This is a genomic window from Streptomyces sp. Act143 (genome assembly GCF_003143935.1).
Taxonomy (GTDB): Bacteria; Actinomycetota; Actinomycetes; order Streptomycetales; family Streptomycetaceae; genus Streptomyces.
Genome location: NZ_QFRX01000001.1, coordinates 5,702,643 through 5,760,313 on the forward strand (window position 1 = coordinate 5,702,643; position 57,671 = coordinate 5,760,313).

The 57,671-nt window shown below is 69.9% G+C and carries 46 protein-coding genes and 1 riboswitch (1 of these 47 only partly in view); of the genes, 30 read left to right on the plus strand and 16 right to left on the minus strand.

Annotated elements, in window-relative coordinates:
- The coding region (locus tag DI272_RS25925; RefSeq protein ID WP_109497668.1) for a DUF6531 domain-containing protein at nt 1–4,423 on the plus strand (4,423 nt) is incomplete at its 5' end.
- 58 nt (nt 4,424–4,481) lie between these two features.
- Nucleotides 4,482–5,045 carry a hypothetical protein gene (locus DI272_RS25930; RefSeq protein WP_109497669.1) on the plus strand — a complete coding sequence of 188 codons (564 nt, stop codon included), beginning with the start codon at nt 4,482–4,484 and terminating at the stop codon, nt 5,043–5,045.
- 131 nt (nt 5,046–5,176) lie between these two features.
- Here the strand turns inward: DI272_RS25930 and DI272_RS25935 are convergent, their stop codons facing one another.
- The 3 genes from DI272_RS25935 to DI272_RS25945 all read right to left on the minus strand — a co-directional run bounded on the left by DI272_RS25935 (nt 5,177) and on the right by DI272_RS25945 (nt 7,955).
- Complete coding sequence (locus tag DI272_RS25935) at nt 5,177–6,193, minus strand: hypothetical protein (protein WP_109497670.1); 1,017 nt, start codon at nt 6,191–6,193, stop codon at nt 5,177–5,179.
- 65 nt (nt 6,194–6,258) lie between these two features.
- Nucleotides 6,259–7,314: a hypothetical protein gene (locus DI272_RS25940; protein WP_258314679.1), complete on the minus strand. Its 1,056-nt coding sequence runs from the start codon at nt 7,312–7,314 to the stop codon at nt 6,259–6,261.
- A complete protein-coding gene (locus DI272_RS25945) occupies nt 7,311–7,955 on the minus strand; it encodes a hypothetical protein (RefSeq protein WP_109497671.1) in 645 nt (214 codons plus the stop codon). The genes DI272_RS25940 and DI272_RS25945 overlap by 4 nt, the downstream gene beginning before the upstream one ends.
- 338 nt (nt 7,956–8,293) lie before the next feature.
- Between DI272_RS25945 and DI272_RS25950 the strand changes: the two genes are divergently transcribed.
- From DI272_RS25950 to DI272_RS25965, 4 genes are all read left to right on the plus strand, one after another.
- Nucleotides 8,294–11,284, plus strand: a complete 2,991-nt coding sequence (locus tag DI272_RS25950; RefSeq protein WP_109497672.1) for a BTAD domain-containing putative transcriptional regulator — start codon at nt 8,294–8,296, stop codon at nt 11,282–11,284.
- Nucleotides 11,281–12,006, plus strand: a complete 726-nt coding sequence (locus DI272_RS25955; protein WP_109501040.1) for an A24 family peptidase — start codon at nt 11,281–11,283, stop codon at nt 12,004–12,006. The genes DI272_RS25950 and DI272_RS25955 overlap by 4 nt, the downstream gene beginning before the upstream one ends.
- Before the next feature lie 90 nt (nt 12,007–12,096).
- Complete coding sequence (mqnC, locus tag DI272_RS25960) at nt 12,097–13,296, plus strand: cyclic dehypoxanthinyl futalosine synthase (RefSeq protein ID WP_109497673.1); 1,200 nt, start codon at nt 12,097–12,099, stop codon at nt 13,294–13,296.
- A gap of 7 nt (nt 13,297–13,303) precedes the next feature.
- Nucleotides 13,304–13,750, plus strand: a complete 447-nt coding sequence (locus DI272_RS25965) for a hypothetical protein (protein WP_109497674.1) — start codon at nt 13,304–13,306, stop codon at nt 13,748–13,750.
- Here DI272_RS25965 and DI272_RS25970 read toward each other — a convergent pair.
- Nucleotides 13,747–14,715, minus strand: coding sequence for a chitinase (locus DI272_RS25970; protein WP_109497675.1), 969 nt, complete (start codon nt 14,713–14,715; stop codon nt 13,747–13,749). The two genes, DI272_RS25965 and DI272_RS25970, sit on opposite strands and share 4 nt — an antisense overlap.
- Nucleotides 14,716–14,944: 229 nt before the next feature.
- On the opposite strand from DI272_RS25970, the gene DI272_RS25975 reads away from it, so the two are divergent.
- The 4 genes from DI272_RS25975 to DI272_RS25990 are packed head-to-tail and all read left to right on the plus strand — an operon-like array spanning nt 14,945 to nt 19,420.
- Entirely contained in the window at nt 14,945–15,328 is a 384-nt protein-coding gene (locus DI272_RS25975; RefSeq protein ID WP_109497676.1) for a hypothetical protein, read from the plus strand.
- Nucleotides 15,318–17,588, plus strand: coding sequence for a bifunctional polysaccharide deacetylase/glycosyltransferase family 2 protein (locus tag DI272_RS25980; RefSeq protein WP_109497677.1), 2,271 nt, complete (start codon nt 15,318–15,320; stop codon nt 17,586–17,588). The genes DI272_RS25975 and DI272_RS25980 overlap by 11 nt, the downstream gene beginning before the upstream one ends.
- 1 nt (nt 17,589) lies before the next feature.
- Nucleotides 17,590–18,702 (plus strand): acyltransferase, encoded by a 1,113-nt coding sequence (locus DI272_RS25985; RefSeq protein ID WP_109497678.1) that lies wholly within the window; start codon nt 17,590–17,592, stop codon nt 18,700–18,702.
- A 22-nt stretch (nt 18,703–18,724) separates the two neighbouring features.
- Nucleotides 18,725–19,420: a demethylmenaquinone methyltransferase gene (locus DI272_RS25990; protein ID WP_109497679.1), complete on the plus strand. Its 696-nt coding sequence runs from the start codon at nt 18,725–18,727 to the stop codon at nt 19,418–19,420.
- Nucleotides 19,421–19,544: 124 nt separating this feature from the next.
- Here the strand turns inward: DI272_RS25990 and DI272_RS25995 are convergent, their stop codons facing one another.
- Nucleotides 19,545–19,829, minus strand: a complete 285-nt coding sequence (locus tag DI272_RS25995) for a PASTA domain-containing protein (protein ID WP_258314907.1) — start codon at nt 19,827–19,829, stop codon at nt 19,545–19,547.
- A gap of 135 nt (nt 19,830–19,964) precedes the next feature.
- A complete protein-coding gene (locus tag DI272_RS26000; RefSeq protein WP_109501041.1) occupies nt 19,965–20,489 on the minus strand; it encodes a GNAT family N-acetyltransferase in 525 nt (174 codons plus the stop codon).
- A 106-nt stretch (nt 20,490–20,595) separates the two neighbouring features.
- On the opposite strand from DI272_RS26000, the gene DI272_RS26005 reads away from it, so the two are divergent.
- A complete protein-coding gene (locus tag DI272_RS26005; RefSeq protein ID WP_109501042.1) occupies nt 20,596–21,900 on the plus strand; it encodes a geranylgeranyl reductase family protein in 1,305 nt (434 codons plus the stop codon).
- Between the two features lie 73 nt (nt 21,901–21,973).
- On the opposite strand, the gene def is transcribed toward DI272_RS26005, so the two are convergent.
- Together def and DI272_RS26015 are read right to left on the minus strand one after the other, a co-directional pair.
- Nucleotides 21,974–22,600 (minus strand): peptide deformylase, encoded by a 627-nt coding sequence (def, locus tag DI272_RS26010; RefSeq protein ID WP_109497681.1) that lies wholly within the window; start codon nt 22,598–22,600, stop codon nt 21,974–21,976.
- 491 nt (nt 22,601–23,091) lie between these two features.
- Entirely contained in the window at nt 23,092–23,910 is an 819-nt protein-coding gene (locus tag DI272_RS26015; RefSeq protein ID WP_109497682.1) for a C40 family peptidase, read from the minus strand.
- 724 nt (nt 23,911–24,634) lie between these two features.
- Here DI272_RS26015 and DI272_RS26020 point away from each other — a divergent pair.
- From DI272_RS26020 to nuoN, 14 genes are read left to right on the plus strand one after another with little or no spacing between them, the layout of a single operon-like run.
- Nucleotides 24,635–24,994 carry an NADH-quinone oxidoreductase subunit A gene (locus tag DI272_RS26020; RefSeq protein WP_007383963.1) on the plus strand — a complete coding sequence of 120 codons (360 nt, stop codon included), beginning with the start codon at nt 24,635–24,637 and terminating at the stop codon, nt 24,992–24,994.
- 14 nt (nt 24,995–25,008) lie between these two features.
- Nucleotides 25,009–25,563: an NADH-quinone oxidoreductase subunit B family protein gene (locus DI272_RS26025; RefSeq protein ID WP_030494814.1), complete on the plus strand. Its 555-nt coding sequence runs from the start codon at nt 25,009–25,011 to the stop codon at nt 25,561–25,563.
- Nucleotides 25,560–26,315, plus strand: coding sequence for an NADH-quinone oxidoreductase subunit C (locus DI272_RS26030; protein WP_109497683.1), 756 nt, complete (start codon nt 25,560–25,562; stop codon nt 26,313–26,315). Before DI272_RS26025 ends, DI272_RS26030 begins: the two co-directional genes overlap by 4 nt.
- Nucleotides 26,316–26,370: 55 nt before the next feature.
- Nucleotides 26,371–27,687 carry an NADH-quinone oxidoreductase subunit D gene (locus tag DI272_RS26035; protein ID WP_109497684.1) on the plus strand — a complete coding sequence of 439 codons (1,317 nt, stop codon included), beginning with the start codon at nt 26,371–26,373 and terminating at the stop codon, nt 27,685–27,687.
- Nucleotides 27,684–28,556 carry an NADH-quinone oxidoreductase subunit NuoE gene (gene nuoE / locus DI272_RS26040; protein WP_109497685.1) on the plus strand — a complete coding sequence of 291 codons (873 nt, stop codon included), beginning with the start codon at nt 27,684–27,686 and terminating at the stop codon, nt 28,554–28,556. Before DI272_RS26035 ends, nuoE begins: the two co-directional genes overlap by 4 nt.
- Nucleotides 28,556–29,905: an NADH-quinone oxidoreductase subunit NuoF gene (nuoF, locus tag DI272_RS26045; RefSeq protein ID WP_109497686.1), complete on the plus strand. Its 1,350-nt coding sequence runs from the start codon at nt 28,556–28,558 to the stop codon at nt 29,903–29,905. Before nuoE ends, nuoF begins: the two co-directional genes overlap by 1 nt.
- Nucleotides 29,902–32,406, plus strand: a complete 2,505-nt coding sequence (locus tag DI272_RS26050; RefSeq protein ID WP_109497687.1) for an NADH-quinone oxidoreductase subunit G — start codon at nt 29,902–29,904, stop codon at nt 32,404–32,406. The genes nuoF and DI272_RS26050 overlap by 4 nt, the downstream gene beginning before the upstream one ends.
- On the plus strand, nt 32,403–33,770 hold the full coding sequence (nuoH, locus tag DI272_RS26055; protein ID WP_109497688.1) for an NADH-quinone oxidoreductase subunit NuoH: 1,368 nt from the start codon (nt 32,403–32,405) through the stop codon (nt 33,768–33,770). The genes DI272_RS26050 and nuoH overlap by 4 nt, the downstream gene beginning before the upstream one ends.
- On the plus strand, nt 33,763–34,404 hold the full coding sequence (gene nuoI, locus DI272_RS26060) for an NADH-quinone oxidoreductase subunit NuoI (RefSeq protein WP_109497689.1): 642 nt from the start codon (nt 33,763–33,765) through the stop codon (nt 34,402–34,404). The genes nuoH and nuoI overlap by 8 nt, the downstream gene beginning before the upstream one ends.
- Nucleotides 34,401–35,249 (plus strand): NADH-quinone oxidoreductase subunit J, encoded by an 849-nt coding sequence (locus DI272_RS26065; RefSeq protein ID WP_109497690.1) that lies wholly within the window; start codon nt 34,401–34,403, stop codon nt 35,247–35,249. The genes nuoI and DI272_RS26065 overlap by 4 nt, the downstream gene beginning before the upstream one ends.
- Nucleotides 35,246–35,545, plus strand: a complete 300-nt coding sequence (gene nuoK / locus DI272_RS26070; protein ID WP_003974374.1) for an NADH-quinone oxidoreductase subunit NuoK — start codon at nt 35,246–35,248, stop codon at nt 35,543–35,545. The genes DI272_RS26065 and nuoK overlap by 4 nt, the downstream gene beginning before the upstream one ends.
- 15 nt (nt 35,546–35,560) lie before the next feature.
- Nucleotides 35,561–37,525 carry an NADH-quinone oxidoreductase subunit L gene (gene nuoL, locus DI272_RS26075; RefSeq protein ID WP_109497691.1) on the plus strand — a complete coding sequence of 655 codons (1,965 nt, stop codon included), beginning with the start codon at nt 35,561–35,563 and terminating at the stop codon, nt 37,523–37,525.
- A gap of 5 nt (nt 37,526–37,530) precedes the next feature.
- Complete coding sequence (locus tag DI272_RS26080) at nt 37,531–39,102, plus strand: NADH-quinone oxidoreductase subunit M (RefSeq protein ID WP_109497692.1); 1,572 nt, start codon at nt 37,531–37,533, stop codon at nt 39,100–39,102.
- Complete coding sequence (nuoN, locus tag DI272_RS26085) at nt 39,099–40,748, plus strand: NADH-quinone oxidoreductase subunit NuoN (RefSeq protein WP_109497693.1); 1,650 nt, start codon at nt 39,099–39,101, stop codon at nt 40,746–40,748. The genes DI272_RS26080 and nuoN overlap by 4 nt, the downstream gene beginning before the upstream one ends.
- Before the next feature lie 89 nt (nt 40,749–40,837).
- Here nuoN and DI272_RS26090 read toward each other — a convergent pair whose 3' ends face one another.
- Nucleotides 40,838–41,440, minus strand: a complete 603-nt coding sequence (locus DI272_RS26090) for a hypothetical protein (RefSeq protein WP_109497694.1) — start codon at nt 41,438–41,440, stop codon at nt 40,838–40,840.
- 239 nt (nt 41,441–41,679) lie between these two features.
- Between DI272_RS26090 and recQ the strand changes: the two genes are divergently transcribed.
- On the plus strand, nt 41,680–43,692 hold the full coding sequence (gene recQ, locus DI272_RS26095) for a DNA helicase RecQ (protein ID WP_375138068.1): 2,013 nt from the start codon (nt 41,680–41,682) through the stop codon (nt 43,690–43,692).
- 73 nt (nt 43,693–43,765) lie between these two features.
- Here the strand turns inward: recQ and DI272_RS26100 are convergent, their stop codons facing one another.
- Both DI272_RS26100 and fahA read right to left on the minus strand, forming a co-directional pair.
- Nucleotides 43,766–44,710 (minus strand): M56 family metallopeptidase, encoded by a 945-nt coding sequence (locus DI272_RS26100; protein WP_109497695.1) that lies wholly within the window; start codon nt 44,708–44,710, stop codon nt 43,766–43,768.
- Nucleotides 44,711–45,165: 455 nt separating this feature from the next.
- Nucleotides 45,166–46,392, minus strand: a complete 1,227-nt coding sequence (fahA, locus tag DI272_RS26105) for a fumarylacetoacetase (protein WP_109497696.1) — start codon at nt 46,390–46,392, stop codon at nt 45,166–45,168.
- Nucleotides 46,393–46,634: 242 nt separating this feature from the next.
- Here fahA and DI272_RS26110 point away from each other — a divergent pair, with 242 nt between their 5' ends.
- Nucleotides 46,635–47,873: an ATP-grasp domain-containing protein gene (locus DI272_RS26110; protein WP_109497697.1), complete on the plus strand. Its 1,239-nt coding sequence runs from the start codon at nt 46,635–46,637 to the stop codon at nt 47,871–47,873.
- 74 nt (nt 47,874–47,947) lie between these two features.
- Nucleotides 47,948–49,144: an FAD-dependent oxidoreductase gene (locus tag DI272_RS26115; protein WP_109497698.1), complete on the plus strand. Its 1,197-nt coding sequence runs from the start codon at nt 47,948–47,950 to the stop codon at nt 49,142–49,144.
- Nucleotides 49,145–49,146: 2 nt separating this feature from the next.
- Here DI272_RS26115 and DI272_RS26120 read toward each other — a convergent pair whose 3' ends face one another.
- Both DI272_RS26120 and DI272_RS26130 read right to left on the minus strand, forming a co-directional pair.
- A complete protein-coding gene (locus DI272_RS26120; protein WP_181387315.1) occupies nt 49,147–49,752 on the minus strand; it encodes a hypothetical protein in 606 nt (201 codons plus the stop codon).
- A gap of 205 nt (nt 49,753–49,957) precedes the next feature.
- Nucleotides 49,958–51,103, minus strand: a complete 1,146-nt coding sequence (locus tag DI272_RS26130; RefSeq protein WP_109497699.1) for a glycosyl hydrolase 53 family protein — start codon at nt 51,101–51,103, stop codon at nt 49,958–49,960.
- Between the two features lie 277 nt (nt 51,104–51,380).
- Between DI272_RS26130 and DI272_RS26135 the strand changes: the two genes are divergently transcribed.
- A complete protein-coding gene (locus DI272_RS26135; protein ID WP_109497700.1) occupies nt 51,381–52,193 on the plus strand; it encodes an HAD family hydrolase in 813 nt (270 codons plus the stop codon).
- Between the two features lie 7 nt (nt 52,194–52,200).
- Here DI272_RS26135 and DI272_RS26140 read toward each other — a convergent pair whose 3' ends face one another.
- From DI272_RS26140 to DI272_RS26150, 3 genes are all read right to left on the minus strand, one after another.
- Nucleotides 52,201–52,647, minus strand: a complete 447-nt coding sequence (locus DI272_RS26140; RefSeq protein WP_109497701.1) for a transglycosylase SLT domain-containing protein — start codon at nt 52,645–52,647, stop codon at nt 52,201–52,203.
- A gap of 5 nt (nt 52,648–52,652) precedes the next feature.
- Nucleotides 52,653–52,822: riboswitch (cyclic di-AMP (ydaO/yuaA leader) on the minus strand.
- A 222-nt stretch (nt 52,823–53,044) separates the two neighbouring features.
- Nucleotides 53,045–55,048, minus strand: coding sequence for a CocE/NonD family hydrolase (locus DI272_RS26145; protein WP_109497702.1), 2,004 nt, complete (start codon nt 55,046–55,048; stop codon nt 53,045–53,047).
- A gap of 28 nt (nt 55,049–55,076) precedes the next feature.
- The gene (locus DI272_RS26150) at nt 55,077–56,579 is read right to left on the minus strand and encodes a peptide MFS transporter (RefSeq protein ID WP_109497703.1); all 1,503 of its coding nucleotides are present in this window, start codon (nt 56,577–56,579) and stop codon (nt 55,077–55,079) included.
- A gap of 254 nt (nt 56,580–56,833) precedes the next feature.
- Here DI272_RS26150 and DI272_RS26155 point away from each other — a divergent pair, with 254 nt between their 5' ends.
- A protein-coding gene (locus tag DI272_RS26155) for a polyprenyl synthetase family protein (RefSeq protein WP_109497704.1) crosses the window boundary here: on the plus strand, nt 56,834–57,671 show its 5' portion. The gene runs 173 nt beyond the window's last position; 838 of the gene's 1,011 nt are visible here — the first part of the coding sequence; the start codon lies at nt 56,834–56,836; the stop codon falls past the right edge of the window.

Sequence of the window (57,671 nt, forward strand, 5' to 3'; positions counted from 1 at the left end):
GCTGGAGTGGGCGGGCAAGTCGGCGGAGGTCTTCAAGGACGAGTTCGGGGATGTCCCGAAGAACCTCAAGAAGCTGAAGAAGTCCTACGACTTGTGCGGCGACGCCCTTGCCGACTTCTGGCCGAAGCTGGAGCGCGCCCAGGCCCTGGCCGACCGGGCGCTGGCCAAGGGCCGGGAGGCGCAGAGCGATCTGTCCTCGGCCAACTCCCGTCTTGCCTCCGCTGATTCGTGGGTGACGCGGGCGAACAAGGAAGCCGACAAGTACAAGGACGACCCCACCGGCAGCAAGTCCGGCGGAGACAAGCCCGACGAGGGCAAGGTCCGGGCCGCCACGCGGGACGCCCAGCATGCCAAGTCCGCGCAGACCAGCGCCCAGACGGACGTCAACAACGCCGAGGGTGCGCTGGCCGCGGCGAAGAAGATGGCCGAGGACGCGCGCAAGATGCGTGAGGAGGCCGCGCACACCGCGAAGACGAAGATCGACGAGGCGTCCGATGCCGGTATTCAGAACCGGTCGTGGTGGGAGGAGGTCGGCGACTGGTTCACGGACAACTGGGACAACATCGTCGCCGTCTGCAAGATCGTCGTGGCGGTGGTCGGTGTCATCGCGATGATCATCGGTGGGCCGATCCTCGGTGCGATCGTCCTGATCGCGGCCCTCGTCGTGCTCGCCGACACCCTCTACAAATATTCCAAGGGCCAAGCCTCCCTGTGGGACGTGGGCTTGGCCGCCCTCGACTGCATACCCGGTATGAAGGGCCTGACCACCCTCGGCGGGCTCGCCAAGGGCCTGAAGGCCTTCAGCAAGGTGGGGCTCAAGGGCATGGCCATGGGCGTCAAAGGCTTGGGCAAGGGCGCCCGCCGTATGCTCGGCGGCAGCAAGGGCGGATACAACCGTCTCAAGAACGTCGTCTGTTCCAACGGCAGTGACCCGGTCGACATGGCCACCGGCTCGATGTATCTGCCGCAGTCGGACGTGGAGTTGCCGGGTCTCCTGCCTCTGGAGTTCACCCGGCGCGTGGCGTCCGACTACCGGTGCGGCTGGTGGTTCGGCCCGACGTGGGCCTCTACTGTCGACCAGCGTCTGGAGGTCGACCCCGACGGCGTCGTCTTCGTCACCGAGGACGGTCTGCTCCTGAGCTACCCCCACCCGGCCGGCCCTGAGTCACCGGTCCTGCCGGACGCGGGTCCGCGGTGGCCGCTGATCCGCTTGGACGACGGCGGTTACCGGGTCCAGGACCCGGTAACCGGTCATGCCCGGCACTTCTCCCGCCCCACTGCCGACGGCATCGCGCTGCTGGAACGGATCATCGATCGCAACCAGCACACGATCACCTTCGACTACGACGAGTACGGCACGCCGCTCGCTCTGCGCCATTCCGGCGGCTACCACCTGAAACTCACCACCGACGAAGGCCGTGTCACGGCGCTGAGCCTGGCCGGTGCTGCCGAGGACGGCGCGGATGTCGTCATCAAGCGCTATGGCTACACCGACGGGAATCTCACCGAAACCGTCAACTCCTCTGGTCTGCCGCTCAAGTTCACCTATGACGAGCGCCTGCGGATCACGTCCTGGACCGACACCAACCACCGCAGCTACGCCTACAGCTATGACGACCGGGACCGCTGTGTGGCGGAGGGCGGCGAGGCCGGCCACATCGCCATCACCCTCGACTACGACGGCGCCGACCCGGCCTGGCCCGACTGCCGGATCACCACCCTCACCACCGCCGAAGGCGCCGTCACCCGATTCGTCGTCAACGACAACAACCAGGTCATCGCGGAGATCGACCCGCTCGGTGGGGTAACCCGCACCACCTATGACGAACACCACCACGTCCTGTCCCGGACGGACGCCCTCGGCCACACGACGCACTACCGACGCAACGACCTCGGTCAGACTCTGGTCATCACGTATCCGGACGAGGCGACTGCGTACTTCGACTACGGCGACCACGGCAACCCGGTCCGGACCGTCCAGGCCGACGGCAGCACCTGGCGACGGGAGTACGACGCCCGGGGCAACTGCACAGCGGTTGTCGGCCCCGAGGGCACCGTCGTGCGGTACACACATGACGACGCCGGGCGCCTGACCTCGGTCACGGACCCGCTGGGGAACACGACCCGTATCGAGACCAACCGGGCGGGCCTCACCACCGGACTCGTGGACGCGCGAGGTATGGCCGAGTGGCGTCGGTACGACGCCTTCGGCCGGGTGGTCGCGGTCGGGGACTCCACGGGAAGCGAGGCTCGCCTGCGGTGGACCGTCGAGGGCAGGATCGGGCGGTGGCAGGGCCCTGGTGGAGCCCAGCAGGTGTGGGAGTACGACGGCGAGGGCAACTGCGTCCGCCACACGGACGCGAACGCCGGTGTCACGACGTACGAGTACACGCATTTCGACCTGCTCGCGGCCGCGACCGGACCGGACGGCGCGCGCTACACCTACGAGCACGACGCCTCACTCCGGCTGACCAAGGTCACGAACCCCGTGGGGCTCACGTGGACGTACACCTACGACCCGGCCGGGCGCATCGTTTCCGAATGCGACTTCGACGGACGCACGGTGCGCTACGAGTACGACCCAGCCGGCCGGATCGCTGCCCGGGTGAACGCGCTGGGACAGCGGATCGCGTACCACCGCGATGTCCTCGGCCAGGTGACCGCCAAGGACGCGGACGGCGTCGTCACCCGCTACCGGCACGACGGAATGGGCCGCCTGCTGAGCGCTGTCGGCCCGGACTCCGACGTCCGGTTCGACCGGGACGAGTGGGGCAGGATCGTCGCGGAGTCCGTCGACGGCAGGGCGCTGGCCTTTGCGTATGACGACTTCGGGCGACGCACTCGGCGGGTGACACCCGCCGGAGCGGTGTCGACGTACACCTATGACGCGCAGGGTCGCCGCAGTTCACTGAACACGTCCGGGCATTCGCTGCGGTTCGACTACGACATCGCCGGGCGCGAGGTCACCCGTGAGATCGACACGGTCCTGACGCTGCACAGCCGTTGGGACGCCTCGGGCTCCCTGGTGGAACAGAGCGCCGAGACGCCCCGGGGAACGGTGCAGAGCCGCCGCTACACGCACCGGGCGGACGGCCATGTCACCGGGGTGGACGATCTGCGCAACGGGCCGCGACAGATCGAGCTGGACGTCGTGGGGCGCGTCACGGCCGTCAGCGCACGCAACTGGCGCGAGACGTATGCCTACGATGCCGCGGGTCAGCGGACCGAAGCCTTCTGGCCCGACACCCACCCTGGCGCGGAGGCCCGTGGCCACTGTGTCCGTGAGGGCACTCGGGTCACCACCGCCGGCCGCATGAGCCACGTCTATGACGCGGCCGGCCGCATGGTGCTGCGTCGCAGGACCCGCCTGTCCCGTCCGCCCGAGACGTGGCGCTACACCTGGGACGCGGAAGACCGGCTGACATCCGTGGTCACCCCTGACGGCACGGTGTGGCGTTATCGGTACGACGTCTTCGGCCGCCGGACCGCAAAGCAGCGCATGGCGGCAGACGGCACGTCCGTAGCGGAGGAGACCCGCTTCACCTGGGACGGCGACACTCTCGTCGAACAGACGACCGCAGGTCTTGGACTGCCGCACCCGGTCACCCTCACCTGGGACTACGACGGTCTCCACCCCGTCGCTCAGACAGAGCGGCTGTCGGACTCCGCGACCCAAGAGGAGATCGACTCCAGGTTCTTCGCCATCGTCACCGATCTCGTGGGCACCCCCACGGAACTCGTGGACGACGAAGGAAATCTCGCTTGGCGGGCCCGCTCGACCCTGGGGGGCACGACGGCGTGGCCGTCGAACAGCAGGACATACACCCCGCTGCGCTTTCCCGGTCAGTACCACGATCCCGAAACCGGGCTGCACTACAACCGCCACCGCTATTACGACCCCGAGAGCGGCCACTACGTCACCCCGGACCCGCTCGGCCTGAGCATGGCCCCGCACCCCACGGCCTATGTGCCCAATCCCTGGGCGGGCACGGACCCCCTGGGGCTTGGTCCCTATGAGGTCTTCTACCGGGTCATGTCGGAGAAGGAGTTCGCACGCCTGGGGCCCAAGGGAGAGATCAACGTCCGAGGCGAGAATTTCGTGACGCAGGAGTCCGACTACGTCACCGGGATCGCGGAGCGATTCGCCCGCCGGGGCGGGCGGAACGCCCAGAAGTACACCCACCTCGTGCGCTATGAGATGCATCCCGGCACCAGAGACGCGCTCATCGCGGCCGGTCGAGGGTCCGGTGACAACATCGCCGCGATCCGTGAGGCCTACGGCCTGCATCTGGACGAGATCGGGGAGAGCGTCAACTTCGTGCACGTGAAGATGGAGCGAGGGGGGCTGAACTTCGGACTTCGCTCGGGGTCCGTTGATGTGTTCAACTCGAACATCCTGAGATCGACCCACGAACTGCTCTAGCCGTACGCGAGGGGGGCCGTGGTGTCAGCAGCAAGCAGCGCGAGGAGAGCAAGAACGAATGCCGGACGACAGCGCAGCCGAGAGCGCACGGGTGGAGCGCGTCGAAGCGATCCTCACCGGGGGCTACATCGGACGGGACAAGGCCGCGGAGGTGGCGGCGAAGGTCCCTGAGGCTCGGGACAGGATCCTTGGCTGGCTCGGTGCCGCGGCCGACGCCGAGGACTGGCGCAGGTTCGAGAGGCTCGCGGCTGCCGCCGTCCACCTGCACCCGGACGGCCTCGCCCCGATCCTCGTCCGGGCGCTCGCTGCCGACGCGACCGGCGTGAACAGCGAAGACCTGGTCGACATGCTCGGAGAACTGCGGGCTCCCGAGGCTGTGGAGGCGATCGGTCGCCTCGTGCACCGGCGGCGGGATGTCGACGGCCCGTTCTTCCCTCTGTGCATCAAGGGAATTCAGGCCCTCGGGGAAATCGGCACACCCGACGCGGAACAGTTCCTGACGACCGTCGCCACGAGCGCGCCGGGCGAGTGGCCCGACCCGCTCCGTTGGCACGCGGCGGAGCAGCTCGGGATCGAGGACGAGTTGGGGTTCGACGAGGACGAGATGCTCGGTGGAGTGTGACGCGTGAAGGTGTGATCCGGGCGCAGAAATGATGGCCTGCCGGGTGGAGCAGCGGGATCTGACGGCGACCGAGGGGTCCCGGGCCGTCGGCCGACGCGGGCGTCCGTACCGCCGTCAGACGCACGGCCCGTTCACCGGGAATCGACGTGCTGCCAGTCGAGAGCCGTGATCCGGGCGGTCTTCGGGGTCAGTTCCGCCATCCCCTTCCCCTCGAACCTGTCGGTGATCAGGTCGCCCCTGACGGCGCCGAGCGCGGACTGCTCATCGCTGGGCACGAGTGACCGGCTGGAGCGGTAGGCCTCCTTCACCAGGATTTCCTGGGTGTGCGCGAGCGGGAAGAGGGCGAGGACGCCACCGTCCGCGGTCCGGAGCGCGAACACGCTCGGGTCGGCCGGGGTCTTGGCGAAGAACTTCTTCGTGGCGATGCCGTCGGCCGTGCCGTTGGTGCTGCTGTCCTTGTACGTCTTCTCGGCCTCCTTCACCGGTGCCGTGGAGGCCAGGTTGCTGCCCGCCTTCGCACCCCCGGTCTGGAGCAGGTCCTCGTAGGCGGCGCCGACGTCGGACGGGGCGAGCTTGCCGACCTTCGCGTCGGGGTCCACGGCCTCGGCGAGGCCGTTCTCGTCGACCGCGAGCTTCGGGAGCGCTTCCCCGTCCTCGGCCCACACGGTCAGCACCACCTTGTAGGCGCCGTCCACCTTGTCGAAGACCACGAACGTCGAGGCGTGCCCGGCGTCACTGGACTTGGCCTGGACGACGAACCAGTCACCCATGCCCTTCGCCGGGATCACGTACTGGCGGTCCTGGTAGGAGAAGGGGGAGCGGTATGCCTTCTGGTCCTTCTTCGAGAAGGTCGGCACGAGGGTGTAGTTCGCCTTGTCCATGGCGTAGAGCTGCCCGGCCTCGACCGTGCCGAGGAGTTCCTTGTCCAGCGTCGCGTTCGCCTTGTTGTTGACCTTCTCGTAGTTGTCCACCACCGCGGCGGCGGCCTTCGCGGTCAGTACGCCCTGAGGCGCGGCGGCGCTCGCGGACGCGTCACCGTTCGCGCCGTCGGCATCCGAACCACCGCCGCACGCGGTGAGCGTGACCGCGGTGGCGATGCCGAGCGCGGTCGTGGTCAGGCGGCGGCGTGAGCTGGACGGGAACGTCATCGGGGTCTCTTCTCCTGGGGGGAAGGTCGGAGCGGCGGAGCGAGGAACGGTCGGTCTCTCCCGCGTCAGCGGTTGATCGCCTGGATCTCCTGGACGTTCATGTCCTGCGTCGTCTCGAACGTGCCGTCGGGCAGGTCGCCGCCGGTGCCGTCCGAGCCCTCCCAGGTGATCTGCCAGGTCACGGAGGCGGACAGGTGGTACGGCGTGCCGTTCGTGGCCTTGAGGTAGCGGATGCCGCAGGGCGGGGTCTTGTCGGCGTCGCCCTTCGCGTACGGCGTGCCGATGCTGCCGTCGTCGTTGATCGCGCAGTCGCCGGAGGCGGGGTAGGTCTCCGCGTCCTCCGTGCCCGGATCGAGGTGCAGGGCGACCGGCTTGGCCGCCGTCTCCGCCCACAGGCCCGTGTCGGGGAGCTCGGCGCGGACCTTGACCTCCTGGAACGTGCCCTTGTCCAGCCAGACCCAGGTAGGCAGGTTCACCGTGGACTTGGTGGCCGGCTTCAGCTCGATCTCGGTGTCGGGGACCTTCACCTTGTTGTAGGCGTAGTCGGCGAGGGTCTCCGGCGTGGGCGCGTTCGGATCGTCGGGGATTTCGCCGGCGTTCTGCCAGAACATGAGGCGGTTGCAGAGAGATGTGTCGTCGATGTCGGCGACGTCCGGGGCGACACCGTGCCAGAAGTGGCCCTTCTTGCCGATGTTGTAGTTCTTGTAGCCCGTCACGGTCGCCGGAGTGCCGAAGTAGTTGACGGCGTCCTTCTCGTCCTTGAAGTGGTCGGTCCACAGGCTCGATCCGATCCATCCCTGCCGGATGCTGACCTGGCCACTGCCGTCGGTCTCCGCGAAGGACTTCAACTGTTCCGGCGTGAAGAGGGGTTCGTACCAGCAGGGTGGAGGCTCCCAGTTCACGTCCGTGGACGAGAGGGTGCCCTGCCTTCCCCCGGTCGGACCGCTCTTCTGGGTGACCCTGATCCTGGAGTACGAGGCGGAGGCGGCCAGTTCGGTGCCGTCGGCCTGGCCTCGCGTGTCAGTGCCTGCTTCTCCGATCGCTTCTGCGGGCGTCGAGCCCAGAAGGGCCACGGCGAGCGATCCGGCGATCAGGGGTGTCAGCCGGTGTCGCAGGCTCACTTGGAGCACCCGCCTCGCTCGGAGTGCACGGACGCGTTCTGCCAGACACCCTGGGCGTTCTTCGCGAGGGAGACCGTGTAGGAGACGTAGGGGTTCGTGCCCGCCGGATTCCCCTCGACCTTGCCGGTCTTGAGGTTCCTGGTCTGTGCGGCGCTCTCGTCGGTGCAGTAACTGAGTGACGCTCCTCTGCCGGTCTTGGCCACGCTGACCTCGGGCGCGAAGGCGGGCAGCTTGCCGATGACGGTGAGGTGCTTGTCCGTGTAGGACTTGATCCACTGCCTGGTCTGCCCGACGACGCCCTCTGTGTCGTAGAAGGCGACGGCCTCGCTGTCAGGGTCGCTCGCGATGATCGCCGCGTATCCGGCCCGGACCTCTTCCTTGGCGTCGTCGAGCACCGCCTGCTCGACGGGGTCGCCGCTCGACCAGTTTTCGAAGGTGAGCTGGAAGCTGCTGGGGATGGTGATCTTCGGGCGCTCGACGCCAGGCGACGCCGACGCGGAAGCCGACGGGCTGCTGGACCCGGTGTCCGCCCCCTTGATGTCATCCGGCGACTTGTCGTCGCCCCCACCGCACGCGGAGAGCAGAAGCGCCGCCGTCGTGGCGAACGCGGCGGCGGTGATGGGCAGGGTGCGGCGGGCCACGATGGATCTCCCCCGAGGATTGGCGATTGCAACGGGGAACGAAGCTATCAGGGGCAGGTGATGTGGCCTTGAGAGGCCGTGGGGGATTGTGTGGGGAACGTGAGGGTGTCGCGTGGCGATTGCGAACGATGCGCATGACCCTCGGTCGAAAACGGGGCAACTCCGGCCTGTCCGGCAGGTCGTGAGGAAGTGAGTGGCAGGGGGGACGGTGAGTTGTCCACAGGGCCTGCCCGCTCTTCGACGCCGTACATAAGATCTCTGTACGCTCAGTGGACTTCCGTACTCCCTCGTAACTCCCTCGTATCCACCTCCTCCTCACACGACCCAGGACACCCGCCATGGCACGACGCCGCAGCTCAAGCTCGTCAAGCTCGACGGGAAACCCGACGCCTACGACCACGCCCTCCGCGACGCCCCGCAACCGCACCCCGCAGCCCGTGCGGATCCGGCGACGCACCTTCGGTGACTTCGTCAAGGCGTTCTTCGCGTTCGTCGCGCTCGCCGTCCTGGTCGTCGGAGTTCCGGGTGCGCTCGCCATGACGGTCGGGTGGCCGTTGCCGAGCGGGATGCCGAAGCTGGAGTGGCTGCAGCACGAGATCACCGTCGGCACCTTCCTCCACATCCTCACGGTCATCGTGTGGCTCGCCTGGGCGCAGTTCACCGCCTGCGTGCTCGTGGAGATAAAGGCCGCCGTGTCGGGGGTCGGGGTGCCCGGGCGCGTTCCCGGCGCCGGACCCAGTCAGCTGCTCGCCCGGCAGCTCGTCGCCGCGCTCCTCCTCGTCGGCGCGACCGCCGCCAGCCTCACGCCGGGGCTGTCGCAGATCGGGCAGCACAGTCTCGACGGGAACCAGCGCGGTACCGTCGCCGCCGCCCAGCAGACCCCCGGTCTCTTCGCCCAGCAGCAGGAGCAGGCGGCCAGCACCGCCGCCGCCCTCGCCGAGCAGGCCTCCAGCGCCGCCGCCCACGCGGACGCACAGGGCGGCACCGCCAAGTCCGACGACACGAAGTACTACCGGATCCAACCGCCCGAGGGCCGGCACCACGACTCCCTCTGGGAGATCGCCGAGCGCCACCTCGGCGACGGCCGCCGGTACAAGGAGATCTTCGAGCTCAACAAGGACCGCGTGCAGCCCGACGGCTCCAAGCTGTCCGAGGCCAGCCTCATCCGGCCCGGCTGGATCATGGAGATGCCGGGTGACGCGCGCGGGGGCGACCTCGTCGAGATGCCCGAGGCCGCCGGTGGCTCCGCCGCCCAGCAGCAGATCCACGACTACGGCAAGACCGGCGACCACGCCCAAGGCGGCGACCACGCGCAGGGCGGCGGCCACCAGCAGGGCAGCGGCGGCGCCTCCCAGGTCTCCCTCCCCGAACAGCGTCCCGCCCCCGACCAGCAGCCCAGCGGACAGCAGCAGGCCACCTCAGCCACCGAGGAGTCGTCGGCCTTCGGCCTGCCCCAAGCCCTCATCGGCGCCCCCCTCCTCGCCGCCGGCCTCCTCGGCGCCCTCGGCCGGCGGCGCCGTCAGGCCCTGTGGCAGTCGGCGTTCGGTGCCGTCGGCGGGCGGCGCGGCATGGAGCCGCCCACGCCGACCGGGGACGCCGCCGACGCGCAGGACGCCCTGCTCGTGGGCGCCGACCCCGAAGGCGTACGCCTGCTCGACCGCTCCCTGCGCGGACTCGCCGCGTCCCTCGGCGCCGAGTCGCGTCCGCTGCCCACCGCGTACGCCGCCTGGCTCGGCGGCAATGGCGACCTTCATCTGCAGCTCGCCCAGCCCTCCGGCAACCCGCCCGCCCCCTGGCAGCTCGGGCAGGACCAGACGTTCTGGATGCTCGCCCGCGCGGACGCCGAGCGGTACGAGGACGTCGACGCCGCCGCCCCGTACCCGGGCCTGGTCAGCCTCGGCACCATGGACGACTCGCGCCTCCTGCTCAACCTGGAGTCGGTGCCCGGCATCGTGTCCCTCGCCGGCCGCGAGGCCGACCGTGCCGCCGTCTTCGCCTCCGTCGCCGCCGAACTCGCCACCAACGGCTGGTCGGACCGGATGACCATCACCCTCGTCGGCTTCGGCGAGGACCTCACCCCGCTCGCCCCCAACCGGCTCCGGCACCTCGACACCATCGACGACCTCATCGAGACGATGGACGCCGAGACGCGGCAGCGGCGGGGGGCCCTGGGGGCCGCCGGTCACGACTCCGTGCTCACCGGGCGCACCGGGCCCGCCCAGCACACCCGCTGGGCCCCGCACCTCGTCCTCCTCGCCGCCGAGCCCGCCGCCGACGACGCGATGAAGCTCGCCGAACTCGCCGCAGACGCCAGCCGCCTCGGCATCGGCTACCTCGTCGGCACCGAGAGCGGTGACCTGCCCGGCGCCGCCTGGGAGATGGAGGTCACCGGCGAGGGCAAGCTGCTCGCCCCGCTGCTCGGGCTCGAACTCGACGCCCAGCTGCTGCCCGTGCCGTTGCAGCGCGCGGTCGTCGAGCTGTTCGTCGAGGCCGACCCCGAACGCGAACCGCAGGGTCCGGCCACCGCGCCGCCGTTCCTCGTCGACATCAGCGAGCAGGGGCGGCCCGCCGTCTACGCGCGGCTCGTCGGGCCGTACGAGATCATCGGCCTCGACACCCCCGACGGCGACCGCAGCGCCCTCCTCCACGAGGCGCTCGCCCTGCTGCTCCTGCACCGCGAGGGCGTCCACCCGCGCGTGCTGTCCTCCGCGCTGTGGCCGCGCGGCGTCACCGACGACGTACGCGAGGCCCTGCTCGACCGGCTGCGCGCCTGGCTCGGCACCGACCCCGACGGCACCCCGCGCCTCAAGGCCGACAGCACCGGACGGCTCACGCTCGCCAAGTCCGTCGTCTCCGACCTCGACGTGCTGCGCTCCCTCTACCACGAGGCCACGCAGGGCCGCGGCGTCGACAGCCGTGCCGTGCGCGGGCGGCTGCTCACCGACGCGCTGGTGCTGGTGCGCGGCCCGCTGCTCGCCGACCGGCCCGAGGGACGCTACCGCTGGCTCACCCACGAGATCATCGACGCCCAGCTCCCGCTGCTGGTCGCGGACATCGGCCTCGCGCTCTCCGAGTTCCACCTGGTCAAGGACCGTGCGGAGAAGGCCATCGAGGCGCTGAACGCGGCCCTCAACTCCGCCCCCGGCGACGAGCGCCTGTGGCACGAGCTGCTGCGCGCGACCCACTCCACCGGCGACACCGCCCGCCTCCAGGCCCTCGCCGCCGACCTCATCTCCCGCAGCGGCGCCCGCGGGCTGCCGCCGCGCACCGAAGCGCTGCTCGACGAGCTGCTGCCGGCGTGGCGCGACGGCGTCGCGGCCGTGGGATGAGCACGCTCCTCGTTCTCGCCGCCGCGCTGTGGGGCGCGGCGGCGGGCGCGGTGATGCCGAGAGCCGCCTACCGGTTCTCGGCCCCGGCCGGCGAGCCGTGGCGGGAGTCCTGCCCCGACGGCGGGCATCCGGTCCGGGGCTGGGTCGGCCGCGGCCGGTGCGCGCACTGCGCGCGGTCGTACGGTCCCTCCGCCGTCCTGCTCACCCTCGTCACCGCCCTCGTCTGCGCCGCCCTCGCCGCCGCCACCGGCACCCGGCCCGAGATCGGGGTGTGGCTGCTGCTCGCGCCGGTCGGCGTGCTGCTCGCGGTCGTGGACCTGAAGGTCCAGCGGCTGCCCGACCCGCTCACCCTGCCCTTCGCCGGGGCCGCCCTCGCCCTGCTCGGCGTGCTGTCCTTCGTCCCCGAGCACACCGGCGACTGGCTCCACGCCCTCTTCGGCTCCCTCGCCCTCGGCGGCGGCTACTTCGTGCTCTTCCTCATCAACCCGGCCGGCATGGGCTTCGGCGACGTGAAGCTGGCGCTCGGCACGGGGGCGGTGCTCGGCTGGTACGGGTGGCCGACGGTCATGCTCGGCACCTTCGCCGGGTTCCTGCTGGGGGCGCTGTACGGCGGCGCGCTGATCGTCGTCCGCAAGGCGGGCCGGAAGACGGCGATCCCGTTCGGGCCGTTCCTGATCGCGGGGGCCTGGACCGGCGTGCTGATCGGGGCGTACGCGGCCTGACGTCGGCCGTGTCGGTGGGCTGGCGTAGGCTGGCCGAGTCCGCGCACATGGATGCTTCCGTCCACAACCCTTGACGAAAGGGACGCCCCGGTGACCGAGAAGGCCGACCTTCAGTCCGTCCTCGACCGCGCCGCCGCCGGTGGGCGGATCACCCCTGAAGAGGCGCTCGACCTCTACCGCGACGCCCCGCTGCACGCGCTGGGCTCCGCCGCCGACGCGGTGCGACGCCGTCGGTACGCGGGTACGGAGCACATCGCGACGTACATCATCGAGCGGAACATCAACTACACCAACGTCTGTGTCACGGCGTGCAAGTTCTGCGCCTTCTACGCGCCGCCGAAGGACACGAAGAACGGCTGGACGCGGGACCTGGACGACATCCTGCGGCGCTGCGCCGAGACCGTCGAGCTCGGTGGCACGCAGATCATGTTCCAGGGCGGGCACCACCCGGACTACGGCGTGGAGTACTACGAGAAGCACTTCGCCGCCATCAAGGAGGCGTTCCCGCAGCTCGTCATCCACAGCCTGGGGGCGAGCGAGGTCGAGCACATGGCCCGGATCTCCAAGGTCAGCGTCGAGGAGGCCATCCAGCGCATCCACGCCGCCGGGCTCGACTCCTTCGCCGGTGCCGGGGCCGAGCTGCTGCCCGAGCGGCCGCGCAAGGCCATCGCGCCGCTGAAGGAGAGCGGTGAGCGCTGGCTGGAGATCATGGAGACCGCGCACCGGCTGGGCGTCGAATCGACCTCCACCATGCTCATGGGCACCGGCGAGACCAACGCCGAGCGCATCGAGCACCTGCGGATGATCCGTGACGTGCAGGACCGGACCGGGGGCTTCCGGGCCTTCATCCCGTACCTCTACCAGCCGATGAACAACCACCTGAAGGGCCGCACCCAGGCCACGATCTTCGAATACCTGCGGATGATCGCGATCGCCCGGCTCTTCATGGACAACATCGCCCACATCCAGGGCTCCTGGCTGACCACCGGCCAGGACGCGGGCCAGCTGACGCTGCACTACGGCGCGGACGACCTCGGCTCGGTCATGCTGGAGGAGAACGTCGTCTCGGCGGCCGGTGCCAAGCACCGCTCCAACCTCCAGGAGATGATCGACATGATCCGCACGGCGGGCCGCACCCCCGCCCAGCGCTCCACGACGTACGAGCACCTCGTCGTCCACGACGACCCGGCCAACGACCCGGTCGACGCACGGGTCATGTCCCACATCTCGTCGACGGCGATCGAGGGCGGCACGGCGCATCCCGAGCTGAAGATCCTCGCGTCCAACTGACCTGCGCATGGAGACGATTCACGCCGCCGACGAGGTCCGGTACACCTGGAAGGCGGAGCCGATCGAGGGCGGCGCCGTGCTGGTGGGGCGGGACCGGGTCGGCGCCGTGGGCACGCTGGAGGAGCTGCGCGAGCGGTTCCCGGACGCTCGCGTGCGCGTGTGGCCCGGGGTTCTGGGGCCCGCTCGCATCCATGAGGGCCCGCTGCCCGACGCCCCGAGCCCGCGCGAACGCATCCACGCCGTGCTGAAGTCGGGCGCGGTGGCGGTCCTGGAGGAGTACGCCGACACCGCCGAACTCCGTGCCGCCGCCGAGCGGAACGACGTGGTCGTGCTGCCGCGGGTGCAGCCGACGGCGATCCGGGAGGTCGGCCGAGCCGACCTCGCCGTGTTCGCCGAGGACGGCGAGTGCATCGCCACGGTGTGTGCCGGCCGGCTCGTCCACAGACGCCGCTAACCGGCCAGCGCCTCCCCGAACGCCCCTGAACTCTGCTGCACTCCACTGCAGTTCGTCAGAGCATCCTCGTCACCCGTGCATTCCTGATCCCGGAACGTCGCCCACATCGACACCCACCCGATCCCCTTCTCCTCCGCGAACTTCCGCACCTGAGCGGCATCGGACAGCGTGAACGTCTCCCCGGCCACGTCGTTCGTGCCGATCATCGAGGTGAGTGCCATCCCGCCCCAGGCGGTCGCGTCGGACGTCCCGAAGACGTCCTTCAGCTGTGTGTGCGCCGCCTTCGCCGCCGTCAGGGCGTAGTCGCCCATGTCGCCGTCGTACTTCTCCGCGTAGTTCATGGTCATGAGATTGACCGTCGAGACCTGTACCGCACTGTTGTTGGCCGACTCCAGCAGCGCGAGGGCGTCGTCGTCGAGCCCCGACGGCATCACCGGGAGCGTGAAGGACACGGCGACGTCCTCGCGCTCCTCCTGGAGCAGCGCTATCGCCTCCGAGCGCAGGTCCACCGAGTCGGTGTCGGCCAGCGCGTCGCCCTCGACGTCGAAGTCGGCCTGCGTGGAGCCTGCCGCGTCGAGGGCCGCGCCGTACGCCTCGGCCAGCTCCTCCGCGCTGTCGCACACCTCCGCCAGCTCCTCACCGGACGCGCCGCCGAAGGAGACCCGGACACTCGCCCCGTCCTTCTTCAGCGCCGAGATCCGGGACGCCACCTCCGAGTCCCCGATCGCCGTCGTGCCGTTCCACTTCGGGGTGCAGCCGCTGCCGTCCGAGATCGCGAAGGCCAGGTTGTACGTCGTCGGCGACCCGGCGGAGTCGAGGTCGGAGGCGTCCGTGACGCTGACGTAGGGGGCGTAGGCGGTGCTGGGCGACGATTCCGGCGCTGTGTCGGTGTCGGCCGAGCAACCCGACGTAGCCAGGGCAAACAGGCAACCGGTGCCCGCCGCCGACCTCAGGAAACGCCGCATCGCACGTGCACCCGCTTTCGTGATTTCTGTCTCAGGACGGAAAAATGCGTTCCTGAAGTGACACCTTCAACCCACACCCTCAACCACATCTTCAACCCTATTCGCCCTGGACAGGGTCACGCAGGCGTTCCAGCGAACTCTCAGTGAAAAGACAGGTTAAGGCGTTTCTCATACGCGCCTCACATCAGAGCCCGAGTTCGACATATAAAGCATCCCTAATATCCGGGGAATGCATTCCGAGCCTGCCATCGAAAACCGCGCCCCGCGTGGTCGCCGCCGCAAACGCGGCAACGGGTCCGACACCGAGGGGCCCGTGTTCGTTGACAACTCCGGACGCCGCTCGAAGCTGCTGCGCCGGATCGGTCTTCTCGTCGGCGTCCTGTGTCTCGGGTACGCCGTCGTGCTGGGCCTGGCGTTCATGGGGATCGGCACGTCCAGCCCGTCCTCGCTGCTGCCCTTCGGCGGTGGCCAGGGCGGCCCGGCCGGACAGGGCGGCACCGGCCCTGGCCTACGCCAACAGGGCGGCGTCGGCACCGTCGTACAGCCCAGCGGCACCCCGCCCGCGCTGCCCTCGGGCGTCCCCACGCCGTCCGCGTCCGCGAATGCCGACTGAGCGGAGCGCAGGCACCGTGACGACGACCACGACATCCCACCGGGGCCGGCGCCGCGCCCCCTCCCGCATCGAGCGCGCGGCGGGCAAGGCGGCGGCGCTGCAGAAGCCGCGCGTGCTGCTCGCCCTGCTGCTCCTGCTCGCGCTGACCAGCGTGATGCTGCTGGACGGCTATCTGCGTGCCGAGGTGGGCGGCGACCAGCGGGTCCGTGACGGGGCCGCCTCCGGCAAGGTCCCCGACAAGATCCTCACCGGCGGGCCGATCCTCAGCTTCCGCGGCGGACAGGCCACGACCGTCTCCGTCCCGGACAAGACCATCGCCCTGACCTTCGACGACGGCCCCAACCCCACCTACACCCCGCAGGTGCTGGAGATCCTGGAGAAGTACGACGTCCCCGCCACGTTCTTCGTGGTCGGCTCGATGGTGTCGCGCTACCCGGGGATCGTGAAGGACATGGTCGAGCAGGGCAACGAGGTGGGCATCCACACCTTCACCCACGTCGACCTCTCCTACCAGAGCGACGCCCGCGTCGACCGGGAGATGCAGCAGACGCAGCTCGCGCTGGCGGGCGCGGCCGGCATCACCACCACGCTGTTCCGGGCCCCGTACTCCTCGGAGACGGACGCCATCGACAACTACAGCTGGCCCGTCTACCAGAAGCTCGGCGAGGACGGCTACACCAGCGTCTTCGTCGACACCGACAGCGACGACTGGAAGAAGCCGGGCGTCGCGAAGATCGTGAAGTGGGCGACGCCGTCCCGGAACAACGGCGCGTCCGTGCTGTTCCACGACGCGGGCGGCGAGCGCTCGCAGACCATCAAGGCGCTGCCGAAGTACATCGAGAAGATGCGGGCGAAGGGGTACACCTTCACCACCATCAGCGGGGTGCTGGAGAAGGAGCAGTCGGCCGGCGCCCCCGGGACTCCCCGGGCCGACGGCACCGGTGTGAACACCCTCCAGGCCGCCCACCGCGAGGCCACCGGCGCCACCCTCTACGAGGGCAGGGCCCTCATCGCCGCCGTCGCCGTGGCGGAGTGGGCGGTGCCCGCGCTGTCGGTCGGTCTGCTGGTCGTGGGGGTGGCCGTCATGGGCCGGTTCGGGATGATGCTGATCCTCGCCCGCAGGCATTACAGACAGCGCAACAAACGCCGCTTCAGCTGGGGTCCGACCGTCACCCGTCCGGTGAGCGTGATCGTCCCGGCGTACAACGAGAAGGAGTGCATCGCCAACACGCTGGAGTCGCTGGCGCAGAGCACCCACCCGATCGAGATCATCGTCGTCGACGACGGGTCCACGGACGGCACCTCCGAGATCGCCCGCGCCGCGGCCGACCGGCTCGGCATGGTCAACGTCCGGGTGATCCGCCAGGAGAACGCGGGCAAGCCGGCCGCTCTCAACAACGGTGTCCGCAACGCCGGTCACGACATCGTCATCATGATGGACGGCGACACCGTCTTCGAGCCGGACGCCGTGCACCAGCTGGTGCAGCCCTTCGCCGACCCCGCGGTGGGCGCGGTCGCGGGCAACGCCAAGGTCGGCAACCGCGACACGGTCATCGGCGCCTGGCAGCACATCGAGTACGTGATGGGCTTCAACCTCGACCGCCGCATGTACGACCTGCTGCGCTGCATGCCGACCATCCCGGGCGCGATCGGCGCGTTCCGCCGCGACGCCGTGCTCCAGGTCGGCGGCATGAGCGAGGACACCCTCGCCGAGGACACCGACATCACCATCGCCATGCACCGCGCGGGCTGGCGGGTCGTCTACCAGGAGCACGCCAAGGCGTGGACCGAGGCGCCGGGTTCGCTGAAACAGCTGTGGTCGCAGCGCTACCGCTGGTCGTACGGCACCATGCAGGCGCTGTGGAAGCACCGCAAGTCGCTGACGGACAAGGGTCCTTCGGGGCGCTTCGGCCGGGTGGGGATGCCGCTGGTGGTGGTCTTCCAGATCGTCACGCCGGTCTTCGCCCCGCTCATCGACGTCTTCACCGCGTACTCGATGATCTTCATCGATTTCCGGGCGGCCCTGCTGGCGTGGCTCGCGGTGCTGGGCGTCCAACTGGTCTGCGCCGCCTACGCCTTCCGTCTCGACAAGGAGAGGTACCGCTATCTGCTGATGATGCCGCTCCAGCAGCTGGCCTACCGGCAGATGATGTACCTCGTCCTCATCCACTCCTGCATCACCGCCCTCACCGGCGGCCGCCTGAGGTGGCAGAAGCTGAAGCGGACCGGCGAGGTCGGGACGCCGGCGGGGGTGGGCTGAGATGGGTTCGCACCGCAGAGGCGGGCCGGTGGCTGCGCTGCCCACCGAACGGCCGATGCCCGAGACGCAGTCCCAACGCCCCGTGCGAGACCGCTACTTCGACACGCTCCGGGCCGTCGCCCTCATCCGCGTCGTCACCTATCACACCTTCGGGTGGGCCTGGTGCGGCATGGTGTTCCCGTCCATGGGGATCATGTTCGGCCTGGCCGGCACGCTGATGGCGAAGTCCCTGGAGCGGCCCGCGCTCAAGGTGGTGAAGAGCCGGCTGCGGAGGCTGCTGCCCCCGTTCTGGTTCTGGGGCTTCTTCGTCGTCCTGGCCATGCTGATCCACGGCTGGATGCCGAGGCACTACAACATCGTCTTCTGGATCGTGCCGTTCGGTGACCCGCCGGGCAACAAATGGGGCGTCCAGGCCTGGGAGATCCTCTGGTACCTGCGCACATACCTGTGGTTCGTGCTGCTGTCCCCGTTGCTGCTGAAGGTGTTCCGGTGGGCGCGCGTCACGGTGCTGCTGCTGTCCCTCGTGCCGATCCTGGTCCTCACCTTCGTGTGGGCAGGACCCGAGGGGCGGCTCGGCAGCGAACTGTGGGACTTCTCGACGTACCTCTTCTGCTGGGTCCTCGGCTTCGCGCACCGCGACGGGGTGCTGGAGCGGCTGCGGCCCGCGGTCGTCGTCGTGCTCTCGCTCGCGGCCGTCGGCTACGGCGGCTGGTACGCCGTCACCCACCAGGGCGAGGCCGGCACCTACGACCTCGACGAGATCCCGCTCGCGCAGGCCTTCTGGTCGGCCGGGTTCGTGATGCTGCTGTTCTGGGCCAAGTCGTACTTCGGGATCGACTTCGCCTGGCTGACCCGCTTCAGGCGGCTGGACCGGATCGTCACGATCTTCAACGCGCGAGCCGTGACGATCTACCTCTGGCACGAGATCGCCTTGATCCTCGCCGTCCCGCTGATCGACCGGTTCTGGAACGTGCCCGCGTTCGAGGAATACCTGCCGCTGGAGAGCCAGTGGTTCATGTTCGGCGTCGGCTGGGTGCTGATCGCGGGGTTCGTGCTGGCCTGCGGATGGGTGGAGGACGTGGCGGCGAGGAAGAGGCCGCGGCTCGTGCCATGAGGGCGGCTGCAACAATGGGCGCGTGACCCGCGCTTCCCTGAACAAGCAGCCGCACGAAGTCGCCTCGATGTTCGACGACGTGGCGGAACGGTACGACCTGACGAACGACGTGCTGTCGCTCGGGCAGGACCGGGTGTGGCGCAAGGAGGTCGCGAAGGCGGTCGACGCCCGGCCCGCACAGAAGATCCTGGACCTGGCGGCCGGTACGGCCACCTCGTCCCTGCCCTTCGCGCAGACGGGCGCGTACGTCGTCCCCTGCGACTTCTCGCTCGGCATGCTCCAGGTCGGCAAGAAGAAGCACCCCTGGCTCCCGCTCACGGCCGGCGACGCGACGAAGCTGCCGTTCAAGGACGGCACCTTCGACGCCGTCACCATCTCCTTCGGGCTGCGCAACGTGCAGGACTTCGACGCCGGGCTGCGGGAGATGTACCGGGTGACCAAGCCCGGCGGCCGGGTGGTGATCTGCGAGTTCTCGCATCCGACCTGGGCGCCGTTCCGCACGGTCTACACCGAGTACCTGATGCGCGCCCTGCCGCCGGTCGCCCGCGCGGTCTCCTCGAACCCCGAGGCGTACGTCTACCTCGCCGAGTCGATCCGCGCCTGGCCCGACCAGGCCGCCCTCGCCGGGCATCTGCAGAAGGCCGGCTGGTCGAAGGTGGCGTGGCGGAATCTGACGGGCGGGGTCGTGGCCCTGCACCGGGGTTTCAAGCAGGTCTGACGGCCGGTTTCGAGCAGGTCAGACGGTCGGCCTCAAGCACGTCTGACGGTCGGCTTCGAGCAGAGCTGACGTTCGGCCTCAAGCAGGTCTGACGGCCGGTTTCCTGCAGGTCTGACGGTCGGCTTCAAGCAGAGCTGACGGTCACATACGGGTCGCCCGGCTCGTCCAGCTCGCGCTGGAGGCCGCCGGTGGGAGGCCGGGGGATGCGTGGCTCGCGCACCCCTCCGCCGCCTTCCCCTTCGCCGAAGTCGAACCACACGTAGATCACGGAGTCCCGGGGCACCTCGGCGTTGGGCTGCGGGTACTGCCGTACGACGTACTCGACCACCGTCCGGTGGAAGTCGGGCCGGTCCGGAGCGTTGAGGAAGAGGCCGGTCGCCTCGGCCGTCCTGCGCGCGTCCGTGGCCATCAGTCCGACGAGCCGCGGCACGCGCACTTCGGGTGTTTTGGGTGGTATGCGCAAGATGTCACCCCCAGCGGTATTAGCAGGGTAACCGCCGGGGGTGCCGTCCGGAAGCGGCAAGTGGCGTTCTGTAGCAGTTGGTTACTCTGCGTGAGAATTCTTGAGGCTGAGCCGGAAACAGAGCGCGTCCTCCGGAAGCCGCGGGTGCGGGAACGTCTCCGCGAGCTCCATGCCGAGGCGCCGGGTCACCGCGACCGAGCGCTCGTTGCCGGGTCTCACCATCGCCACCACGCCCGGCACGCCCGCCGTCCGGAGCCGGTCCAGCGTCTCCCGCGCGGCGGCGGTGGCGTACCCCTTGCCCCAGTACGCCCGCCCGAGCCGCCAGCCGATCTCGATCTCGCCCTTCGGCCCCCACTCCTGCGGCCACGGCTGGGCGCCGGTGAAGCCGATGACCCGGCCGTCCTCGTCGAGCATGGTCCACAGGCAGAAACCCAGCTCGGCGTCGTGCCGCCGCTGGCGGGCGGTGAGTTCCTCGTAGACGTACAGCTCCGCCGACCGGCCGCCGTGGAACGCCATGACGTCCGGGTCGTCGAAGAGCCGGTGCCAGGCGACGGCGTCCTCGTCGGTGGGGACACGCAGGTGTACTACGGGGAGAGCTCGGTTCACGGGGCAGCCCTTCAGCCAGGTGATCAATCGTGCTGAATAGACTGCCCATGTCCAGTGCCGGTCGGCACGCAGATTTCGAACTTGGGGAGATCCCGCCGTGACCGCCGTGACCGAGCCCCACTCCGAGCCCTTGTCCGAAAACACCGCTGACGTCATCGTCGTCGGCGCGGGGCCGGCCGGCTCCACGACCGCGTACTACCTCGCCAAGGCCGGTCTCGACGTCCTCCTGCTGGAGAAGACGGCGTTCCCGCGCGAGAAGGTCTGCGGCGACGGCCTCACGCCGCGCGCCACCAAGCAGCTCGTCGCCATGGGCATCGACATCTCTGAGGAAGCCGGCTGGCTGCGCAACAAGGGCCTGCGCATCATCGGCGGCGGCGTCCGGCTCCAGCTGGACTGGCCGGATCTCGCCTCCTTCCCGGACTACGGCCTCGTCCGCAAGCGCGACGACTTCGACGAGCAACTCGCCCGGCAGGCCCAGAAGGCGGGCGCCCGGCTGTACGAGCGCTGCAACGCCGGCGCCCCGATCATCGACGACCGCACCGGCCGCATCACCGGCGTGCACGCCAAGCTCGGCGAGTCCGGCGAGAAGCGGGAGGTCACCTTCCACGCGCCGATCGTGGTCGCCGCCGACGGCAACTCCACCCGCCTCTCCCTGGCGATGGGCCTGCACCGCCGCGAGGACCGCCCGATGGGTGTCGCCGTGCGGACGTACTTCGAGTCGCCCCGCCACGAGGACGACTACCTGGAGTCCTGGCTGGAACTGTGGGACCGCCGCGGCCCCGGCCCGGACCGCCTCCTCCCCGGCTACGGCTGGATCTTCGGCATGGGCGACGGCACGTCCAACGTCGGCCTCGGTGTCCTCAACACCTCCGACTCCTTCAAGGAGCTGGACTGGCGCGAGGTGCTGAAAGCCTGGTGCGCCTCGATGCCGGAGGAGTGGGGCTACACGCCGGAGAACATGACCGGCCCGATCCGCGGCGCCGCCCTCCCCATGGCCTTCAACCGCCAGCCGCACTACACGCGCGGGCTGCTGCTGGTCGGCGACGCCGGCGGCCTGGTGAACCCGTTCAACGGCGAAGGCATCGCCTACGCCATGGAGTCCGGCCAGATCGCCGCCGACGTCATCGTCCAGGCCCACGCCCGTCCGACGCCGGCGAGCCGTGAAATGGCGCTGCAGCGTTACCCGCAGGTCCTCAAGGACACCTACGGCGGCTACTACACGCTGGGCCGCGCCTTCGTGAAGCTCATCGGCAACCCGAAGGTCATGAAGATCGCGACCCAGCGCGGCCTCACCCACCCCTTGCTGATGAAGTTCACCCTGAAGATGCTCGCGAACCTCACCGACCCGACGGGCGGCGACGCGATGGACCGGATCATCAACGGGCTGAGCAAGGTGGCGCCGAAGGCGTAACCAGCAGCTCAGAGCCTGGCCGGCTGCTCAGGGCCTTACCGGCTGCTCAGGCCCTCGCCGGCTGCTCAGGGCCTCACTGGCCGCTCAGGGCCTCGATGTTGGCGGTCCGGCGGGCGAAGACCTCGTCCCGCCGGTCCGCCACCTGCCGCAGCGCGTCCTTGCGATCCCGCTTGGAGAGCCGGTCCAGGTAGACATGCCCGTTGCAGTGGTCCGTCTCGTGCTCCAGACACCGGGCGAAGTACCCCGTCCCCTCGATGACGAGCGGCGCCCCGTCCTTGTCGTACCCGCGCACCACGGCCCGGTCCGGCCGCGGTACGTCCATCACGGCGCCTGGGACGGAGAGGCAGCCCTCGTGGTCGTCGAGGAGCCTGCGCCCGGCCCGGGAGGCGTCGAGCACCGGGTTGACGATGTGCCCGACGTGCCGGTTGCCGTCGTCGTCCGGGCAGTCGTACACGAACAGCCGCAGATCGACGCCGACCTGGTTCGCCGCGAGCCCGGCCCCGTCCGCGATGTACATCGTCAGGAACATGTCGTCGATCAGTGCGGCGAGATCCGGCCCGAACTCCGTCACGTCCCGGCACGGCTTGTGCAGGACTTCCTCGCCGACCTCCGTGATGCGCCGCACCTCTCCGCGCCGGGCGTCGGGCGCGAGGGGCGGATACGAGTCAACCGGCCTGCCTTGTACGAACACGCTGGGCATGAGTGCGTTTCTCCTCGGTGTGTGGCTGCTGCGGGCGGTGGGTCATCGGGGTTCCGGCCTCCGGAGCCGGCCCCTCCCCTTCGTCGCCCCTGACAACAGAACACACACAGCGGCCCAGGGCCACACCCGCAGACGCTTCCTGGCCGGAACCGGGGGAGTGGCACCGGCCGGAATCGAGGCAGTGACACGGGCCGGCACCGGATGCGCGGCGGGCGCCCTCGGGTCCCGCACGATGGAGGGTGCCCACGAGTCGGCCCGGTCGGCGGTCAACGCGCTGCCATACACGGATAATTCGGGCGCCAGGTGGCGTGAGACGCGGAGTTCTTACGGCCGCCCGGAGACAGAGTCCCTGAAGCGGATCGACGAGGCCCGCCACCGGGTGCGCCTGCCCCACACCTTCGGCCTGGGAAAGTCGTGCGGACGGGCGGAAGGGCCGCTGCCCCCGAGCGGCTGCGGCCCTTCCGACGTTCCGTATGTCCGTACGCCTTTTGTCAGAGTACGCGGACCGCACCCGTCGCCGGGTAGCCCGACAGGTCCTGGATGACGACGCCCTTGGAGGGGTTGGCCGCGTCCAGGTACTGGCCGTTCCCGATGTAGACGCCCACGTGGTACGCGGAGCCCTTGGCGCCCCAGTAGAGGACGTCGCCGACCTGAAGGTTGGACAGGGAGACGTCGGTGCCGGACATCGACTGGTCCTGGGAGACGCGCGGCAGATCGACGCCGACCTGCTTGAACGCGGCCTGGACCAGGCCGGAGCAGTCCCACGCGTTGGGGCCGGTGCCGCCCATGACGTAGGCGTCGCCCACCTGCGCCTTGAGGAAGGCGATGACGGTCGCGACGGAGCCGCTGGCGGGTGCCGAGGCGGTCGTGGACGCGGAGAGGGTGGTGCGCTCCGAGGAACGCGAGGCGGCTGCCTCGGCGGCGGCCTTGCGGGCCTCCTCGGCCTTCTTCTTGGCTTCCGCCTTCTTCTTCGCCTCGGCGAGGTCCTTCTTGGCCTCCTTGGCGGCTGCGGCGGCGGCCGCGTCACGCTCCGCCTCCAGCTCGTAGTTCGCGGCGGCCTGCTGCGTGGCGTCCGCGGACTGGGCGACCTGGGCGGCCAGGTCGGCCGTGAGCGTGGGCAGTTCGAGCGTCTGCGTGGTCTCGGCGGCGCTCGCCGAGGCCGACGCGCCCGCCGCTGCCATGCTGAGGACGCCACCGGCGACTCCGGCGCGCACGGCGAGCGAAGTCGTCGCGCTGCGGCGGGGTTTCCGGTGGCTGCGTATGTGAGCGGTGTGGGACATGAGAACAACCGGTATCAGGGGCTCCTCCATACCTTCAAGAAACGTGTCCTGCGCCACAGTTGTTCATCCAGCCCCTCAAATCCCGGGCGTGGCGACCTTTATTGACGCCGTAACGGACATTGCGGGCACGGGGCATCATGGCCGTGATCACGGCCTTTCATCGTTACGTCCGAATTGCCCCGCGCCTACCACCGGTTGGGACCGGTGGCCAAGCCCGCTTCTCAGAGGTCTCTCATCGATGTGGCAGAGGTCACGCAACGGTTACGGCGGAGCCTGCGTCACGCGCGCGCCCCTCCGGTCACCCGCTCGTGAACGCGCGCACGCGTCCACATCGGGAGGCGCGACCCCCTCCCGAGTGTGAATGCCGCGCACTACCAAGGAGGCGCGTCCAGCGCCAATTTGCATGCACGGGAAGTCTCTTGATATTGAGACGCCCCTTGCCCACCCCCTCCCAACTGCGTCGACGAGTCAAAATGTCACCTCTGGTGATCGCTCGGACGCTTCACGTACGAAGATCACCGCTCATCCGACTTCATGATCCTTCGTCAGGTGGTGGAGATCACAAAGCTTGTGCAATACCCCGTGTCGCAGATCACAGACCGGCGGGCATAAGATGCGGGTCAGTTGGGCTTGTGACCTGCTTCACATGTTCGCGATCTTCGTCGGGACGGACGAGGCTCGTGGGGCACGCGAGACGGAAGCGAACCCGACGCCATCGCCAGCAGTCAGTGCCGACTGAGAGGAGCGAGGAGCGGTGAACGCGTATGCGCCCATCCTCGTACTGGGAGCCCTCGGGGCAGGCTTTGCGATCTTCTCCGTGGTCATGGCCACGCTGATCGGTCCGAAGCGGTACAACCGGGCCAAGCTCGAGGCCTACGAGTGCGGGATCGAGCCGACCCCCACGCCGGCCGGCGGCGGGCGCTTCCCCATCAAGTACTACCTGACGGCGATGCTCTTCATCGTCTTCGACATCGAGATCGTCTTCCTCTACCCCTGGGCCGTCACCTTCGACGCCCTGGGTGTTTTCGGGCTCGTGGAGATGCTGCTCTTCGTGCTCACCGTCTTCGTCGCGTACGCGTACGTATGGCGGCGCGGCGGCCTGGAATGGGACTGAGGGGCCTTTAACTCATGGGACTCGAAGAAAAGCTGCCGAGCGGTTTCCTGCTGACCACCGTCGAGCAGGCCGCGGGCTGGGTGCGCAAGGCGTCCGTCTTCCCGGCCACCTTCGGGCTGGCCTGCTGCGCCATCGAGATGATGACGACCGGCGCCGGACGCTACGACCTGGCCCGCTTCGGCATGGAGGTCTTCCGCGGCTCACCCCGCCAGGCCGACCTCATGATCGTCGCCGGCCGGGTCAGCCAGAAGATGGCGCCGGTGCTCCGGCAGGTCTACGACCAGATGCCGAACCCCAAGTGGGTCATCTCCATGGGGGTCTGCGCCTCCTCGGGCGGCATGTTCAACAACTACGCGATCGTGCAGGGCGTCGACCACATCGTCCCGGTCGACATCTACCTCCCCGGCTGCCCGCCACGGCCGGAGATGCTCATGGACGCCATCCTCAAGCTCCACCAGAAGATCCAGGGCTCCAAGCTCGGCGTGAACGCCGAGGAAGCGGCCCGGGAGGCGGAGGAAGCGGCGCTCAAGGCCCTGCCCACGATCGAGATGAAGGGGCTGCTGCGGTGAGCGACGCGAACGGTGTGAATGGGGCGTCGAACGGGGTGAACCCCGAGAAGGACCTCGGCGCCTCCAACCTGCCCGGCCAGCGTGGCGAGGGCGGCGAGGAGATCCGCGTCCAGCGCGGCATGTTCGGCGCCAACAACGGCGGCGACACCTCCGGCTACGGCGGCCTGGTCCGCTCCATCCGGCTCCCGGGGGCGGCCACCCGCCCCTACGGCGGCTGGTTCGACGAGGTCGCCGACGAACTGGAGGGCGCGCTGGAGGAGCAGGGACTCCTCCCCGACAACGCCATCGAGAAGACGGTCGTCGACCGCGGCGAACTCACCTTCCACATCGAGCGCGAGCACCTGCTGCGCGTCGCCCGCACCCTGCGCGACGACCCGGCCCTGCGCTTCGAGCTCTGCACCGGGGTGAGCGGGGTCCACTACCCGCACGACAAGGGCCGCGAGCTGCACGCCGTCTACCACCTGCGCTCGCTCACCCACAACCGGCTGATCCGCCTGGAGGTCAGCGCTCCGGACGCCGACCCGCAGATCCCGTCCCTGGTCTCGGTGTATCCGACCAACGACTGGCACGAGCGCGAGACCTACGACTTCTTCGGGATCGTCTTCGACGGTCACCCGGCCCTGACGCGGATCATGATGCCGGACGACTGGCAGGGCCATCCGCAGCGCAAGGACTACCCCCTCGGCGGCATCCCCGTCGAGTACAAGGGCGCCCAGATCCCGGCTCCGGACCAGCGGAGGTCGTACTCGTGAGCACCCGCCCGTCGCCCGGCCACCACCCCTCAACGACTCCCTTCGGGAGGCTGTGATGACTACCGCAACCCCTCGCGAGACCACCGAGGGCACCGTCTACACGGTCACCGGTGGCGACTGGGACGAGGTCGTCCAGTCCGCGGCCCGCGCCGACGACGAGCGCATCGTCGTCAACATGGGTCCTCAGCACCCGTCCACCCACGGAGTGCTCCGCCTGATCCTGGAGATCGAGGGCGAGACGGTCACCGAGGCCCGCTGCGGCATCGGCTACCTCCACACCGGCATCGAGAAGAACCTCGAATTCCGCACGTGGACGCAGGGCACCACGTTCGTGACGCGCATGGACTACCTGACGTCCTTCTTCAACGAGACCGCCTACTGTCTCGCCGTCGAGAAACTCCTCGGCATCGAGGACCAGATCACCGAGCGCGCCAAGATCATCCGGGTCCTCCTGATGGAGCTGAACCGGTTGTCCTCGCACCTGGTGTGCATCGCCACCGGCGGCATGGAACTCGGCGCCACCACGATCATGATCTACGGATTCCGTGATCGTGAAATGATTCTCGACATCTACGAGCTCATCACGGGCCTCAGGATGAACCACGCGTACATCCGCCCCGGCGGACTCGCGCAGGACCTGCCGCCCGGCGCGGTGGACCACATCCGCGAGTTCGTGAAGAAGATGAAGAAGAACCTCCCGGAGTACGACAAGCTCGCCACCGGGAACCCCATCTTCAAGGCCCGTATGCAGGACGTCGGTTACCTCGACCTGGCCGGCTGCATGGCCCTCGGTGCCACCGGCCCGATCCTGCGCTCCACCGGCCTGCCGCACGACCTGCGCAAGGCGCAGCCCTACTGCGACTACGAGACCTACGACTTCGAGGTCCCGACCGCGGACACCTGCGACTCCTACGGCCGCTTCCTCATCCGCCTGGAGGAGATGCGGCAGTCGCTGCACATCGTCGAGCAGTGCCTGGACCGGCTCCAGCCGGGACCGGTCATGGTCGCCGACAAGAAGATCGCCTGGCCCGCCCAGCTCGCTCTGGGGCCGGACGGGCTGGGCAACTCCCTCGACCACATCAAGAAGATCATGGGCACCTCCATGGAGGCCCTGATCCACCACTTCAAGCTGGTCACCGAAGGCTTCCGCGTACCGCCGGGACAGGCGTACGCGGCCGTCGAGTCGCCCAAGGGCGAGCTCGGGGTGCACGCCGTGTCCGACGGCGGCACCCGCCCCTTCCGGGTCCACTTCCGCGACCCGTCCTTCACCAACCTGCAAGCCATGGCGGCGTTGTGCGAGGGCGGCCAGGTCGCCGACGTCATCGTCGCCGTCGCGTCCATCGACCCTGTGATGGGAGGCGTCGACCGGTGACCACCTCTTCTTCGGAGCACGGCGTCAGCCTGGGCATGCCCGAACTGCCCGCGCCCGCCTACCCGGACGACGTTCGAGAACGGCTGGAGACGGACGCGCGCGAGGTCATCGCCCGCTACCCCGACTCCCGGTCCGCGCTCCTCCCGCTGCTGCACCTCGTGCAGTCGGAGGAGGGCCATGTCACGCGCACCGGGATGCAGTTCTGCGCGGACATGCTCGGCCTGACCACGGCCGAGGTCACCGCCGTCGCCACCTTCTACACCATGTACCGGCGGCGGCCGAGCGGCGACTACCAGGTCGGCGTCTGCACCAACACGCTGTGCGCGGTGATGGGCGGCGACGCGATCTTCGAGTCGCTCCAGGAGCACCTGGGCGTCGGCAACGGCGGGACCACCGACGACGGCAAGGTCACGCTGGAGCACATCGAGTGCAACGCGGCCTGCGACTTCGCGCCGGTGGTGATGGTCAACTGGGAGTTCTTCGACAACCAGACCCCGGCCAGCGCCAAGCGCCTCGTCGACGACCTGATCGAGGGCCGTGTCGTGAAGCCCACGCGCGGGGCACCGCTGTGCACCTTCAAGGAGACCGCGCGCATCCTCGCCGGCTTCCCCGACGAGCGGCCGGGGGCCGTCGAGGCGAGCGGCGGAGCGGGACCCGCTTCGCTGGTGGGCCTCCGCCTGGCCAGGGGAGAGGCCGCACCCGCGCGCGTGGTCCATCCGCGCGACGGCGGTCCGCAGGACGAGGCGCAGGACCGGGCCGTGCACGAGCCGTCGCCCACCGAGCACCTCAGTTCGCACGACGCGCCGCAGGACACATCGGCCTCCGACCCGACCCACCCGGCGGGGCCTGTCGCCGAGGAGGGGGAGTGATGACCTTGGCACCCGAGCTGAAAGACACCAGCCCCGAGAAGCTGCTCGCACCCGTGCTGTCGGCCTTCTGGGACGAGGACAGGTCCTGGACGCTGGACGTCTACAAGAGGCACGAGGGATACGAGGGTCTGCGCAAGGCGCTCGCGATGTCACCGGACGACCTGATCGCGTACGTCAAGGACTCCGGTCTGCGCGGCCGCGGCGGCGCGGGATTCCCCACCGGAATGAAATGGCAGTTCATTCCGCAGGGAGATGGAAAGCCGCACTATCTAGTTGTCAACGCCGACGAATCGGAGCCCGGAACCTGCAAGGACATTCCGCTCCTCTTCGCGAACCCGCATAGCCTCATCGAGGGCATGATCATCGCGTGTTACGCCATCAGGTCGTCGCATGCCTTCATCTATCTGCGCGGTGAAGTGGTGCCAGTGCTGCGGCGGTTGCACTCGGCCGTGAGCGAGGCCTACGCGGCCGGCTACCTCGGGACGAACATCCTGGGCAGCGGGCTCGATCTCGACATCACCGTGCACGCGGGCGCGGGCGCGTACATCTGCGGTGAGGAGACCGCACTCCTCGACTCGCTCGAAGGCCGCCGTGGTCAACCGCGGCTCCGTCCCCCCTTTCCTGCGGTCGCGGGCCTCTATGCCTGCCCGACTGTGGTGAATAACGTCGAATCGATCGCGTCGGTTCCCGCGATCCTGCACCGCGGCAAAGAATGGTTCCGCTCGATGGGGAGCGAGAAGTCACCCGGCTTCACGCTCTATTCGCTCAGCGGCCATGTCGCCAGCCCCGGTCAGTACGAGGCCCCGCTCGGGATCACGCTGCGCCAGCTCCTGGAGATGAGCGGCGGCATGCGGCCCGGGCACCGGCTCAAGTTCTGGACGCCGGGCGGCTCCTCGACGCCGATGTTCACCGACGAGCACCTCGACGTCCCTCTTGATTACGAAGGAGTGGGTGCCGCGGGTTCCATGCTCGGCACCAAAGCACTCCAGTGCTTCGACGAGACGACCTGCGTCGTGCGCGCCGTCACCCGCTGGACGGAGTTCTACGCCCACGAGTCCTGCGGCAAGTGCACGCCCTGCCGCGAAGGCACGTACTGGCTCGTGCAGTTGCTGCGCGACATCGAGGCAGGCAAGGGCGTCATGTCCGACCTCGACAAGCTGAACGACATCGCCGACAACATCAACGGCAAGTCCTTCTGCGCCCTCGGCGACGGCGCCGCCTCGCCGATCTTCTCCTCGCTGAAGTACTTCCGCGAGGAGTACGAGCAGCACATCACGGGCCGCGGCTGCCCCTTCGACCCGGCCAAGTCCACGGCCTGGGCCGACTCCCGCACGGAGGTGAACGCATGACCGTGACCACCAGCGCTCCCTCCGGTGGGGGAGAGGCGGCGGTCCCGCCGGAAGATCTCGTCTCGCTGACCATCGACGGCGCCGAGATCAGCGTGCCCAAGGGCACCCTGGTCATCCGGGCCGCCGAGCAGCTCGGCATCGAGATCCCGCGCTTCTGCGACCACCCCCTGCTCGACCCGGCCGGTGCCTGCCGGCAGTGCATCGTCGAGGTCGAGGGTCAGCGCAAGCCGATGGCCTCCTGCACCATCACCTGCACCGACGGCATGGTGGTGAAGACCCACCTCACCTCACCGGTCGCCGAGAAGGCCCAGCATGGTGTGATGGAGCTCCTCCTCATCAACCACCCGCTGGACTGCCCGGTCTGCGACAAGGGCGGCGAATGCCCCCTGCAGAACCAGGCCATGTCCCACGGACAGGCCGAGTCCCGCTTCGAGGGCAAGAAGCGGACGTACGAGAAGCCCGTGCCGATCTCGACACAGGTGCTGCTGGACCGCGAGCGGTGCGTGCTGTGCGCCCGCTGCACCCGCTTCTCCAACCAGGTCGCGGGCGACCCGATGATCGAACTCGTCGAGCGGGGCGCGCTCCAGCAGGTCGGCACCGGCGAGGGCGACCCCTTCGAGTCGTACTTCTCCGGCAACACCATCCAGATCTGCCCGGTCGGCGCGCTGACCTCGGCGGCGTACCGATTCCGCTCCCGCCCGTTCGACCTGGTGTCCTCCCCGAGCGTGTGCGAGCACTGCTCCGGCGGCTGCGCCACCCGCACCGACCACCGGCGCGGCAAGGTCATGCGCCGGCTCGCGGCCAACGACCCCGAGGTCAACGAGGAGTGGATCTGCGACAAGGGGCGGTTCGGCTTCCGGTACGCGCAGCAGCGCGACCGGCTTCAGACGCCTCTGGTGCGCGACCCCGAGGGTGAGCTCGTCCCGGCCTCCTGGCCGGAAGCGCTGGAGATCGCCGCACAGGGGCTGCTCGCCTCGCGCGGCCGGACCGGTGTGCTGACCGGTGGCCGGCTCACCATCGAGGACGCCTACGCGTACAGCAAGTTCGCGCGCGTGGCGCTCGACACCAACGACATCGACTTCCGCGCGCGCGTGCACAGCGGTGAGGAGGCCGACTTCCTCGCCGCGCGGATCGCCGGACGCGGCCGGGACCTCGACGGCACGGGCGTCACCTACACCTCGCTGGAGAAGGCACCCGCCGTTTTGCTGGTCGGGTTCGAGGCCGAGGAGGAGGCGCCCGGCGTCTTCCTGCGGCTGCGCAAGGCCTGGCGCAAGCACGGACAGAAGGTCTTCTCGCTGGCCACGCACGCGACGCGCGGCCTCACGAAGGCCGGCGGCACGCTGCTGCCCGCCGCTCCCGGCACCGAGACCGAGTGGCTGGACGCCCTCGCGAGCGGCGTCGGTCTGGAGGAGGGCGGTGCGGCCGCCGCCGAGGCGCTGCGCACCGAGGGCGCCGTGATCGTCGTCGGGGAGCGGCTGGCCGCCGTGGCGGGCGGGCTGACCGCCGCCGTACGGGCGGCGTCCGCGACCGGCGCGCACCTGGTGTGGATTCCGCGCCGGGCGGGGGAGCGGGCCGCCGTGGAGGCCGGCGCGCTGCCGTCGCTGCTGCCGGGCGGCCGTCCGGCCACCGACCCGCGCGCGCGTGACGAGGTCGCAGCCGCCTGGGGAGTCGCCGAACTCCCGCATCGCTACGGCCGTGACACCACGCAGATCGTCGAGGCCGCCGCCACCGGCGAGCTTCAGGCGCTGGTCGTCGCCGGTGTCGAGGTCGCCGACCTGCCCGACCCGGCACGCGCGCGTGAGGCGCTCGGCGAGGTCGGCTTCCTGGTGTCGCTGGAGCTGCGGCCCAGCGAGGTCACCGCGCTCGCGGACGTCGTCCTGCCGGTCGCCGCGGTCGCCGAGAAGGCCGGCACCTTCCTGAACTGGGAGGGCAGGGTGCGCTTCTTCGAGGCCGCCCTCAAGCCGGACCAGATGACCCGCCGCCTCGCGCCGACCGACGCGCGCGTGCTGCAGATGCTGGCCGACGCCATGGACGTACACCTGGGCCTGCCGGACCTGCGGACCGTGCGCGGCGAGATCGACCGGCTCGGCGCCTGGGACGGTCCGCGGGCCACCGAGCCGCTGGAGAGGGCGGCCCAGTTGCCGCGGCCCGCCGCCGGCGAGGCCGTCCTCGCCGGGCACCGGCTGCTGCTCGACCAGGGCCGTCTCCAGGAAGGCGACGAAGCGCTGGCCGGAACCCGGCACGCGGCCCACGCGCGCGTGTCCGCCGCGACCGCCGCGGAGGCGGGCGTGAAGAACGGCGACGTCCTGGCCGTGACCGGCTCCGCCGGGACCGTCCAACTCCCGCTCCAGGTCACCGAGATGCCCGACCGTGTGGTCTGGCTCCCACTGAACTCCGTGGGCGGGGGCGTCGCCTCAGACGCCGGGGCGCTGCCCGGCTCCCTCGTCCGCATCGGTCCGGCGACGCCCGCCACCGAAGCCCCCAAGGAGGTGGAGGCATGAGCCCGTACCTCGCCGCAGAAGACCTCTCGATGTTCGGCACCGACCCCTGGTGGCTGGTCGTCGTCAAGGCCGTCTTCTGCTTCGCGTTCCTGATGGTGACCGTGCTGTTCTCCATCGTCTGGGAGCGCAAGGTCGTCGCCTGGATGCAGCTGCGCATCGGCCCCAACCGCCACGGCCCCTGGGGCATGCTCCAGTCGCTCGCCGACGGCGTGAAGCTGATGCTCAAGGAAGACGTCATCGTCAAGCGCGCGGACAAGGTGGTCTACATCCTCGCGCCGATCGTCGCGGCCATCCCGGCCTTCATGGCGATCGCGGTGATCCCCTTCGGCCCGGCCGGCAACGAGATCTCGATCTTCGGCCAGCGCACCACGATGCAGCTCACCGACCTGCCGATCGCGATGCTCTACATCCTCGCGGTCGCCTCGGTCGGCATCTACGGCATCGTGCTGGCGGGCTGGAGCTCCGGCTCGACGTACCCGCTCCTCGGCGGTCTGCGTTCCTGCGCGCAGATGATCTCGTACGAGATCGCCATGGGCGCCGCCTTCGCGTCCGTCTTCCTCTACTCGGGGTCGATGTCGACGTCGGCGATCGTCGAGGCGCAGCAGGACCGCTGGTACGTCGTCCTGCTGCCGGTCTCCTTCATCATCTACATCGTCACGATGGTCGGCGAGACCAACCGCGCCCCCTTCGACATGCCGGAGTCCGAGGGCGACCTGGTCGGCGGCTTCAACACCGAGTACTCGTCGATCAAGTTCGCGCTGTTCATGCTCGCCGAGTACGTGAACATGGTGACGGTCTCGGCGGTGTCCGTGACCCTCTTCCTCGGCGGTTGGCGGGCCCCCTGGCCGGTCAGCACCTTCTGGGAGGGCGCCAACCACGGCTGGTGGCCGCTGCTCTGGTTCGTCATCAAGGTCCAGCTGCTGCTGTTCTTCTTCATCTGGCTGCGCGGCACGCTCCCCCGCGTCCGCTACGACCAGCTGATGAAGCTCGGCTGGAAGGTTCTCATCCCGGTCTCCGTGGTGTGGCTGATGGCGGTCGCGACCGTGCGGACGCTGCGGAACGAGAACTACGACTTCGCGGACATCGTGCTCTACGTGGCCGCCGGTGTGATCGGGCTGCTGCTCCTCTCCTTCGTCGCGGACGTCTTCCGCGAGAAGGCGAAGGAAGCCGCGCAGCCCGCGCCGGAGCCGGTCGGCTTCGACCCGATGGCCGGCGGATTCCCCGTACCGCCGCTGCCCGGACAGGAGTTGCCACCGGTGCCGAGGCGTCGCTCGCGGCAGGAGCGGGAGCTGATTGTCAGTGGCGGAGTGAATACTCGGAGTGACGACGGATCTCTGGATGGAAAGGAGGCGTCCGATGGCTGAGGAGCCCAAGGAGACCAAGCCCGGTTTCATGAACCCCGTCGCCGGCTTCGGCGTGACCTTCAAGGCCATGTTCAAGAAGCGGCTGACCGAGCAGTACCCGGAGCAGCAGAAGACCACCGCTCCGCGGTTCCACGGACGGCACCAGCTCAACCGCCATCCGGACGGCCTGGAGAAGTGCGTCGGCTGCGAGCTGTGCGCCTGGGCCTGCCCCGCCGACGCCATCTATGTGGAGGGCGCCGACAACACGGACGAGGAACGCTACTCGCCGGGCGAGCGCTACGGCCGCGTGTACCAGATCAACTACGCCCGCTGCATCCTGTGCGGTCTGTGCATCGAGGCGTGCCCCACGCGCGCGCTGACGATGACCAACGAGTTCGAGCTCGCGGACAGCAGCCGCGCCAACCTCATCTACACCAAGGAGCAGCTGCTCGCCGGTCTGGAAGAGGGCATGGTCGACTCGCCGCACGCGATCTACCCGGGCACCGACGAGCAGGACTACTACCGAGGGCTGGTGACGGAGGCCGCGCCCGGCACCGAGCGCCAAGTGGCCCTCTCCAAGGGCGAGGTGGCCCAGGAAGCCGCCACCACCTTCGGCCCTGACGAGCCGGCCTCGGAGAAGGTGATCGGCCGATGACCGCCCCCGTCGAGCTCGCCGCCTACTCCACCTCCACCGGCGAGGCCTTCCAGTTCTGGGTGCTCGGCACCGTCGCCGTGATCGGCGCCCTGTGCACCGTCTTCATGAAGAAGGCCGTGCACAGCGCGCTCTGCCTGGCCGGGACCATGATCATCCTTGCGGTGTTCTACCTCGCCAACGGTGCCTACTTCCTGGGCATCGTGCAGATCGTCGTCTACACCGGCGCGATCATGATGCTGTTCCTGTTCGTGGTGATGCTCGTCGGCGTCACGGCCGCGGACTCCCTGAAGGAGACCATCAAGGGCCAGCGCTGGCTGGCCCTTGTCTGCGGACTCGGCTTCGGCATCCTGCTGTTCGCCGGCATCGGCAACGCCTCGCTGACGGAGTTCAACGGCCTGGCGCAGGCGAACGCGAACGGCAACGTGGAGGGCCTCGCGAACTTCATCTTCACCAAGTACGTCTTCGCCTTCGAAATCACCGGCGCCCTGCTGATCACGGCCGCCGTCGGCGCCATGGTGCTCACCCACCGCGAGCGCACCGAACGCGCCAAGACCCAGCGTGAGCTGGCCGAACAGCGCGTCCGCGAGGGCAAGCACGTACCGCCGCTGCCGGCGCCCGGTGTCTACGCCCGGCACAACGCCGTGGACATCGCGGGCCTGCTGCCCGACGGCACCCCGTCGGAGCTCACGGTCAGCAAGACCCTGCGCGAGCGCGGCCAGATCCGGGACGTCTCCCAGGAGGCGCTCAACGATCTGCGGGCCCTGGAGCAGCGCGCCGAGGAGCGCCTGGAGCGGACCGCGATCGAGCCGGCCAACCTCAAGCGGGCCGAGGAGGCGTCGAAGTGAACCCCGTCAACTACCTCTACCTCGCGGCCCTGTTGTTCACGATCGGCGCCACCGGCGTACTGATCAGGCGCAACGCGATCGTCGTGTTCATGTGCATCGAGCTCATGCTCAACGCCTGCAACCTGGCGTTCGTCGCCTTCTCCCGGATGCACGGCAATCTCGACGGCCAGATCATCGCCTTCTTCACGATGGTCGTCGCCGCCGCGGAGGTCGTGGTCGGGCTCGCGATCATCGTGTCCCTGTTCCGTTCCCGCCACTCGGCCTCGGTCGACGACGCCAGCCTGATGAAGCTCTGAGGGGTTGGAAGAATCGTGGAGAACCTGATTGCGCTGCTGGTGGCGGCGCCCCTGCTCGGAGCGGCCGTCCTGCTGTGCGGCGGCCGGCGCCTGGACCGGGTCGGCCACTGGATCGGCACCCTGCTCGCGGCCGTCTCCTTCGTGCTCGGTCTCGTCCTCTTCGCCGACCTGCTCGGCAAGAGCGACGAACACCGCACCCTGACGAGCCACCTGTTCAGCTGGGTCCCGGTCGAGGGCTTCCAGGCGGACATCGCCTTCCGCCTCGACCAGCTGTCGATGACGTTCGTGCTGCTGATCACCGGCGTCGGCTCGCTGATCCACCTGTACTCGGTCGGGTACATGGAGCACGACGAGCGCCGCCGCCGCTTCTTCGGCTATCTGAACCTGTTCCTCGCGGCGATGCTGATCCTCGTCCTCGCCGACAACTACCTCCTGCTGTACGTCGGCTGGGAGGGCGTGGGTCTCGCGTCCTACCTGCTCATCGGTTTCTGGCAGCACAAGCCCAGCGCCGCCACCGCCGCGAAGAAGGCCTTCCTGGTCAACCGCGTCGGCGACATGGGCCTGTCCATCGCCATCATGCTGATGTTCACGACGTTCGGGACGTTCGCCTTCGGCCCGGTCCTCGGCACGCACGAGGAGCCCGGACTCGTCGGCGGTGCGTCCGAGGCCACGCTCACCGGCATCGCCCTGATGCTGCTCCTCGCCGCCTGCGGCAAGTCCGCCCAGGTGCCGCTGCAGTCCTGGCTCGGGGACGCGATGGAGGGCCCGACCCCGGTCTCGGCCCTCATCCACGCCGCGACGATGGTGACCGCGGGCGTCTACCTGATCGTCCGTTCCGCCAACATCTTCAACCTCGCCCCGGACGCCCAGCTCGTCGTCACGATCGTCGGCGCCGTCACGCTCCTGTTCGGTGCGATCGTCGGTTGCGCGAAGGACGACATCAAGAAGGCGCTGGCCGGCTCGACCATGTCGCAGATCGGCTACATGGTCCTCGCCGCGGGCCTCGGCCCCATCGGCTACGTCTTCGCGATCATGCACCTGGTGACGCACGGCTTCTTCAAGGCCGGGCTGTTCCTCGGCGCCGGTTCGGTCATGCACGGCATGAACGACGAGGTCGACATGAGGAAGTACGGCGGCCTCAGGAAGTACATGCCGGTCACCTTCGTGACGTTCGGCCTCGGCTACCTCGCCATCATCGGCTTCCCGGGTCTGTCCGGCTTCTTCTCCAAGGACAAGATCATCGAGGCGGCCTTCGCCAAGGGCGGCACCGAGGGCTGGATTCTCGGCGCCTGCGCCCTGCTGGGCGCGGCCATCACGGCCTTCTACATGACGCGCGTGATGCTGATGACGTTCTTCGGGGAGGAGCGCTGGCGCAACCAGCCGACCCGGTCCCCGGATGCGCCCAGCGCGGAGCCCGCCGCCGAGCACCAGGGCGAGCACGCGGAGCCGCACCCGCACGAGTCGCCCCGGTCCATGACGATCCCGATGATCGTGCTGGCCGTCGGATCGGTCGCGGGCGGTGCGCTCTTCAGCATCGGCGACCGCTTCCTGCACTGGCTGGAGCCCATCACCGGGCACGACCACGGGGACGCCCCGATCAGCGCGGCGACGGTCACGACCGCCACGGTGACCGTGATGGTCCTCGGTGTCGCCCTGGCGTGGCTCCAGTACGGCCGCCGCCCGGTCCCGGTCGTCGCCCCGCGCGGGTCGCTGCTCACCCGGGCCGCCCGGCGCGACCTGCTCCAGGACGACTTCAACCACGTGGTCCTGGTCCGCGGCGGCGAGCACCTCACGCGGTCCCTGGTGTACGTCGACCACACCCTGGTCGACGGAGTCGTCAACGGCACGGCGGCCTCGGTCGGCGGGCTCTCCGGACGGCTGCGCAGGCTCCAGAACGGCTTCGCGCGGTCGTACGCGGTCTCGATGTTCGGCGGTGCGGCAGTGCTCATCGCCGCGACCCTGCTGATGAGGGCGGTCTGATACCGATGTCCTTTCCTCTGCTGACAGCGACGGCGGCGCTCCCCGCGATCGGGGCGGTCGTCACGGCCGCCGTACCGGCCGCGCAGCGCACCGCCGCCAAGTGGCTGGCGCTGCTCGTCTCGCTGGCCACGCTCGCCCTCGCGATCGTCGTCCTGGTCCGCTTCGACCCGGACGGCGACCGCTACCAGCTCACCGAATCCCACTCCTGGATCAAGGACTTCGGGGTCCGCTACGAACTGGGCGTGGACGGCATCGGGGTGGCGCTCCTTGCGCTCACCGCCCTGCTGATCCCGTTCATCATCCTCGCGGGCTGGCACGACGCCGACCCGCTGGAGACCGGCAGCAAGCGGTGGCGGCCGACGCAGGGCTTCTTCGCCCTGATCCTGGCCGTCGAGGCGATGGTGATCATCTCCTTCGAGGCCACCGACGTCTTCCTCTTCTACATCTTCTTCGAAGCCATGCTGATCCCGATGTACTTCCTCATCGGCGGCTTCGGGGACCGGGCCCACGAGCACGGCGAGGAGGCGGCGTCCACGCAACGGTCGTACGCCGCCGTGAAGTTCCTGCTCTACAACCTGGTCGGCGGTCTGATCATGCTGGCCGCGGTGATCGGCCTGTACGTGGTCGCCGGGAACTTCAGCCTCCAGGAGATCGCCGAGGCGCGGGCCAACGGCTCGCTCGACATGGCGACCAGCACCGAACGCTGGCTGTTCCTGGGCTTCTTCTTCGCCTTCGCGGTGAAGGCGCCGCTGTGGCCGCTGCACACCTGGCTGCCCAACGCGATGGGCGAGGCCACCGCCCCGGTCGCCGTCCTCATCACGGCGGTCGTCGACAAGGTCGGCACCTTCGCGATGCTCCGCTTCTGCCTCCAGCTCTTCCCGGAGGCGTCGAAGTGGGCGACGCCCGCGATCCTCGTCCTGGCGCTGATCAGCATCATCTACGGGGCGCTGCTCGCCGTCGGCCAGCGGGACATCAAGCGACTGGTGGCCTACGCGTCGATCTCGCACTTCGGCTTCATCATCATGGGCATCTTCGCGATGACCAGCCAGGGCCAGTCCGGCGCGACGCTCTACATGGTCAACCACGGGATCTCGACGGCCGCGCTGATGCTGGTGGCCGGGTTCCTGATCTCGCGGCGCGGCTCGCGGCTCATCGCCGACTACGGCGGTGTCCAGAAGGTCGCCCCGGTGCTGGCCGGCACGTTCCTGATCGGCGGCCTCGCGACCCTGTCGCTGCCGGGCCTGGCGCCCTTCGTGAGTGAATTCCTGGTCCTGGTCGGCACGTTCTCGAACTACCCGGTGGTCGGCATCATCGCCACCTTCGGCATCGTCCTCGCCGCGCTCTACACCCTCGTGCTCTACCAGCGCACGATGACGGGCCCGGTGAAGGCCGAGGTGTCCGCGATGCCGGACCTCAGGGTCCGTGAACTCGTGGTCGTCGCGCCGCTGATCGTCCTCCTGATCTTCCTCGGGGTCTACCCGAAGCCGGTCACGGACATCGTCAACCCGGCGGTCAAGTCGACCTTGTCCGACGTACAGAAGAAGGACCCCCAGCCCGAGGTGGAGGCGGCCAAGTGAGCGCAACAGCCGTCCACAGCCTGTGGACAAACGCGGCCGATCCGATCTCGAAGATCGATGCGCCGAAGATCGAATACGGACAATTGTCGCCCACGCTGATCGTCGTCGGTGCGGCGATCGTCGGGGTGCTCGTCGAGGCGTTCGTCCCGCGCAAGCAGCGGTACTACGCCCAGGTGTTCCTCTCCGCGGTGGCACTGCTGGCCGCGTTCGCCGCGGTCGTCGCACTCGCGGCCGACGGGTACGCCACGACGAAGGCCGGCATCGCGGCGATGGGCGCCATCGCCGTCGACGGCCCGGCGCTCTTCCTCCAGGGCACCATCCTGCTGGCGGGCCTGGTCGGCCTGTTCACCTTCGCCGAACGGCGGCTCGACCCCGAGACGCACGGCAACCGGGTCGACTCCTTCGCCGCGCAGGCCGCGTCCGTCCCGGGCAGCGACAGCGAGAAGGCGGCCGTGAAGGCCGGGTTCACCACCACCGAGGTGTTCCCGCTGCTGCTCTTCGCCGTCGCCGGCATGCTGATCTTCCCGGCGGCCAACGACCTGCTGACGCTGTTCGTGGCGCTGGAGGTCTTCTCCCTGCCGCTGTACCTGATGTGCGCCCTGGCCCGCCGCAAGCGGCTCATGTCGCAGGAGGCCGCGGTCAAGTACTTCCTGCTGGGCGCCTTCGCCTCCGCGTTCACCCTGTTCGGCATCGCGCTGCTCTACGGGTACGCGGGCTCGGTGTCGTACGCCACGATCGCGCAGGTCGTCGACGGCACGGTCACCAACGTCGACCCGGCCCTCGCGGACACCATGGGCAACGACGCGCTGCTGCTGATCGGCGCGGCGATGATCGTGATGGGCCTGCTGTTCAAGGTCGGCGCGGTCCCCTTCCACATGTGGACGCCGGACGTGTACCAGGGCGCCCCGACGCCGGTCACCGGCTTCATGGCGGCGGCGACGAAGGTGGCCGCGTTCGGCGCGCTGCTGCGCATCCTGTACGTCGTGCTGCCCGGCCTGCGCTGGGACTGGCGGCCGGTCATGTGGGCCGTCGCGATCGTCACCATGCTGGGCGGCGCGATCGTCGCGATCACGCAGACCGACATCAAGCGGCTGCTGGCGTACTCGTCGATCGCGCACGCGGGCTTTATCCTCGCCGGTGTCATCGCGACCACGCCGGACGGGGTGTCGTCCGTCCTCTTCTACCTGGCGGCGTACTCGTTCGTGACGATCGGCGCGTTCGCCGTGGTGACCCTGGTCCGCGACGCGGGCGGCGAGGCCACGCACCTGTCCAAGTGGGCGGGGCTCGGCCGCCGTTCGCCGCTGGTCGCGGCCGTGTTCGCGGTGTTCCTGCTGGCCTTCGCGGGCATTCCGCTGACCTCCGGCTTCGCCGGGAAGTTCGCCGTGTTCAAGGCGGCGGCGGAGGGCGGCGCGGCGCCGCTGGTCGTGGTCGGTGTGATCTCGTCGGCGATCGCGGCGTTCTTCTACATCCGCGTCATCGTGCTGATGTTCTTCAGCGAGCCGCGGCCCGAGGGCCCCACCGTCGCCGTGCCGTCGCCGCTGACGATGACGGCGATCGGCGTCGGTGTCGCGGTCACGCTGGTGCTCGGTGTGGCGCCGCAGTACTTCCTGGACCTGGCGAACCAGGCCGGGGTGTTCGTGCGCTGACCCGAGGCGCGCTGACCCGAGGCGCGCCTGCCGGTCCACACGTCGGGCCCCGGTTCCCCGAGAGGGGGGCCGGGGCCCTTCGTGTGTGTTCAGCCGGTCCAGTCGATGTCGTCGAAGTCGGCCGGGTCGGGGACCCAGTCCGGCACCGTGGACGCCTTGGGGGTGCAGGTCACGGTGGGGTTCCAGGGCGAGAACAGGCCGCTGGGGTTGGGCTTGTAGAGCCAGGCGTGCAGGTCGTAGTGGATCGGCATGCCCTCGTAGTGACCGGGCATCGGGCCGTCGAACGGGACGCCGAACAGGCTGGGGCGGTCGTCGTCGGTGGCGAGATTCTGGTCGGCGTCCACGACGATCCACTCCACCGCCACCAGGTGCCGGACGCCCTTCGCGTCGGCCTCGTACAGCAGGGCCGTCGGCTTCTCCGGGTCGGGCTCGGTGAGCTTGGCGTACTCCGGGTTGATGTAGTGGTAGCCCATGCCGCCCTCCTTCGGGTCGGCCGCGCACTCGTCGGAGCGGACGTAACCGTCCGCCACCGCGGTCGCCTCGTGGGCGTACTTGCCCGTCGCCGCATAGGTCTTGGTCAGCTTTCCCCAGACGAACGGGTCGGGGTCGGCGGCCTGCGCGGGCGCGGCTGTCAGGGTGAAGGCTCCGGCTATCGCCGCGGCGACGGCGGCCTTGAGGGGCCGAGAGGACATGCTGGGGCTCCTTGAAGCGGAAGAGGCGCGCACCGGTCGAGGCGCGCTGTCCGAGGGGCGGGCCTCCCCCTGCCCACCTGAGCAGCATGTCCCGGTGGCCGGGCCGCCTCCATGTGACACAGCCCATTGGAGTGAATGCGGAGCGTGCGGGGGCGGGCCTGTGGATAACTCCGGCGCTGTCGGTGCGGGCCCCTATCGTGGAGGCAGTGGTCGAGGGACGACGTACGGGGGACAGGACTATGGGTGGGATGGGCGGGATCAGCGAGATGCCAGGGGTGACCGAGGTGGCAGGGCCCGCCGGGGCGGCCGGGAGCGAGGCGCTGGCCGCGCTGCACCGGGTCTTCGGGTACGAGGCCTTCCGCGGTGAGCAGGAAGCCGTCATCGAGCATGTGGTCGCGGGCGGCGACGCCGTCGTGCTCATGCCGACCGGCGGCGGCAAGTCCCTGTGCTATCAGATCCCGGCCCTGGTCAGACCGGGTACGGGCATCGTCGTCTCGCCGCTCATCGCGCTGATGCAGGACCAGGTGGACGCGCTGCGGGCGCTGGGCGTGCGCGCCGGGTTCATGAACTCCACGCAGGACTTCGACGAGCGGCGGGTCGTCGAGGCCGAGTTCCTCGCGGGCGAGCTGGACCTGCTCTATCTGGCGCCCGAGCGGCTGCGGCTGGACTCCACCCTCGACCTGCTCTCCCGCGGCAAGATCGCCGTTTTCGCGATCGACGAGGCGCACTGCGTCTCCCAGTGGGGCCACGACTTCCGCCCCGACTACCTCGCCCTGTCCCTGCTCGGCGAGCGCTGGCCGGACGTGCCGCGCATCGCGCTGACCGCGACCGCCACGCACGCGACGCACCAGGAGATCACCCAGCGGCTGAACATGCCGGCCGCCCGGCACTTCGTGGCGAGCTTCGACCGGCCCAACATTCAGTACCGGATCGTGCCCAAGGCCGACCCCAAGAAGCAGCTGCTGAGCTTCCTGCGCCAGGAGCACGAGGGCGACGCCGGCATCGTCTACTGCCTGTCGCGCAAGTCGGTCGAGGCCACGGCAGAGTTCCTCGCCAAGAACGGCATCGAGGTGGTCCCGTACCACGCGGGCCTGGACGCGGGCACGCGCGCGGCGCACCAGTCCCGGTTCCTGCGGGAGGACGGCCTGGTCGTCGTCGCGACCATCGCCTTCGGCATGGGCATCGACAAGCCGGACGTCCGCTTCGTCGCCCATCTCGACCTGCCGAAGTCGGTCGAGGGCTACTACCAGGAGACCGGCCGCGCGGGACGCGACGGACTGCCCTCGACGGCCTGGATGGCCTACGGCCTCAACGACGTCATACAGCAGCGCAAGATGATCCAGTCGAGCGAGGGCGACGAGGCGTTCCGCCGCCGGGCCGCCGCCCACCTGGAGTCGATGCTGGCGCTGTGCGAGACCGCGCAGTGCAGACGCGGGCAGCTGCTGAACTACTTCGGCCAGGAACCGGACCCGGTGGGCTGTGGCAACTGCGACACCTGCCTCACCCCGCCCGAGACCTGGGACGGCACCATCGCGGCCCAGAAGGTGCTGTCGACGGTGGTGCGACTTCAGCGGGAGCGGGGGCAGAAGTTCGGCGCGGTGCAGATCGTCGACATCCTGCTGGGCCGGCGCACCGCCAAGGTCATCCAGTTCGACCACGACCAGCTGTCCGTCTTCGGTATCGGAGAGGAGCTGACCGAGGCCGAATGGCGAGGTGTCGTACGGCAGTTGCTGGCGCAGGGGCTGCTCGCGGTCGAGGGGGAGTACGGCACGCTGACGCTGACCGAGGCCAGCGGGGCGGTGCTGCGGCGCGAGCGCGAGGTGCCGCTGCGCAAGGAACCGAAGAAGCCGACGGTGTCGAAGGCTTCGGGCTCCTCCGGCGGTTCGTCCGGCAGGGGCAAGACCAAGGCCGCCGCGGTCGAGTTGCCCGAGGCGCTGCTCCCGGCCTTCGAGGCGCTGCGGGCCTGGCGCGCGGAACAGGCCAAGGAGCAGGGCGTCCCGGCGTACGTCATCTTCCACGACGCCACACTCCGGGAGATCGTCACGGTGTGGCCGACGTCGGTGGCGCAGCTCGGCGAGGTCAGCGGGGTCGGCGAGAAGAAGCGGATGACGTACGGGGAGGGTGTGCTGGCCGTGCTGGCGGGACTGGGCGAACCGCCGGCGGAGGGCGTGAAGGCCGGTGCCGGGGCGGCGGCACCGGAACCGGACGACTGGCCCGAGATGGACATGGAGCCCGAGCCGGACTGGGAGTAGGAGGGCGCCGAGCCGGAGCGGGTCCACCGGGCCGGACCGGGGGTACGGGTGGCCCGGCCGGAGTCGGGAGGGATCACGCCGCCAGTGCGGTCAGGCCCGGCCCGAAGGCGATCAGCAGCGGCACCAACGGCACCAGCCCCGCCACCGTGGCCGTGACCGCCCGGTGCCGGCGCCCCAGCCGGGGGCGCGGCTCCAGCAGCCGGTTCACTCGCTCGCCCAGCAGCCGGTGGCTGGACGCGCAGGACAGCACTCCCCGGTGCTGGTTCAGCTCGATCAGGGCCAGCGCGGTCGTCAGATGACCGCAGCGGCGTGAGGCCGTGTCGTCCGCGGCGAGTTCCACCAGGCGGTGGGTCTGCTCGCAGAAGTGGGCGAAGAGCGGGAGGCGGGGGAAGCCGGTCGCCAGGGCCGTCGACAGGTGCAGCAGCCAGTCGTGGTGGGCGCGGGCATGGTCGCGCTCGTGGGTGAGCACGGCATCCAGCTGCACATCGGTGAGGCGGTGCAGGGCCCCGGTCGTCACCACCAGCTGCGGCGGGCTGCCCGGCATCCACCAGGCGTCGGGGTACTCGTCCTCCAGCACCAGCAGCGGGCCGCGCGCGGCCTCCTCCAGACCGCCGGGGAGCTCGGGGGCGCGCTCGCGCAGCTGAGCCCTGGCCCGGCCGCGGCCCCGACGGGCCTCGACGAGTTCGCGGGCCAGCATCGCCGTCGTCCAGGCGGCGCCGCAGGCCAGCAGCAGCGTGAGGACGGTGGCCCAGACCGGGGCGGCGGACAGGTCGTACGCCGCGGTCACGGCCGGGGGCGCCGGAGCGAAGACATGGTCGCGGACCGTGCCGAAGACGGCGGCGGCGCCCAGGACCAGGGCGGTCAGATTGCACATCAGCACCGTCGCGACCAGGCACTGCCACACCCACAGTGCGACCACGGGTTCCCGCTCGGGCCAGTCGGCCCGGGTCAGCGCGCGGGGCACCGGCACGGCGGCTGTCAGCGCGACGGCGCCCAGCAGGAGCAGGCAGACAGTCATGCCGGGGGCTCCGGATCCTGGTCGGCGGACGGGGTGGTGAGGGGGTGCGTGACGGCGATGCGGGTCGTGCGCACACCGTCCGCCGCCGTCAGTATGACGGCGCCGCGCGGCACATGGCAGACCTCGACCGCGCACCCGCCCCTCACCTCAAGTAGCCCTCGACTCCCTCGATCCCCGAGCGCACCTTCAGCAACGTGTCAGCAACCCCGCCGGCAAGCCGGTCAGCAACCCCGCCGGCAAGCCGGTCGGCGACCCCGCCGGCAACCCCGTCGGCGCGGCGTCGACTGCCCGTCCCAGCAAGGAGTCACCGTGACGTCCCCCGCTCCCCGGGCTCTTCCCGGGCTCTTCCCGGGCTCTTCCCGGGCTCTTCCCGGGCCCTTCCCGGGCCCTTCCCGGGCCCTTCCCGGGCCCTTCCCGGGCCCTTCCCGGACCGCTTCCCGGGCTCGCTCCGCGGCCTACTCCCCGCCCCGTCCCACGATCCGTCCCACCACCTCGCCCAGCCCGACCCGCACCCCGTCCGGCCCCGGGGCCCACGCCGACAGGGTCACCACGTCCCCGTCCTCCAGGAACGTCCGCTTGCCGTCGGGGAGTTCGAGCGCGTCCCGCCCGTTCCAGGTCAGCTCCAGCAGGGAGCCGCGCTGCCGTTCCACGGGGCCGCTCACCGTCCCGGAACCGTAGAGGTCGCCGGTGCGCAGCGACGCCCCGTTGACCGTCATGTGGGCCAGTTGCTGGGCGGCCGTCCAGTACATGGAGGAGAAGGGCGGCTCGGAGACCACGTGGCCGTTGACGGCGACGGAGATACGCAGGTCGTAACCGCCGGGCTCGGCGTCGGCACCGGTGTCGTCGAGGTACGGCAGCAGCTCGTGCGTCCGCTCCGGCGGGGCCACCCGCGCCTCCTCCAGCGCGTCGAGCGGGGTGATCCACGCCGACACGGAGGTGGCGAAGGACTTGCCGAGGAACGGGCCGAGGGGGACGTACTCCCAGGCCTGGATGTCGCGGGCGGACCAGTCGTTGAGCAGGCAGAGGCCGAAGACGTGGTCCCGGAAGTCGGCCAGGGCCACGGGCCCGCCCATGGAGGACGGGGTGCCGACCACGAAGCCGACCTCCGCCTCGATGTCCAGGCGGATCGAGGGGCCGAAGACCGGCGCCGGGTCGGTGGGGGCCTTGCGCTGCCCGGAGGGGCGGACGACGTCGGTGCCCGAGACCACGACCGTGCCCGAGCGGCCGTGGTAGCCGATGGGGAGGTGCTTCCAGTTGGGGGTGAGGGAGTCCGCGGCGTCGGGGCGGAAGATCTGGCCGACGTTCCGGGCGTGGTGCTCGGAGGCGTAGAAGTCGACGTAGTCGGCGACCTCGAAGGGGAGGTGCAGGGTCACGGACGCCAGGGGGTGGAGGAACTCCGCCACGGCCGCCTGGTGGGCCGGCACCGTCACCCATGCCGTGAGCGCGCGCCGGACGTCCGACCAGGTGGTGCGGCCCGCCGCGAGCAGTGCGTTCAGCGAGGGCCGGGCGAGGAGTGGGGCGTACGGAGAACCGAGCGCCTGGGCCGCCGCGCCCGTGTCGAGGACGTAGTCGCCGAGCCGGACGCCGACGGTCCGGTCGGTGGAGCCGGGCGGGGAGAAGACGCCGTAGGGGAGGTTGTGCGGGCCGAAGGGGTCGCCCTCGGGCAGATCGAAGGGGGGCATGGGGTGCTGCCTCGCTCTCCATCGTTTCGTCGGTCGGACCACCGCGTACGCATGTGGTCGCGCCACACGTTACGGCCGAGTTGCCTGTCGCGGCAGTGCCTAAAGAGTTAGCAATGTCCGGATAAGCATCGGTCGGAGGCGGCAATTCCGGCTTAGCTTCCTTTGGGGACAACGGGCGGGGTGGGGCCGTTCCGTGGACGGGACACGTGGGGGGACCCGTGGCCAGGAGTGCAGACATTCGTGTGCCGTTCGAGCCCGACAGAGAAGTACCGGGCTTGATCGTGAAGTTCGGCGACTACCCGCTGCATCACGGCGGGGTCGGCGCGATCCGCAGTCTGGGGCGTCTCGGTGTCCCGATGTATGCGATCACGGAGGACCGTTACACGCCCGCCGCGGCCTCCCGCTATCTCAGGAAGGCCTTCGTCTGGCCGACGACGGGGACGGAGCAGCCGGACCGGCTCGTCGCGGGCCTGCTCGACATCGGCCGGAGGATCGGCCGCCCCACCGTCCTGCTCCCCACCGACGAGGAGGCCGCGGTGCTGATCGCCGAGCACCGGGTCGACCTCGGCGCCCGCTTCCTCGTACCGCCCGTCGAGAGCCTGCTGCCACGCAGGCTGGCCAGCAAGCAGGGGCTGCACGAACTGTGCGTGGAACACGGCATACCCAGTCCCACGACGGCGTTTCCGCGGTCGTACGACGACATCGTCGCGTTCGCCGACAAGGCCCGCTTCCCGGTGGTGGCCAAGAACCGGGAGGCGTTCGTCCGGCGTACCCGGCCGGCCGTGAACGGCACGACCCGGATCACCACCCGGGAAGGGCTGCTCGCCCTGGCCCGTGACTGGGGCGAGCAGCCCGCGGTGATCCTCCAGGAGTACCTGCCCAGGGAGGACGCCGAGGACTGGATCGTGCACGCCTACTTCGACGCGGACTCCACCCCGCTCGCGATGTTCACCGGCGTGAAGGTCCGCTCCTGGCCGCCGCACGCCGGAATGACGGCGAACGCGTACGTCGTCGACAATCCGGAACTCGCGGACCTCGCCGCGCGTTTCATCAAACAGATCGGCTTCACCGGAATCATCGACCTCGACCTGCGCTTCGACCGGCGCGACGGGCTCTACAAGCTCCTGGACTTCAACCCCCGCATGGGCGCCCAGTTCCGCCTGTTCGAGAACGAGTCGGGGGTGGACGTCGTCCGCGCCATGCACCTGGATCTGACCGGCCGCTCCGTCCCGGAGGGCGAACAGCGGGCCGGGCACCGGTACATCGTGGAGAACATCGACCTGGCGGCCCTGCTCGCCTACCGCCGCAGCGGCTACACGACGCCGCACGCACCGGCCCGGGCGAGCGGGACCGAACTGGCCTGGCTCGCGGGTGACGACCCGCTGCCGTTCCTCACGATGCTCGCGCGCTTCGTGCGACCGGGCGCGAAGCACCTGTACCAGCTGTGGCGGACCAACCGCCGCGGCGCCACCAAACATTGACCAGTCAAGGACTACGCAACAGAAGCAGACGCACCACCGCGAAGTGACGAAGTGATGTCCTGGGGAGGGACTTCGTGATCCGACCAGTCGCAGTCATCGGCGCCGGGCCCTTCGGCCTGTCGACCGCCGCACATCTCAGGGCCCGCGGCATCCCCGTCCGCGTCTTCGGCGAACCCATGGTGAGCTGGCGCGACCACATGCCAACGGGCATGCTCCTCAAGTCCACCCCGGCCGCCTCCAGCCTCGACGCCCCGCAGCCGGGCCACACCCTGGCCGACTACTGCGACGCGACGGGCATACCGCGGCTGGTGACGGACGAGGACATCATCCCCGTGGAGACCTTCATCGGCTACGGCGACTGGTTCCAGCAGAAGCTGGTGCCCGAGCTGGAGCGGGTGCGGGTGGTCTCCGTCGACCGTCACAGGAGCGGTGGCTTCGAACTGAAGCTGGACTCGGGCGAGTTGTTCACCGCCCGCGCGGTCGTCGTCGCCACCGGCCTCTCCGGCCTGTCGTACCTGCCCCCCGAGCTGACCCTGCCCGACGGCCCCACTCCGACGGGCCCCGTCTCCCACAGCTCCCAGCACCACGACCTCAGCCGCTTCTCCGGCCGTGAGCTGATCGTCGTCGGGGCCGGGCAGTCCGCGCTGGAGACCGCGGCCCTCGCGGCGGAGGCGGGCGCCCAGGTCCGGGTCGTGGCGCGCGGCCGGGGCAGCGTCGCCTTCGGGGCCCCGCCCTGGAAGCAGCCCCGGCTGCGCCCGGAATCGCCGTTCGGCCGGGCCTGGTCCCTGTGGGCGCTCAGCTACTACCCCCACCCCTACCGTCACCTGCCGGCCCAGGTACGCCACTACCTGGTGCGCCGCGTCCTCGGCCCGCTCGGCGCCTGGTGGCTGCGCGACCGCTTCGAGGGCACGGTCCGGGTCAGCGAGGTCCGCCGGGTCCTCAAGGCCGACACGGCCGACGGCCGCCCGTCCCTGTCCGTCCTCAGCCACACCGGCCGCACCGAGCGTCTCTCCGCCGACCACGTCATAGCCGCGACCGGCTACCGCGTCGACCTCGCCGCGATGGACTTCCTCGGGCATGAACTGCGGACGCGACTCGCCGTGAGCCGGGGTGCGCCCAGGCTCGGCGCCGGGTACGTGTCCTCGGTCCCGGGACTGTACTTCACCGGGCTGCCGTCGGCGTCGTCGTACGGGCCGGTGATGCGGTTCGTGTGCGGGACGGAGTTCGCCTCACCGAGGCTGGCGAGGCATCTGGCGGCGGCGCACGGCTGACGTCACAGGTCCTCGGCCGCCGACTGCCACGCCATGAAATCGGCCACCAGCTCCGGCGGGTTGGCGTACTCCGTGGCGTGCGCCTCCCAGCCGGGGCAGTCCATGTCGAACACGACGACGGGCAGCGGGCGGCCGAGGACCTTCTCGATCACACCGTCGGCGTGCAGGTGGCGGGCGAGGTCGATGACGGCGTCGTAGAAGTGCAGACGGAGGAGGTCGGTGCGGGCGCTGAGGTCGTCGTCGTCGAGCACCCGGCCGAGGTCGAACTCTCCGTCGTACCAGACACCGAGCTGTTTGACCTCCTCCACGTACACGCGGGCGCCCACCGGATCGTCGGGGACGTTGCCGAGCGCCTCGAAGCCGTCGAGGAGCCAGTAGGCGTAGTTCCAGCGGGCCTCGTCCTCGCCGCCCGGGAACTTCTCCCGCTCGTACTGGCTCTCGGTGTTGTAGCCGATGGCCACGTACGGGTGGCGGTCGTCGGCGTCGATGCGCCAGATACGGAAGGACAAGGCGTATATCTCGGGCCTGAGTTCCTCGGGGAAGCGCTCCAGCACGCCGACCGCGGCCTCGCGCAGATGAGCCAGAAAGGTCTCCGGATGATCCGTCATCCGGCGAGCATCTCACCGCCACCGCCACCGCCACCGCCACCGCCACCGCCACCGCCACCGCCACCGCCACCGGCACCGCCACCGCCACCGCCCGCGCCACCGCCCGCCGACGGGACGCGGACAAGGCGCGCTACGACCGGTGCCGGTCCACGGCGCTACGACCGCTACCGGCCCACCGCGTCACGACCGCTACCGGCCCACCGCGTCACGACCGGTACCGCCCCAGCGTCCGCAGTCCCGGCAGTGCCCGGTCCTCGAAGTCGAACAGGGCGAGGTTCTCCCACGCGTTGCCCGACGCCGGGTCCTCGGGGTTCCAGCCGCTGCCCGCGCGGTAGGTCCACGCCCCTTCCCAGTAGCAGTGGCCGAGGCCCTGGCCGTCCGGGACGGCGGCCATCAGGTCGGCCACCGCGCGCAGCCAGGCGGCCTGGCCCTCGGGGGTGGCGGGGAAGCCGGGGGTGAGCTGCGCGGGGCTGTTGAGGATGTCGTTGACGTCGTCCTCGCTGCTCAGCGTGAACGGGTAGGCGGTCTCGGCGATGACGACCGGCTTGCCGTAACGGGCCGTCAGGTCCGCGAAGTTGGCGGCGGCCGCGGCCAGGCCGCCGTGCCAGAACGGGTAGTAGGACTGGGCGATGATGTCGAAGTCGAGGCCGAGGGCGACCGCGTTGTCGAACCACCAGCGGGACGTGCCGTTGTCGCCGCCGGCGGCGAGGTGCAGCATCGTGCGGATGCGCGGCTGGGTGTCCCGGGCGGCGCTCAGCCCGGCCTTCAGCAGCGTGCCGAGCCCGTCCCAACCCCCGCTGCCGTCACCCCAGTTCTTGCCCTCGGGCCACAGCATGCCGCCGTTGATCTCGTTGCCGACCTGGACGATGCCGGCGGGGGTGCCCTGCCGCCGGAGCGCGCCCAGCACATCGGCCGTGTGGTCGTACACCGCGCGGGACAGGCCCGTCACGTCCAGGTCCGCCCAGGCGGCCGGCTTGGTCTGGTGCGCGGGGTCGGCCCAGGTGTCGGAGTAGTGGAAGTCGATCCAGATGCCGATCCCGGCCCGCCTCAGGCGGCGGGCGAGCGGCAGGATGCGGGCCTTGTCGTTGTAGCCGTCGGCCGGGTTCACCCAGACCTTCAGACGGGCGTGGCTGATCCCCGCGCGGGCGAGCAGGCCGACGGGGTCCGCACGGCGGCCGTCGGCGGTGCGGTACACGGCGCCGTGGTCCTCGTTCTTGGGCAGCGAGGAGATGTCCATGGCCCGGATCTCCAGGCGGCGCCCACCCGTTGAGGCGACGGCGGGGACGGCTCCCAGCACGGGCGCGGCCAGCGCGGCGGCTCCCGCGGCGGTGAGAACACTGCGTCTACGCATGTCAGAGTCCTTTCACGGTGCACAGCACAGGTGTCGGCCCGGCCCTTGACTGCGACCTTCTGTGAGCGTTCACATCCCGGGCGAACGCCTGACACCCACGAGCACGAGTAGGTAACCCGATACCCTTCCCTCTGACAAGGGGTCGGAACGCTTCACGTCTGTGCACGCTCACAGAATCGAGCGGAGTGGCAACCGGAGCCGCCGTCAACGGATGTGAAAGGTGCGGCCGTCCGGTTCGCGTCGAGTCGGCGGGGCATTCCATCCGTATTCTCTGATCATGGCCGCACCCACCGCATATGCACTCGTCGCCACTGACCTGGACGGAACCCTGCTCCGGGGCGACGACACACTCTCCGACCGGTCGCTCGCCGCACTCGCGCGGGTGGCGGCGGCCGGAGCCCGGCATCTGGTGGTGACCGGCCGGCCGGCCCCGAGGGTGCGCCCGCTCCTCGACGACCTGGGGAGCACCGGGCTCGCGGTGTGCGGGCAGGGCGCCCAGGTCTACGACGCCGGCGCGGACCGTCTGCTCTGGTCGGTCACCCTGGACCGGGAGTTGGCCGAGACCGCGCTCGGCAAGATCGAGGCCGAGGTAGGCCAGGTCTACGCGGCCGTCGACCAGGACGGCGTGGACGGCCTCACGCTCATCGAGCCGGGCTATCTGATGCCGCACCCGACCCTGCCCGCCGTGCGGGTCGGCCGCCGCGACGACCTGTGGTGCGAGCCGATCAGCAAGGTGCTGCTGCGCCACCCCGCCCTGTCCGACGACGAGTTGGCGGCGACCGCGCGCGGAGTCGTCGGTTCCCTCGCGACGGTGACGATGTCGGGCCCCGGCACCGTCGAACTCCAGCCATGCGGCATCACCAAGGCGACGGGCCTGGCGCTGGCCGCCGGGTTCCTCGGGCTCGGCCCGCAGGACACCGTCGCCTTCGGGGACATGCCCAACGACATCCCGATGTTCGACTGGGCGGCCCACGGCGTCGCGATGGCCAACGCGCACCCCGAACTCAAGTCCGTGGCCGACGAGGTGACCCTGTCGAACGAGGACGACGGCATCGCCGTCGTCCTCGAAAGACTCTTCAACGAGCTCTGAAAGGCCCTCAGTAGGCGCCGTAGACGTTGTCGATCGAGCCGTACACCGCGGCCGCGTAGTTGCAGGCCGCGGTGATGTTCGCGACCGGGTCGTAGGAGTCCCACGAGGTGCCGGCCACGTGGTACGCGGTGAAGGTCGGGTCGATCACCTGGAGCAGGCCCTTGGAGGGTGTGCCTGCCGCCGCGTTGGAGTCCCAGTTGTTGATGGCGTACGGGTTGCCGGAGGACTCGCGGATGACGTTGCGGTAGATGCCGTCGTACGTGCCGGGGATGCCGTTCTGGGCCATGACCTGGAGCGAGGCGCGGATCCAGCCGTCGAGGGTGTCGGAGTAGCCGAGCGAGGTGGCGGTCACCGTGGTCGTGGTGGCCGCGGAGGCGGTGGTCGCGCCGACGACGGGGAAGGCGAGCGCGGCGACGGCGGCACCGGTGACGGCGAGCTTGCGGGACAGGCGCATGACGAAGTTCCTCTCCGGCGCCTGCGAGGTGAGCTGTCGGGTTCGGGCGGGAGCTGCCCGGCCATGCCGGGGAAGGCATGACTTCACCCCGAGCCGTGCCGGTATGTCCGAGAAGACGTGCCGGTCCGGCGACTTACCTGGGTCCCCCGCTCCTGCCGTGAAGTTCTTCTCTAGGTGAGCGGTCTGCGGGCGGCGGCAGGATTCGGCGTCCGCCCGGGCCCGGAACGTATGCGACTGCACATGTCCGAAACAAGTACCGGATTCACAGATCGCACCTGTTGACCTTGGTGTCCGGCTTGCGGAGCGCGGAATTCCGGGGTTTGCGGCCCTGCTGGAGTGAGCCAACTCACCGTTGAGCGCAAGAGTGGCAAATCGGGCAATGATGCCCAACTGGCAGTTAACCGGCGGTCCGTGGAATCCGCCGCTCCCACGTCCGGTGGAACACCACCTCGTCGCCCTCCGTGCAGATCACCTCGTTGGCGGTCAGGAACTCAGCCGCCTCACAGGTGATCTCCGACCGGGTGCGCACGGTGGTGTCCCAGCCCAGCTCCGGCCGGTGCAGCCGGATCGACCAGTCGGAGCGGGCGCGGGCCGTGAGCGGGTCCCCCTCACCGATCGTGTACGTCTCCAGCGCGTCCTCGGTGAACTCCAGACCGTCGGGGTAGACGCGGGTGCCGCCGTAGCGGGGGTCGACCTCCAGGCGCCACTCGCCCTTGGCCACGTCCCGCACGACCAGCCGCTCGGGGCGGGGTTCGTCGAGCGTGGCCGGGAAGTTCACGCCCAGCGGCTCGGCCTGCTCGGGCTCCGCGAACCCGATGTCCGCGCCGCCCAGGTCACGGCTCCTGACCGGCAGTTCCAGGAAGCTGCCCGCCGGGTCCAGGGTGAAGCCCGCCTGCGACTCCGGTTGCGGCCAGATCCAGGGCCAGTACGCGGAGGAGACCGCCAGCCGGATGCGGTGGCCGGGCGGGAAGGCGTGCCCGATGCCGTTCAGCTCGAAGGCGACCTCCCCGGTCGCGCCCGGCTCCCACGGCACCGCCCGGTCCCGCCCGTGCCGCGCCGACAGGTTCAGCACACCCCGGGTGACCAGCGTCGACGACCCGTCCGGCGCCACGTCGCACAGTCGTGCGATCACCTGCCCGCGCGGCACCTCGCAGGTCACCCGCAACCGCACCCGGGGCCGCCCCAGCACCCAGGTCTCCTCACCCACCGCGAACTCGAAGCAGGCCGAGCGGGCGTCCTCCTCCCGCTGGTCCGGCGGCAGGTCGGCATCGTTCCCGAACGGGAAGAACCGCCCGGCGTCCACGCCCGTGTGCTGCGGGGAGCGGACGAGGACCGGGGCGCCTTGGAGACCGTACGAGACGGTCGTGACGTGGGGGGAGGGCCAGGCCGGCTCGCCGACCCAGCGGCCGGGGAGGGTGGCGTAGGCCGTGGCGGGGCGGTGGGAGTCGCTGACGTAGGCCCGCAGCAGCGGTTCGCGCATGACGCCGGTGTCGATGCCCTTCAAGTGCTGGTCCCACCAGCGCAGCGTCTCCTGGAGAAAGCCGATCGCCGGGCCCGGCGGCAGCCCGCGGTCGGGGTACTGGTGGGACCAGGGGCCGACGATGCCCCGCACCCGGTCCTGCGGCAGGTGCTCGACCAGCCGCAGGACCGTGTCGCGGTACGGGTCGTGCCAGCCGCCCACTGCCAGGACGGCCGCGTCGATCGCGGAGTAGTCCTCGCAGACGCTGCCGTGGCGCCAGTAGGCGTCCCGGGTCTGGTGGTCCAGCCAGGTGTGGATGAACGGGTCGACGTGCTCCAGGCGCTTGAGCCACAGGTCCCGCCAGGCCGGGCCCGCGTACCGCGGGTCGGGCGGCCGGGAGACGAAGGCCAGCATGGTGGCGGCCCAGGCGTGCATGTCGACGGCGAGGACGGAACCTCCCATGTAGTGCACGTCGTTGTCGTAGCGGTCGTCCGTGGAGCAGACCGTGACGACCGCCTTGAGCGGCTCGGGCGCGAGGGCCGCGATCTGGAGGGAGTTGAAGCCGCCCCAGGAGATGCCGAACATGCCCACCCGGCCGTCGCACCAGGGCTGTGCCGCCAGCCAGTTGACCACCTCGACCCCGTCGGCCAGCTCGGTCGCCGAGTACTCGTCCGTCGGCAGGCCCCCGCTGTTGCCGTGCCCCCGGATGTCGACGCGCACGGAGGCGTAGCCGTGGCCCGCGTACCAGGGATGGCGCTGGAAGTCGCGGGGCGCGGTCCAGTCGGTCAGGCGGTACGGCAGGTATTCGAGCAGAGCGGGTACCGGTTCCTCGGTGAGCGGTCGCCACACGCGCGCGTACAGCAGGGTCCCGTCCGGCAGCGGGATGCGCAGGTCCTCGTGGGTCGTCTCGTAGGGGAAGGACGTACGGATGTGCAGGCTCATCGCGGTGACCTCGGGGCCTTTTCCGGTCTCAGTGGACGGGGTGCATGGTGCGGCGCAGCCAGGGCGCCGCGGCCATCACCGCGAGGCCCGCGACCACCGCGATCGCGCCGTTGACGCCGAAGTAGGCGGGGTGGGAGACGTCGTCGTAGAGCTTCACGGTCTGGGCCTGGATGCCGTTGGCGAGGGCGAGGGAGAGGAACCAGAGGGACATGGTCTGGCTGGAGAAGGCGGCCGGGGCCAGCTTGGTGGTGGCCGACATGCCGGAGGTCTCCAAGAGGATGTCGCCGAGCCCCAGGAGCAGATAGGAGCCGACGATCCACCAGGCGGACATGAGGTAGTCGTCGCTGCCGTGGCCGCTCGTCGGCAGGACCATCAGCAGGAACGACAGTCCGCCGAGCACCACCCCGATGGCGATCTTGTTGGAGGCGTGCGGCTGGCCGCGGCCCATCCGGACCCACAGGGCGGCGACGAAGGGCGCGAGGCCGACCTCGAAGGCGCCGAGCGCGGAGGCGTACCAACTGGCCGGGAAGTCGAAGCCGAGGATCGTGGTCTCGGCGTTCGTGGAGGCCAGCAGCATCATCGTCGAGTAGGCCTGGAAGAGGATGAAGTTGAAGACGGTCGAGGCCAGGAAGAGGACGACGTACGGTCGCAGGCGCCCGCGTTCCTCGGCCGTCACCCGGGGGCTTCGGAACATCACCGCGAAGTACACGACCGGTGCGATCACCGAGATCAGGGTGAGCAGGTCGACGAACCGGTCCATGGTCAGCCAGCCGACGGCCCCGAGCAGCCCGGCGACGACGGCCGTGGCCACCACGCCCACGACGATCAGCCGCACCGTCCGCCCCATCGCCTCCGGCGCCAGGGCGAACTCCGCCGCGTGCCTGCGCCCGGCCAGGTGACGGCGCCCGGCGACGTACTGGACCAGCCCGAAGGTCATGCCGATCGCGGCGGCCGAGAAACCCCAGTGCCAGCCCTGGTGGTCGCCGAGCCAGCCGGTGATCAGCGGGCCCGCGAAGGCGCCGATGTTGATCGCCATGTAGTAGAGCGCGAAGCCCGCGTCCCGGCGCTCGTCGTCGGTCCGGTAGAGCTTGCCGACCATGGTGGCCACGTTGGGCTTGAGCAGCCCGGTGCCCGCGCTGATGAGCCCGAGGCCCGTCCAGGTCATGGTCGCGGTGGGCACGGCCATGGAGTAGTGCCCGCAGGCGATCAGGACGCCGCCCCACAGCACCGCGCGGTACGAGCCGAGCATGCGGTCGGCGAGCCAGCCGCCGGCGACGGAGACGAGGTAGACGAGGGTGCCGTAGGCCGCGGAGACGGAGGCGGCGGTTCCGGCCGACATGCCCATGCCCTCGTTGGCGACGGAGTCGGCGAAGTACAGGACGAGGATGGCCTGCATGCCCAGGAACGAGAAGCGCTCCCAGACCTCCAGACCGGAGAGGGTGAGCAGGCCTTTCGGCTGGCCGAAGAAGGCGGTGTCGTCCTCGGGCGGGGGCTGGTTTCCGGACTCGACATCGACGCTGGTTCGCGACACGCTCCACTACTTCCGGGTAAGTCGATAGTTATCCGTTCTTTTCAGGTGATCAGAAACATACCGGGTGTGATCCGATACCGCCCCTGCGGTGGGGGTACCTCCCGCTCGAGCGAAGTCGAGAGTGGGGGAGGGTGGGGGGCGACGGTGATCGAAAGGTGACCGGATACGCTGACTTGAGTGAGGGCAGCGACCTATCGACAAACCGCGTAATCGCCACCTGAGACCAGCAGACACCAGCAGACAGGAGACCCCTCGTGACCGTCGTCGGGCCGTTCGGGCTGAGCGTGCGGGACCAGGCTCTCGAAGCCGATGTCCAGGCCGGATTGGCTGCTGTCGAGGAGGGTTTGCTCGAAGCCACCAAGAGCGAGGTCCCCTTCATCACGGAGGCAGCGCAGCACCTCGTCCGCGCGGGCGGTAAGCGCTTCCGGCCGCTGCTCGTGATGCTCACTGCCCAGTTCGGTGACCCCTATGCGCCCGGAGTGGTGCCGTCGGCGGTGGTCGTCGAGCTGACCCACCTGGCGACGCTGTACCACGACGACGTGATGGACGAGGCCACGGTGCGGCGCGGTGTCGACGCCGCGAACACCCGCTGGGGCAACTCCGTCGCCGTCCTCACGGGTGACTTCCTGTTCGCCCGCGCCTCGCAGATCCTCGCCGACCTCGGCCCCGAGGCGGTCCGGATCCAGGCCGAGGCGTTCGAACGCCTCGTGACCGGACAGATCCTGGAGACCGCCGGGCCGGTGGACGGCCGGGACCCGGTCGAGCACTACCTGGACGTCCTCGCGGGCAAGACCGGCTCGCTGATCGCGGTCTCCTGCCGGTTCGGCTCGATGATGGCGGGCGCCGACGAGTCGGTCGTCGACGTGCTGACGCAGTACGGGGAGCGGCTCGGCGTCGCCTTCCAGCTGGCGGACGACGTGCTCGACATCGCGTCCGACTCCCACGAGTCGGGCAAGACGCCGGGGACGGACCTGCGCGAGGGCATCCCGACCCTGCCCGTCCTGCGGCTGCGCGAGCGGGCGGCACGGCTCGGGCTGGCCGAGGACATCGCCCTGTGCGAGCTGCTGGACTCCGACCTGAGCGACGACGGGC

Coding starts and splice junctions, on each gene's coding strand:
- DI272_RS26025 (WP_030494814.1), top strand. CDS start 25,009: ATGGGACTCGAAGAAAAGCTGCCGAGCGGTTTCCTGCTGACCACCGTC.
- DI272_RS25985 (WP_109497678.1), top strand. CDS start 17,590: ATGGGTTCGCACCGCAGAGGCGGGCCGGTGGCTGCGCTGCCCACCGAA.
- DI272_RS25995 (WP_258314907.1), bottom strand. CDS start 19,829: ATGGCCACGGACGCGCGCAGGACGGCCGAGGCGACCGGCCTCTTCCTC.
- DI272_RS26065 (WP_109497690.1), top strand. CDS start 34,401: ATGACCGCCCCCGTCGAGCTCGCCGCCTACTCCACCTCCACCGGCGAG.
- DI272_RS25975 (WP_109497676.1), top strand. CDS start 14,945: ATGCATTCCGAGCCTGCCATCGAAAACCGCGCCCCGCGTGGTCGCCGC.
- DI272_RS25970 (WP_109497675.1), bottom strand. CDS start 14,715: ATGCGGCGTTTCCTGAGGTCGGCGGCGGGCACCGGTTGCCTGTTTGCC.
- DI272_RS25930 (WP_109497669.1), top strand. CDS start 4,482: ATGCCGGACGACAGCGCAGCCGAGAGCGCACGGGTGGAGCGCGTCGAA.
- DI272_RS25965 (WP_109497674.1), top strand. CDS start 13,304: ATGGAGACGATTCACGCCGCCGACGAGGTCCGGTACACCTGGAAGGCG.
- fahA (WP_109497696.1), bottom strand. CDS start 46,392: ATGCCCCCCTTCGATCTGCCCGAGGGCGACCCCTTCGGCCCGCACAAC.
- DI272_RS26135 (WP_109497700.1), top strand. CDS start 51,381: ATGGCCGCACCCACCGCATATGCACTCGTCGCCACTGACCTGGACGGA.
- nuoI (WP_109497689.1), top strand. CDS start 33,763: ATGGCTGAGGAGCCCAAGGAGACCAAGCCCGGTTTCATGAACCCCGTC.
- DI272_RS26015 (WP_109497682.1), bottom strand. CDS start 23,910: ATGGAGGAGCCCCTGATACCGGTTGTTCTCATGTCCCACACCGCTCAC.
- DI272_RS26035 (WP_109497684.1), top strand. CDS start 26,371: ATGACTACCGCAACCCCTCGCGAGACCACCGAGGGCACCGTCTACACG.
- DI272_RS25950 (WP_109497672.1), top strand. CDS start 8,294: ATGGCACGACGCCGCAGCTCAAGCTCGTCAAGCTCGACGGGAAACCCG.
- DI272_RS26140 (WP_109497701.1), bottom strand. CDS start 52,647: ATGCGCCTGTCCCGCAAGCTCGCCGTCACCGGTGCCGCCGTCGCCGCG.
- DI272_RS26050 (WP_109497687.1), top strand. CDS start 29,902: ATGACCGTGACCACCAGCGCTCCCTCCGGTGGGGGAGAGGCGGCGGTC.
- DI272_RS26090 (WP_109497694.1), bottom strand. CDS start 41,440: ATGTCCTCTCGGCCCCTCAAGGCCGCCGTCGCCGCGGCGATAGCCGGA.
- DI272_RS25955 (WP_109501040.1), top strand. CDS start 11,281: ATGAGCACGCTCCTCGTTCTCGCCGCCGCGCTGTGGGGCGCGGCGGCG.
- DI272_RS25980 (WP_109497677.1), top strand. CDS start 15,318: ATGCCGACTGAGCGGAGCGCAGGCACCGTGACGACGACCACGACATCC.
- DI272_RS25935 (WP_109497670.1), bottom strand. CDS start 6,193: ATGACGTTCCCGTCCAGCTCACGCCGCCGCCTGACCACGACCGCGCTC.
- DI272_RS26120 (WP_181387315.1), bottom strand. CDS start 49,752: ATGACGGATCATCCGGAGACCTTTCTGGCTCATCTGCGCGAGGCCGCG.
- DI272_RS26145 (WP_109497702.1), bottom strand. CDS start 55,048: ATGAGCCTGCACATCCGTACGTCCTTCCCCTACGAGACGACCCACGAG.
- DI272_RS26100 (WP_109497695.1), bottom strand. CDS start 44,710: ATGACTGTCTGCCTGCTCCTGCTGGGCGCCGTCGCGCTGACAGCCGCC.
- DI272_RS26130 (WP_109497699.1), bottom strand. CDS start 51,103: ATGCGTAGACGCAGTGTTCTCACCGCCGCGGGAGCCGCCGCGCTGGCC.
- recQ (WP_375138068.1), top strand. CDS start 41,680: ATGGGTGGGATGGGCGGGATCAGCGAGATGCCAGGGGTGACCGAGGTG.
- nuoF (WP_109497686.1), top strand. CDS start 28,556: ATGACCTTGGCACCCGAGCTGAAAGACACCAGCCCCGAGAAGCTGCTC.
- def (WP_109497681.1), bottom strand. CDS start 22,600: ATGCCCAGCGTGTTCGTACAAGGCAGGCCGGTTGACTCGTATCCGCCC.
- nuoH (WP_109497688.1), top strand. CDS start 32,403: ATGAGCCCGTACCTCGCCGCAGAAGACCTCTCGATGTTCGGCACCGAC.
- DI272_RS26080 (WP_109497692.1), top strand. CDS start 37,531: ATGTCCTTTCCTCTGCTGACAGCGACGGCGGCGCTCCCCGCGATCGGG.